This is a genomic window from Acinetobacter populi (genome assembly GCF_002174125.1).
In the GTDB taxonomy this organism is placed as follows: Bacteria; Pseudomonadota; Gammaproteobacteria; order Pseudomonadales; family Moraxellaceae; genus Acinetobacter; species Acinetobacter populi.
Window position 1 is genome coordinate 57,672 of the sequence record NZ_NEXX01000006.1, and the last position, 57,671, is coordinate 115,342.

Genomic DNA, 57,671 nt, shown 5'->3' on the forward strand with positions numbered 1-57,671 from the left:
AAGTTTATCCATTTAAACCGATTCATTCGTTAAAAACTGCCAATTATGACTGGCAGTGTTTTCAATAGTATTCATTTGGATATGATCTGTTTTAACCAATCCGGCGTTTTAAACCAGTCATTTGTAAAATACGGGTAGAAATTTCTTCAATCGACATTTCAGATACGTTTAAAAATGGAATCCCTTCAGAAATATAAATCCCTTCTACAGCACGCAGTTCCATTTGACACTGGCTAAAGCTGGCATAGCGACTATTGGCTTTACGCTCGGTACGGATAGCAACCAGACGTTCTGCATCAATCATCAAACCGAACAGCTTGTGTTTATGAGCCTTTAAAACTGCAGGTAACCGATTGTCATCCAGATCTTCTTCCGTTAATGGATAATTTGCCACCCGAATACCAAATTGTAATGACAAATAAATAGAGGTCGGTGTTTTACCAGAACGAGAGACACCGATCAAAATAATATCTGCCTGATCATAATGTCGGGTACGTGCCCCATCATCATTATCCAAGGCAAAATGCACCGCATCGATACGGGCTTTATAATATTCAGAATCAATCACCGCATGGGTCTGTCCGACTAAAGTTGTAGCCTTAATATCTAGCTCGGTTTCAATCTTACTGATCAGCCCCTCAAACACATCCAGATTCACTGCATTGGCGGTATTAATAATCTCCCGAACCACAGGATTAACCAAGGTATCAAAGACCAGTGGCAAATTGCCCTCTTTGGCTGCGGTGCTATTAATTTCAAGCACAACATTTAAGGCACTTTCTTCCGAATCCACATACGGTTTGATATGAATATCAAACTTAACATTTGGAAATTGCGCCAATAAAGAATGACCTAAGGTTTCAGCTGTAATGGCTGTTCCATCGGAAATAAAAAATACACTGCGGCGAATCAAGTTACTTTCTGACATGTTTTTTTTCACCTTAAACATTTGTCTTAATGGCACATAATCTTTATAGTAAACACATGTTGAAAATCTGTCGCCTACTATCGGCTAAAATATAGGCACATAAAGCTCGTTTTGGCAATTTATTCATGAATAGTATTGATATAATGTCTACACGTTCTTTTTAAACTTTTTTAAATTTTTTACTTACATCACAGTGGAGTAACGATCTTGGAAGCACGCGTTATTGGTCTGGAAAAATTAGGCAAACATGATGTTGAACGGGTGGGTGGAAAAAATGCCTCTTTAGGTGAAATGATTAGCCATCTTTCCAATGCTGGAGTATCAGTGCCTGGTGGTTTTGCGACTACTGCCGACGCTTACCGTGAGTTCCTTGAAAAAAGTGGTTTAAAAGCCAAAATTCAAGCAGAGCTTGCAAGCTTAAATGTTGATGATATTGCAACACTCACAGAAACTGGCGCCAAAATCCGTAAATGGATCGTCGATTCACCACTGACTCCAGAACTCGAACAAGAAGTTCGTGATGCATTTACTGCAATGTCAAATGGTAATCCCAATATTTCTGTTGCAGTACGTTCATCAGCAACAGCAGAAGATTTACCCGATGCATCTTTTGCTGGACAACAAGAAACTTTCCTGAACATTCGTGGTATTGAGAATGTTCTGATTGCAATTAAAGAAGTATTTGCATCTCTATATAATGACCGCGCCATTGCCTACCGTGTCCATCAAGGTTTTGACCATGACATCGTGGCACTTTCTGCCGGCGTACAACGTATGGTCCGTTCAGAAACAGGTGCTGCGGGTGTAATGTTTACCCTCGATACCGAATCAGGCTTCCGTGATGTCGTATTTATCACCGCCTCTTATGGTCTGGGTGAAATGGTAGTTCAGGGTGCAGTCAACCCGGATGAATTCTATCTTTCAAAACCATTGTTGAATGCAGGAAAACATTCGGTATTACGTCGTAATCTTGGTTCTAAACATAAGAAAATGGTTTACACCACAGATGGCGCTGCGGGTCGTTCCGTTGAAATCGTTGATGTTGAAAAACAAGATCGCCAACAATTTGCTTTGAATGATCATGAATTACAAGAACTTGCCAAACAAGCACTGATCATTGAACAACATTATGGCGCACCGATGGACATCGAATGGGCCAAAGATGGTGATGATCAACAAATTTACATCGTACAAGCGCGTCCAGAAACTGTAAAAAGCCGTCAATCTGCTGGCACAATGGAACGTTATCTGCTTAAACAAAAAGGTAATGTACTGTGTGAAGGCCGTTCAATCGGTCAGCGTATCGGTTCTGGTAAAGTCCGTATCGTGACGAGCATCAAAGAAATGGATAAAGTACAACCTGGTGATGTACTGGTATCTGACATGACAGATCCAGACTGGGAACCCGTCATGAAACGTGCTGCTGCCATCATTACCAATCGTGGTGGTCGTACCTGTCATGCAGCAATTATTGCCCGTGAACTTGGCGTACCAGCAATTGTTGGTTGTGGGAATGCAACTGAAGTATTAAAAGATGATCAGGAAGTAACAGTTTCATGTGCCGAAGGTGATACCGGCTTTATTTATGAAGGTGCGCTGGATTTTGAGGTGCAACGAAACTCTATCGAATCCATGCCTTCACTTGCATTTAAGATCATGATGAATGTCGGTAATCCGGATCGTGCTTTTGATTTTGCACAAATTCCAAATGCTGGTATTGGTCTGGCACGTCTGGAATTCATCATCAACCGTATGATTGGTGTGCATCCAAAAGCATTAATCAATATCGATAGCTTGCCACGTGAAACTCGTGCTGCCGTTGCTGCACGTACTGCCGGTTATTCTTCTCCGGTTGAATTCTATGTTGAAAAACTGGTTGAAGGTATCGCTACACTGGCTGCTGCATTTGCCGACAAACCTGTCATTGTGCGTATGTCTGATTTTAAATCCAATGAATATGCAAACCTGATTGGCGGTAAATTATACGAACCAGAAGAAGAAAACCCAATGCTGGGCTTCCGTGGTGCAAGTCGTTATGTTTCTGATAACTTCCGTGACTGTTTTGAACTAGAATGCCGCGCCTTGAAAAAAGCCCGTGACGAAATGGGCCTAACCAATATTCAAATCATGATTCCTTTCGTGCGTACAGTTGCCGAAGCAAAACGCGTGATTGAACTGTTGGCATTAAATGGTTTAAAACGTGGTGAAAATGGTCTGAAAGTCATCATGATGTGCGAATTGCCAACCAATGCATTATTGGCTGAACAATTCCTTGAACATTTCGATGGTTTCTCTATTGGTTCAAACGATTTGACACAATTAACACTGGGTCTGGATCGTGACTCCGGTATCGTATCACATTTATTTGATGAACGTGATCCAGCCGTAAAAGCATTATTGTCTATGGCGATTCATGCATGTCGTAAAGCCGGTAAATACGTTGGTATCTGTGGACAAGGTCCTTCAGACCATCCAGATCTGGCAAAATGGCTCATGGAACAAGGTATCGAATCCGTGTCATTAAACCCAGATTCTGTGTTAGATACATGGTTCTTCCTCGCAGAAGAAAAAGCCAATAACCAATAAGACTTGTTATTTTCCCAAAAGACCCTATATTACATAGGGTCTTTTTTTATTTTTTATCTGTTTTTGAGATTTAATGATGCAAATTTATTTGGCGAGAAATAACCAGCAAGCAGGTCCTTACACTGTCGAGCAACTCAATCAAATGCTCGCGAGCCAACAAGTTCTTCTCACAGATTTAATTTGGCATATCGGCATGACCGAATGGAAAACAGTGGGCGAAGTCACACAAGGACAATCATACTATTATCCAGAAGCACCCCAAACTGCCGAAGCAGCACCTGCATCTACCCCATTCAATCCAGTACCTGAACAAAATACCACAACAGCAAAAATAGCCATCGAAAAAAAACCTGCTGCCCTAGCGCCACTCTCAAAACGTGCATTTGCAAAATTTATCGATCTTTGCCTATGGATTCCGGCAGGTTTATTTAGTACCGCATTTATGAGTGCTGAACAAAAAGCTCAGGTGGCAAAACTTCAGGGTGAAATCTTCACCTTAATTGGTCAGGATAAAGTAGATCAGGCCAATCAGTTATCTTATGAGGTATTGGCGTTAGTACCACAAAGTGTCTGGCTTGCCATGGCAGGTTATATTCTTGCCATGCTGGTGTTACAGGCAATTTTGCTACATAAGACTGGTCAGAGTATAGGTAAAAAAGTGCTAGGGATTCAAATTGTTGATGCCACGACCAAAGTACCTGTCAATATTACCCGCAGCTTCTTGCTACGTAGCATCTGCTTTATTATCCTGAATTATTTTATTACCCCTATCTTTTCCTTGATTGACTGGGTATTTGCCTTTGGCAAAAAACGTCAGGCGCTGCATGACCGTCTAGCAAGAACAGTGGTAATAGACAAAAAATAACCAATCAAGCAATTTTACAAAAAAACCCTATCAAATTTAGGGTTTTTTATTTTAACTTAAATCCAATGTATATTTATCAAAACATAATTTCAACCATTGATAGCACCTAATCATTTGATTTCAAATACTTTATAATAAAATATAAGTAAAAAATGTGACACACGCCACAGCCTATAAAATGATGATAAAACCTGCTTGCTTCTATTAAAATATTATTTTATATAATATTTTTAAATATAATATAACCATATATAAAATATTTTACCAATACAAATAATATATTGATTTATAATAACTATTTACAATTTTTTAAATATCAATCATTATACTTTAAAGTATAATGTTGGATAATCGTCTGATTTAGCTCTCTCTTTTTGCCGGATTTTCGTAAGTTTTGTTATAGCTTAGTTGCTTGTAATCAGGCATAATGCCCTACAACGTAGCGGTGCCACATAGGCTTAAGGATTTTCCTTATTCACACGTGCAGCACTCAAATCGCTATCCCATAATTTATTTAAATGGGTCTCTTCACCGAGGTTGTATCATGAGACAAACGACATTAGCTGTATTGTCTTTATTAACAGCTGCTACAGTCTTAACCGGCTGTGGTGGTGATATTGTACTTCTCAATCCTGAGGGATCAGTTGCAGAAGGTCTTTCTGGTTTAATGATGACAGCAATCTATACGATGCTGCTTGTTGTTATTCCATCGATCATCATGGCAATCTGGTTCGGTTGGAAGTATCGTAAAGCTAATAAAGATGCAGACTATCAGCCAAATTGGGCTCACTCTACTGCAATTGAAATTGTAGTATGGGGTATTCCTATTATAATTATTGCATTCTTGGCTTATCTTGCCTGGAAGGGTTCGCACGAATACGATCCGTATAAATCTCGTGCGCAGGATCCATCGCAAGATTTAACAATTCAAGTTATTGCTGAGCAATTTAAATGGATATTCATTTATCCAGAACAAAATATTGCAACGATCAATGAAGTTCGCTTCCCAGAAAAGCAGCCGATTGGATTCCGTGTAACATCTAACTTTACAATGAACTCATTCTTCATTCCAAAGTTGGCGGGTCAAATCTATGCCATGGCAGGTATGCAAACTCAATTACACTTAATTGCCGATAATACTGGTGTATATCGCGGTTTCTCTGCGAACTATAGCGGTTATGGCTTCTCTCAAATGCACTTTAAAGCACATAGTGTGACACAAGCTGAATTTGAACAATGGGTACAAACCATTAAAGAAGGCAAAGGCAATACAGTTGTTGTTGATGATAAAGGTACAACTGCAATTCAAAAAGGTCTGTTAGACCAAGCTGAATTGGCGACCCTTAAAGATGGCGACCGTTCTAAGCATCAAATCGAAGCACTGGTTAAAGAAGCGACACGTAAAGGTGATGCTGAAGCATTAGCTAAGGCAGAAGCGATGACGCCATATCCAAGCAAACCTACGCCTGTGACGTACTACTCTTCTGTGCAGCCTGATCTATTTAAAACTGTGATCAATACTTATATGAGTAATTATCATGGTGATAATGCACATGGGCAAGCACATGTAGAATCTCACGAGCAAGTGGCTCATGAAGCAACACCTTCAGTTGAAGCGACTGCAAGCGAAGATACAGCTACTGCAACTGCTGTAGCGGGAGAATAAAATATGTCTTTTTTATTCGGTAAATTAGGTCCCGAAGCAATTCCTCAAGAACCGATTGTACTTGTGACGATGGTCATTATGATCCTCGGCGCAATTCTGGTTCTTGGTGCGGTTACTTATTTCAAGCTTTGGGGCTATCTGTGGAAAGAATGGTTTACAACAGTTGACCATAAACGCATTGGTATCATGTATTTCATTGTATCGGTCATCATGCTGGTACGTGGTTTTGCAGATGCCCTGATGATGCGTTTACAGCTTTTCCTCGCAGGTCCTGGTGGTGAAGGCTATCTACATCCAGACCATTACGATCAGATCTTTACTGCGCACGGCGTCATTATGATCTTCTTCGTTGCCATGGGTCTGGTTGTGGGTATGTGGAACATTACAGTGCCATTACAAATTGGTGCACGTGACGTTGCATTCCCACTGCTAAACTCTTTGAGTTTCTGGCTATTTGTGGGTGGTGCTGGCTTAGTCATGGCATCATTGGTACTGGGTGAATTTGCTGCTACAGGTTGGTTGGCTTACCCGCCGCTGTCTGGTGTTCAATATAGTCCGGGCGTTGGTGTAGATTATTATATCTGGGCATTACAGCTATCTGGTCTAGGTTCATTGCTATCTGGTGTTAACTTCTTTGTGACCATCATTAAAATGCGTGCGCCTGGCATGAAGCTTATGGATATGCCAGTATCTACATGGACTACCCTGTGTGCGTCTGTGTTGATTATTGCGACATTCCCTGTGCTTACAGCAACGCTTGCAATGTTGTCACTTGATCGTTACTTCGGTTTCCATTTCTTCACCAATGAGCTTGGCGGTAGTCCAATGCTGTATGTGAACCTGATCTGGACATGGGGTCACCCAGAAGTATATATCCTGGTATTGCCTGCTTTCGGTTTATATTCTGAAATTGTTTCTACGTTTAGTCGTAAACCTCTGTTCGGTTATAAATCAATGGTCTATGCAACTATTGCAATTACCATTCTATCGCTGGTTGTATGGGTTCACCACTTCTTTACTATGGGTGCCGGTGCGAATGTCAACGCATTCTTCGGTATCATGACCATGATTATCGCCATTCCAACTGGTGTGAAAATGTTCTCTTGGTTATTCACGATGTATCGTGGCCAGATTACTTTTGCATCACCAATGTATTGGACTATGGGCTTCTTGGTTACCTTCGGTATCGGTGGTTTGACTGGCGTATTGATGGCGGTTCCACCTGCTGACTTCCTTGTTCATAACTCATTATTCCTGATCGCTCACTTCCATAACGTGATTATTGGTGGTGTGGTATTTGGTTTCTTTGCTGGTCTCACCTTCTACTGGCCAAAAATGTTTGGCTGGAAATTGGATGAGTTCTGGAACAAAGTTGCGTTCTGGTTCTGGTTCTTTGGTTTCTATTTTGCATTCATGCCACTGTATGTCCTTGGTTTCATGGGTATGACACGTCGTTTGAATACTTATGACAACCCAGACTGGACACCATTTCTGGACATCGCAATGATTGGTGCTGTATTGGTGGCAATCGGTGTTGTGTGCTTATTACTCACCTTTGGTGTTGGTTTCTTGAAACGTAAACAAACCATCGACTACACAGGTGATTCATGGGGTGATGGCCGTACATTTGAATGGTCTACTTCATCTCCTGCGCCATTTTATAACTTTGCAACCGAGCTTGAAGGCGAAGGTATTGATCGCTTCTGGTCAGACAAAGAAAATGGTGTTGCATACAAACGTCCTGCAAAATATACCGATATTCACATGCCAACCAACCGTTATGCTGGCTTTATCATCGCAATGATCCTGACTGTATTAGGTTTTGCATTGATCTGGCATATCTGGTGGTTAGTGGTTGTTAGCTTTGTTGCTGCTATCATTTCATTCATTCGTAGCTCATTTACCAAAGAAGTAGATTACTATGTACCTGCTGCTGAAGTAGAGCGTATCGAGAATGAGCGTTTTGCATTACTCGAAAAACATTTGAAGAAGGACTAAGACGATGGCTGAAGTACTTCATCACGACGACCACGGACATGATGATCATCATCACCATGATGATACGCCTATTACCGTCTTTGGTTTTTGGACATACTTGATGAGTGACCTTGTACTTTTTGGTACACTCTTCATCGCTTTCGCTGTACTGAGTGGCCATGTGCCACCAGGCACACCGACTGCAAAAGAATTGTTCGGTGATTCATTAGGTTTTGTTTTAACAGAAACAATGGCACTTTTGATCTCATCTGTAACATTTGGTTTTGCTGTGCTTGCGCGCTACAAAAACGATGTAAGTGGTGTACTGAAATGGTTAATCATTACTTTTGTTTTTGGTGCAGCGTTCATCGGGATGGAACTCTATGAATTCCATCACCTGGTACATTCTGGTCATGGACCAAGCACAAGTGCTTTCTTATCTGCATTCTTTACTCTGGTTGGTACACACGGTATTCACGTGACATCAGGCTTGGTTTGGATGCTGGTATTAATGTATCAAATCAAGACACAAGGTTTAACCTTACCAAACACTCGTCGTTTGGCGTGTTTAAGTTTGTTCTGGCATTTCCTTGATATCGTCTGGATTTGTGTATTTAGCTTAGTTTACTTAAAAGGAGTTCTTGCATGAGTCATGATGTAAATAACCCTGGTGCAGCGCACGGTAGCTCTAAGCAATACACAATCGGTTTCATTCTGTCTATTATTCTCACCATCATCCCGTTTGGGATGGTGATGTCAGGTATGACTGGAACTGCTGTGTTGGCAACAATTGCGATTACTGCAATTGCACAAGTCCTAGTACAGTTAATTTACTTCTTGCACCTGAACGGTTCTGAAGAACAACGCTGGGATACTATTGCATTTATTTATACAGTCCTTACAATTGCCATTCTTTTTGTCGGTTCTATCTGGATCATGAATTATCTACACGCTAACATGATGCTCTAAACGATTGTCATGTTAAAGCAATACCTATTCCTGACTAAGCCAGGGATTCTCTTTGGTAACTTCGTTACCACCTTGGGCGGCTTCTTCTTAGCCGCACAAGGCCAAGTTGATCTCCCCCTCCTTATCATTACCATCATTGGCACTACACTTGTGGTGGCATCCGGTTGCGTCTTTAATAATATTATCGACCAAGATATTGACCAAAAAATGCAACGTACGCGTACGCGGGCGTTGGTGAAAAAAACCATTTCTGTACCAGTCGCATTCATCTTTGCAAATGTACTTGGTCTTGCAGGTTTTGCCATCTTGTTTTTTATGGTGAATATCTATTCTTTTCTATTCGCTGCCCTCGGTTTCTTTGTTTATGTGGTGCTATATAGTCTATGGACAAAACGCACAACCATTCATCAAACCATTGTAGGCAGTATTTCAGGGGCCTGCCCTCCTGTCATCGGTTATTGTGCCGTCGCAAATCAATTTGATTATGCTGCCCTGATTCTGTTGATTGGCTATGCTTTCTGGCAAATGCCACATTCATGGGGCATTGCGATTTATCGTTTTGATGATTATCGCAATGCACATATTCCGATTTTACCTGTAGCACGCTCTATCAAGCGCACTAAAATAGAATCAACGATTTATGTCATTTTATTTATGGCATGTATGAATCTGCTGTATTATTTTGGTTATGCAAATATCTGGTATGCCGCAATCCTGAATGTCTTATGCGTCTATTGGATTTATTTAAGTTTAATGGGCTTTAAAGCAGAAAATGACCAAGTCTGGGCACGCACCTATTTCCTCTTCTCAGTCAAATTGATCACAATTATTAGTTTAGGATTTTACTTTACGGCTAGTGCACCCACTCAAGCACTGATCATTCCTTTACCATTTTTATAATGATCGTCATTTATCCCTCTTGTTGAATAACCAAATCTAGAAACAGATAGCCTCTCCCCTGTAAAAAACAGGGTGAGTACTATTTGTCACCGGAAAAACAGATGGGCTTACATCAAAGAAAGATTTTAAGACAGCCTTTTCCCATCAAAATTTAATTTCATCAATATTGCAAAAAAAATTTACCACCAATGTTCAACCTGAACACCAAAATTTGAACCATGATCAGCCCCTAAAAAGGCATTATCTAGGTTCAGATCCCTTAATGCTTGCTCATGCTTATTCCATTTTGCATAAGTATAATACAGGCGTACCTCTGGTCTATCGTAATAACCTGTACCTTTCAATGACCAAGTCGGTGCAAGGGTAAATTTACTTAAATTGCGTTGTTGATCCTGCTTAATTTGATCATAGCCAATTTCACCAGAAATTTTAAAATGATCACTGATGATATAAGCCGTCCGAACGCCAGCAGAAAACCATTTACTATCTAGTTGATCGGTGAAGTTATTTTTTTGATATAACACCTGTGCCTGACCATTCATGCGGTATTGTGGGCTTTCCCAATCGACAATGTCCATCACCCGCATTGCCGTATTACTACGACTTAAACTGGTATCTCCTGTATATCCAAGTCCCATACCAGCACCTTCGCCATACTGTACAATAAAATGATTTTTACCATTAAAGACATGCGATTGAATATTTTGTGCCGTCAAAGACCAACCATCTCTGGCATCATGATCATGCAAATACGATACGCCAAATTGCAGCTCATTATCAGAGGTCAGTTGGATGCCCTTCAGGGTTAGATTATGTCGATCAATATCTTTTTTCTGATCCTGATTATCACGTTTGGACCATGAATAACTTAGGTTATAGTCACCAATTTTATATTGATCGATGCCGATACCTGTACCACTTTCATTCCAGTAATAGAAGTCCGACATATGGCTATCATTACGATTATAATAACGTCGACCACCCCACAGGCTTGCACCATTCAAGGCTGCTATATCCTTCCATTCTAGATAAATCTGACTTAAACGCGTATATCCATACTCCCCATCAAATTTCAGGCTATGACCATATTGATTATAAAACTGTAGCATGCCATTGATGCTTAGTGTGGAACCATCATCAAACTGAGCAATCGATTGCTGACCTGACAGCTCTAAATATTGCTCACATTCATTACCCAGCCGATATTTTGATAACGCACCGGTCAAGGCAAAACATTGCTGACCCTTCCCCTCATCTGTCGACCCCACACCCGAACGGATATAACCATGAAAATCAAACGCAAATACGGGAAAAGAAAGACTACCTGCCAATACAGATAAAAATATTTTTTTCATCATTCAGATTTCCTTCAAGGAATTAATCTGTAATGTAGCATCTACATAAAACCCTGTTCAAATAAAAAAAGAACACCTAATCGTGTTCTTTAATCGCAGAATAAGGGAAGTATAACCACAGAACAGCAATAACATTATAAACAGGCTTATTCTGTGGCTCACTCACTCCAATAGATAGACAATAAGATTATGCACTGGTTAAACGAACTGTAAAAATAACCAATATAAACCACCGGATAAAATAATCGTAGTCGGTAAAGTTAAAATCCATGCTGATAAGATGGTTTTCACCGTTGACATCTGTAACCCAGATTTATTGGCCACCATGGTCCCCGCGACCGCACTATTTAATACATGCGTGGTGGATACCGGCATACCAAAACCATCTGCGGCAGCAATAGTACTCATTGCCACAAGCTCGGCAGACATCCCTTGTCCATACGTCATATGATGTTTACCAATGCGTTCACCCACTGTCACCACAATTCGTTTCCAGCCGACCATTGTTCCCATCCCCAGTGCCAATGCAACTGCCACTTTCACCCAGGTTGGAATGTATTGTAAAAAGCTATCTAGATGCTTCCGATAGGATTTTACTACTTCCTGATTTTCCATTGTCATTGCAGGCAGTTGCTCTGCTTTTTCCAGACGTTTAAATGCAGTAGTGCTTAAATACATATCGTTACGGAATGCGCTGACTTCTTTTTCAGGAATATTATTCAGATCCGGATATTTTGCCAAACGCTCGCCCAGATGATGGGTCAGACTTGCCAGCGCAGGAATCACTTGTTCATTGGTTTCTTTGGTTTGTATATACGATGTAATGATTGTTCGTGCCTGTTCATCACTGATATTTTCATGTCCAGGATAAATTGCCACAGCTGCCTGATTGGATAACTGTTCAAATGACTGCAAATGGGTTTGATCCAAATTCTTATTGAGTGAATAAGCCAATGGCACTAGACCAATAAGAATCAGCATGATTAATCCCATACCCTTTTGACCATCATTAGAACCATGGGCAAAACTCACACCGGTACAAGTAAAGATAAGAATTGCACGAATCACAGGTGGTGGTGGTGTATTACCAACTGGTGGCTTAAACAAATCCATTTGTTTTTTAAATATAATTTTCACCAAGAAAAATAATACTGCGGCAAAGGCAAAACCAATCAAGGGAGAAAACAGCAACGCCTTACCCACCTTGATGATCTGATCCACATCAACCCCACTCGTCCCACCTGTGCTGGAATGGATCAATTGATTCATCAATCCCACACCAACAATCGAACCAATGAGGGTATGCGAACTTGAAGCCGGAATACCAAAAAACCATGTTCCCAGATTCCAGATAATCGCTGCCAGCAATAAAGCAAACACCATTGCAAAGCCGGCACCACTGCTGACATTCATAATCAGCTCTACAGGCAATAATGCAATAATGCCGTATGCCACTGCACCACTGGCAACCATTACCCCAAGAAAATTACAAAAGCCGGCCCACATAACCGCCACAGGTGCTGATAATGCATTGGTATAAATGACTGTCGCCACCGCATTAGCAGTATCATGAAATCCGTTAACAAACTCAAAGGCCAAAGCAATAAAAAGTGCAACGCCTAATAAAATAACGGAATAAAGATGTAATGCTGGCACATGGGAAAGATCATTGGAAACCTGAACACCGATATAAATCAAAGTGCCCAGAATAATGGCAAGAAATACCGGAAGAAAAAACTTCGGTGGTTTTACATGAACATTGGTAGACTTTTGTTGAGTCGATTCTTGATTTGAAGGTGTCATTTGTGCAGTCATAAAAGTGCAACAATTGTAAAATTAAGCGTAGTGTTATCTTATTTTATGACATTTATATGACAAATAGCGTCAAAACTTCGCCAATTAAGCAAAAATAGCGCATCAAAAACAACTATACCATTGATATTAAAGAATTTTAAAATTATAAATTTTTTTAATAATTTATGATACTAGCGTTTTAATATTTCAGTTTGATGAAATATATTGAAACTGTTGCTGTTGTTTACCTGTGAACTGTTCGACATTTTCATCAGCTATATGAAATTTACGATATTCGATTAAATTCTTGATACGATCAATGTGATCTAAAGTGGACTTTTCACCAGCTTCAATGGTTTCCTTGCGTGATTTGGTCGAAAAAACATGCTGTTTTTCCCGCACATCGGGCTGTATTAAAATATCTGCCTGTTCAGCTTCATAATAGGCCAACCGATTCTGCATCACATTAATATTCTGATTAAATAATCCCCACATATTGCTGGTTTCGGTATATTCAGGTTTTGCCAGAATATTGACGGCAATAATAATATCTGCACCCAATCTTTTGGCGACATCAACCGGAACAGGACTGACCAATCCTCCGTCGACATATTCCTCATTACCAATTTTCGTTGGCACAAACATACTGGGAATACTGGTAGAAGCACGAACTGCCTTGCCAGTGTTACCTTCATGAAAAACGATTTCCTTGCCAGTCTTAAGCTCTGTCGCCACCACATAAAGCGGTATTTTCAGATTTTCCAAAGACTGCACATTCACCTGTTTATTAATATAGTCCTCAATTTTCTGTCCATCAAAAAAACCTTGCTTACTCAAGGTAAAATCGCGAACATCAGAAACTTTTAATGCCAGCGCAATGTCTTCAAGCTGTTTTGAAGTTTTACCACTGGCATATAATGCCCCGACAATACTGCCCGCACTGGTCCCAACAATAAAATCCGGGGTGATGCCATTTTCTTCCAGCACCTTAATCACACCAATATGAGCATAACCTCTTGCCCCGCCACTGCCCAACACCAGTGCAATTTTCGGTCGATGATTTTCAGCCGGTGCAACCTCAGATATCGTTGTACTGATATGAATATTTTGAGTTTGATTCAGCACAAGTGAATCATTAACGCGATGTGAAGCAGCCTGTACCGATGCGACAGCAAAAATACTCAAACTCGCCATCAATATACGGCGAACTAAAAACAATTTGCTTGGACTTGAATAATGTCGCATAACCACTCCTCATCATGATGAATGTATCTTAATGCAAACTATGTATCGAGTGCGCAGCATTATGTTTATGATCTTGTAGTCTACTTTATCTTGTCCTTTCTCATTATCCAGAGCATTAGATGATATTGGACTGCAACAATACTGGTTAATTCAACTTTCTCGCCAGATAGGTGAATTATCACAACTAGGCTTAAAACTTTTTGCTGATTTGCGTAATAAATACACGACTAAATAGATCTTTTTGCGCTAAGATATTGTTCGTTTTTCTAAAATACATTTTTAATCCCTACATAGAAGGAATGCTGCCGTGGACGTACGTCTATCAGATCGTGTCAATGCCATCAAACCATCCCCTACGCTTGCAGTGACCAATAAAGCTGCGGAATTAAAAGCAGCGGGTAAAAACGTCATTGGTTTAGGCGCAGGTGAACCTGATTTTGATACCCCTCAACATATTAAAGATGCAGCAATTAAAGCCATTAACGATGGCTTTACCAAATATACTGCGGTAGATGGTACGCCTGGTCTAAAAAAAGCCATCATTGCAAAATTCAAACGTGATAATAATCTTGATTACCAAGCCAACCAAATTCTGGTGTCTTGTGGTGGGAAACAATCTTTCTTTAATTTAGCATTGGCTTTATTAAACAAAGGCGATGAAGTGATTATTCCTGCACCTTACTGGGTAAGCTATCCGGATATGGTGATCATCGCTGAAGGTACACCTGTTATTGTAAAATGCGGTGAAGAACAACGCTTCAAAATCACCCCAGAACAACTGGAAGCGGCAATTACCCCAAATACCCGTTTACTGGTATTAAATAGCCCTTCCAACCCTACTGGTATGATCTATAGCAAAGCAGAACTTGAAGCGTTGGCAGAAGTATTACGTCGTCATCCGCAAGTTTTTGTTGCATCTGATGACATGTATGAACCAATCCGTTGGGAAGATGAGTTCTATAACATCGTAACAGTTGCACCAGACTTATATGACCGTACGTTCGTATTAAACGGTGTGTCCAAAGCCTATGCGATGACCGGATGGCGTATTGGTTATGCGGCTGGTCCTGCAAAAGTGATCGGTGCGATGAAAAAAATCCAGTCACAATCGACTTCTAACCCGACTTCAATTTCGCAAGTTGCTGCGGAAGCTGCTTTGAATGGTCCACAAGATGTATTACAACCAATGATTGAAGCGTTTAAACGTCGTCATGATCTGGTCGTAAAAGGCTTAAATGACATTAAAGGTATCACTTGTCTACCTGCTGATGGTGCATTCTATGCCTACGCCAATATCCGTCCACTGATTCGTGCTAAAGGTTTAAAATCTTGCACAGAATTTTCTGCATGGTTACTGGAAGAAACTGGTGTGGCTGTGGTACCAGGTGATGCATTTGGCCTTGGCGGTTATATGCGTATTTCCTACGCGACTGCGGATGAAGTTCTAGTGGATGCGCTTGCGCGTATCAAAAAAGCTGCCGAATCCATTGAAGGTGTAGACGAAGCAATTGCTTCAATCGAAGCAGAGAAAAAAGCGTAACCTGTCATAGTACCCTACGCTTTTTATCAAGCCCATGATACATAACACTGTGTCATGGGTTTTTTAATCATTTCTTGTTTTGATTTATATGTACTTTTTCCAACTTTGAATCTGGCTTACAAAGCAACAAACTATTTTTATCTAATCACAACATGTCTGGCACTATAAATGCTTATTATAAATTGAACAATAAACATGCAATGGAGTTTGACATGAATATTCAGCAAAACCTACACTGTTTAGGCAACTTAAAACAAATCAAGTTGTTACATGAAGCTGGCATCGACCATGCGGTGATTGCCCATTTCTTTCAATCAGAAAATATTCCATTACAAACCCATCATATCAAAAGCATTCTCGAATCGATTGATGTGCTGAATAAGCAGCAAATTTCTGGAACTAAACTCACTGCATTAATGAATGCAAAAGCCGATTTGGCAGAATCGGAACAAATCCCTTGTCCAGTTTAAACAGAACCTCGACCTTCACCTCCTTACTTTACGTTCCCCAAGTGGCATTAAAGCCACTTTTTAATGTTCATTAAACAAACACTTAGTTTCAAAATCACATATTTATCCTGCGAAATGCTTGACCCTTATCAAAATCTCTCTATAATCGCTCTCACATTCTCCCATAGCTCAGTCGGTAGAGCGACGGACTGTTAATCCGCAGGTCCCTGGTTCGAGCCCAGGTGGGAGAGCCAAAATTCTAAAAGCCCGCTTTTCATTAGCGGGCTTTTTTATGTGCCTTTATTCCTTGCGCATCATCGAATAAACATGCCAAGTTGATCAATCCAAAGTCGAAGACTTATCTTTAGAATTTACCGCGATTACTCGACTGCGTATATATTTCAGTTTTACCCTTCTACGCGAATATCAAGCTTCACTCTCACAGTGAAGCCTATCATCATTGATGCCGCCAATAAAACTTTATCCCAAACCTTATTCTAGCAAACTGATACGTCAATGAAGTATCAAGAGCGATGATAAAAAATACAATTAATTCTTTTTTAAGAGATTTGACTTGACCCTCAATAAAATTTCTCTATAATTCTTCACACATTCTCCCATAGCTCAGTCGGTAGAGCGACGGACTGTTAATCCGCAGGTCCCTGGTTCGAGCCCAGGTGGGAGAGCCAAAATTCTAAAAGCTCACTGTTTAACAGTGGGCTTTTTTTATGCTTCATTCTTTTTTTATAAAAACAAAGATAATCTATGCGTTCTATGTACACTGGTCTTACCGATCTAAAAGGTAGTATTTCAAAAGTTATAGATTGAATTGTCTAATGTTTATTTTTAATACATTCAAACTTTTTTCATTCTATTTTCATCATAATATGCTTGACCTTCTCCTGATTCGACCCTAAAATTCCCCACACATTCTCCCATAGCTCAGTCGGTAGAGCGACGGACTGTTAATCCGCAGGTCCCTGGTTCGAGCCCAGGTGGGAGAGCCAAAATTCTAAAAAAGCTCACTGTTTATCAGTGGGCTTTTTTTATTAAGAAGTGATTTTATTTTGCGCATCATGTGGTTTCTACTCCCCTGCCTACTTTTTCTAGGCATTATTCTTTTCTACAAACTAAAATATAAACAGCAATACTTTTCTCGAAGATTAATGACACCCTTTGAACAAAAAATGTTTACCCAGCTTAAACGAGCTTTTCCGGAAAATGATGTGTTATGTCAGGTGGCATTTAGTGCGTTAATCACCAATGATCATTATAAGATTCGTAGTCGCTTTAATCGTAAAGTCACCGATTTTGTATTAATCAACTCAGAGTGTGATGTCATCGCAATTATTGAACTTGATGATCCCTCTCATTTAAATAAAGTCGCAGAAGATCAGTTTCGGGATAAAATGCTCAATGAAGCTGGTTATACAGTCTATAGATTTTGTAGCATCCCATCGGTTCAGGAATTACGCAAATCAATACCGAATAAGAAAAGTTATAAATGGGTGAGTTAAAATCAAGCCATAAAAAAACCAGAAATCTCTCGATTTCTGGCCAGTTATGTCACTGTATCCCCATATCACTATGAATTTGGCAAGATGTCCTGAATAAACGCTACAATCTCGTCATTACGCTGCACAATGGCCTGAGTATGGCCTGCACCTTCCACCAATTCAAATTTCACCTGTGGAGAAGTCCCTAAAGCATTTAAATTGTTCACCAAAGCTTGAGTTACCTGATATGGGACAGCCATATCCAGTTTACCCTGTACCACAAATACAGGCTTATTCAGTTTTTGGGTTCCGGGTTGCGAATCCTGTAAAAATTTTGCGACTGTGGTATTGCTAAGAAAATCTGCTTTTAATGCAGGGTAATCCGTCACGTTTTGTTCCGGATTCTCAATCAGATAAGCCAGAATATCCTGCTGATATTTTGTCATCATATCGCCCAGACACAAGCCATTATCACCTGTTGTCCCTTCTGCATTAGCGGCAATCAATCCTGAACGGTTTTCAAATAAGGTCTGATAATCAAAAGTTGGGGTATAGGCCTTGATCCCTACTGTGGTATAAGCCGCATAAGCTAACAGTTCGGAATAGACTGCAATTGCTACTTCTCGTTTTCCATTTGTCTCCAAATCTGCAATTGCTTGTGGTACAACCTGACTGATAATATAACCCAGACTAGAAGCTGGCGCAGTGGCTACTGCACCACGATAATCAACATCATCATTAGCAAATTGTGCAATGCCAAGTGACGCATGGCCTCCTTGTGACTGACCAATAGACATCCACGTACCTTTTAATTGGGAACCATATTTCTCTTTGACTGCTTTAACTGCATAAATGGCCGATTGTGCTTCACTTTCAAGATTAAGATATGGATGAATACCTGCTTCACCCAATCCTTCGTAATCCGGTGCTACAATCACATAACCCAGTTTTAACAAACTATTGGCCAGTATTGAAAAATTATCTCCAATTGGATTTTTGCTTGGTGCACAAGCATCTCCCACACCAGTCGTCCCATGTGCCCAGACCACCACTCGCCAGCCATCTTTGGGACGCTCTGTTTTGGGAAACATTATCATGGCTGTGGCTTTTTCGGTTTTCCCCGTCACATATGGCATGCGATAGGTCATGACATCGACTTTGCTTGCTTCTGTCGGGATTGTCCCTGCACTATAGGCAACTTCGGAAGAATAATATTGATAACCCGAATATTGGTCATCATCATCGGAATTACAACCGGCCAATCCTATGACAGTAGATAATAACGTCGCAACAGCAAAAACTTTTATTCCATTAAAATGCTTATTTAACATCGCTGTACTCCTTACATCACGATTTATTCCATGTTAAGCATCTTTATTAAGCCATAAAAAAAGTGCTTTGTAATGAGCACTTTGTAATTAATATCAAGGAGGTAAGTCGAGATCCACTATCCCATTGACCAATATGCACTGGCAATACCAAGCCAGATCACCAATCCCACCCAACGATTATGCCGAAATGCCCAGAAACAAATCTGTGGATCACGATGTCGGGTTTGCCAGGCCTGATAGATAAAATCCAGTGCAACCACACCTAAGGCGATCAATACATAGGGAAATAAGCCTTCGCGCCATCCTGCATAGCTAATCAGGAGCAAGCTAGAAATTTGTAATGCAGCAATAATATGTAGATCATAACGACCAAATAAAATTGCGGTAGATTTCACGCCAATTTTTAAATCATCTGCCCGATCCGCAATCGCATATTGTGTATCATAAGCGACTGTCCACGCCAGATTGCCAAAATACAGTAGCCAACAGCTTAAATCGGGAGTTTGCCCAACGGCAGCATATGCCATGGGAATTGACCATGAAAATGCAGCACCCAAAAACACTTGTGGCAAATGAGTATATCGCTTCATAAAAGGATATATAAAAGCCAATGCCAATGCACCAAATGACCAATAAAAAGCTTCAATGGGCAAAAAGAACAGCAGACAGGCACTGGCACCCACCAACACCAGAAAAACCCAAATGGCTTCAATCGGTTGAATAATCCCTGCCGCAAGTGGTCTCTGTTTGGTGCGTGCCACATGACCATCAACTTTACGATCAGCAAAATCATTGATGGCACAACCTGCTGCACGCATAAAAATTACGCCTAAAATCATCAGCACTAAAACCTTAAGATCAGGCATACCCTTTGCGGCAATCCATAATGCCCACATGGTCGGCCAAAAAACCAATTCGGTTCCGATCGGTTTATCAAAACGACAAAGATAATAATAAGCCTGTAAACGCTCACGCCAGGTGGTTGCGACTTGAGTGGTCATAGAGTTGTCCGAATGAGTTTAATCAACTGCTTTTAAAACTATTTTCAATAAAGGCGACAAACTGTGCCAGAAAGGTTTCTTGTACTATAAATTTACAGCCATGCCAAGTATAACAGCTCTGTCGGGTCCAGCCTTCGTCAAGATAAATCACTCTACGCTGACATTTCGGTGTAGTGCGCTGAAATAGAAAATGTCCGATCGGCTGTCGTCCAATATGCTTAAAAATTCTCGCCTTTGCCTGCAAACTCAATATGGGAAAAATACTTTTGGCTTTGACCCATGGCTGTGCCTGTGAACCATATAAATAAGTTTCCCGCACCCAAGCAAGATGCTGATGCGGCATACCCAACCAGCGGGCATCAACCATACTTAATTTTTGATAATGCTCGACAATGGGCTCAACATGAAATTGCCCTTTTGCTAGATGAGTCAATTGCTGGGTAAGAGAGCCTTCCGCCAATAACCATTGTCTTAATCCAGTTGGCAGGTTTTGATGAGGATCATTGCTGGTCTGGAAATGGTGCATATCTTCTTACCGGAAAAAACATGCTTTAGTTTAACCGAAAAATCACATCTTCGAATTATTTTTCAAGTGATGTATTCCCTTTACTTTTCCATCTTAAACAACATTTAAAATCTATTAATCTTTAAAATGGATAAAGATAAATAATTAATCAAATCATCAAGAAATTTTAGACATTAAAAAAGCCCGCACGAATGCGGGCTTCCTTTACACGTTGGCTTCCATTTACACACTATAATACATATCAAATTCAACTGGATGAGTTGTCGTATTCAGACGACGTACATCTTCAGTTTTTAATTCGATGTAAGCATCTAACATTTCTTTAGTGAATACGCCACCTTTTAACAGGAACTCGTGATCCGCTTCCAAAGCTTCCAAAGCCATTTCTAGGCTATGTGCCACAGTTGGGATTTTCGCTTCTTCTTCAGGAGGCAAGTCATATAAGTTCTTGTCTGCTGCTTCACCTGGGTGGATTTTGCTTTGAATACCATCAAGACCAGCCATCAACAAGGCAGCAAATGCCAAGTATGGGTTACATGCTGGATCAGGGAAACGTGCTTCGATACGTTTGCCTTTCGGGCTAGATACGTATGGAATACGGATAGAAGCAGAACGGTTACGTGCTGAGTAAGCCAGCATGATTGGTGCTTCAAAGTGAGGAACCAAACGTTTGTATGAGTTAGTTGACGGGTTAGTAATCGCATTCAACGCACGCGCATGCTTGATCACACCACCAATGAAGTAAAGTGCAAGTTCAGAAAGACCCGCATATTCATCACCAGCAAACAGGTTTTTGCCATCTTTAGCGATTGACATATGTACATGCATACCAGAACCGTTATCACCAACCAATGGTTTTGGCATGAAAGTCGCAGTTTTTGCAAATTGGTGTGCAACATTGTGAACAACATATTTAAATTGTTGTACTTCATCGGCCTTACGAACCATAGTGTTAAAGCTTACACCGATTTCCATCTGACAAGATGCAACTTCGTGGTGATGTACTTCTACACGGCCTTCACCCATGATCTCTTCGATTTTGCTACACATTTCTGCACGCATATCTTGACCAGAATCAACTGGTGGAACTGGGAAATAACCGCCTTTAACACGTGGACGGTGACCAGAGTTACCTGCATCATATTCTTTGCCAGTTGACCATGCAGCTTCTTCTGCATTGATTGTCAAACGCGCACCAGACATGTCAATGTCCCATTTCACATCATCAAATACAAAGAATTCTGGTTCTGGACCAAAGAATGCAGTATCACCAATGCCTGTAGATTTTAAATATTCTTCTGCGCGACGAGCAATAGAACGTGGATCACGTTCATAACCCTGACCAGTTGAAGGTTCGATTACATCACAAGTCACAACAACTGTTGGCTCAGCAAAGAACGGATCGATAAAGCCAGTTTCTGCATCTGGACGCAGAATCATGTCAGAAGCTTCAATACCTTTCCAGCCTGCAATAGATGAACCATCGAACATTTTACCATCTTCAAAGGTATCTTCGTCGATGGTATCGGCAGGATATGTCACATGCTGCTCTTTACCTTTGGTATCCGTAAAACGGAAATCTACCCACTTTGCTCCACTTTCTTGGATTAATTTAAGAACCTTATTTGACATGTGCAATATGCTCCAGTGTAATTTATATGCACTTAGTGAGTGCGCTTTTCAGTTGCTAGTAATATAGCAAAACCCATACCAACTTTTGATTCCTTATCTAAAACATTGAAATCCTTATAAGAAATTATATTTTAGATAGACTGAATGATTGCTATTATACTGCCCACACAATAAAATGCACCATATATAAACACAAGGATAATAAATTAAAATTCATCGCATATTTATGCACTTTTTTGTTGCAAATTAACTTTTTTTACCAATATTTGCACCAAAATATTACAGTAAATAAAAAATTATCTAAACTTATCCTTTAATTCAAACACAGATAAAATTATTGCTTAAGTCATGCATATTTTTTGTTATGATTACAAGCTGTTGACGCCTCTCAATTTGTATTGAGGTCAACTCAATTCTCTTTCGTTTAAAGTTTTTAGATGCATCTATCTAATGCCACTTTAATAGTTTTTCATAAAAACAGGTTCAATATCATGCTTTTGATGATCGACAATTATGACTCTTTTACCTATAACATCGTGCAATATTTTGGCGAGTTGGATCAAGATGTAAAAGTTGTTCGCAATGATCAAGTCACATTAGATGATATTGAACGATGGCAACCGCAATACCTAGTGATTGGACCAGGTCCTTGTTCACCCAGTGAAGCCGGCATTTCGATTCCTGCAATTAAGCATTTTGCCGGTAAAATTCCATTATTGGGCGTGTGTCTGGGACACCAATCTATTGGTCAGGCTTTTGGTGGCAATATTGTCCGTGCCAAAACCGTGATGCACGGCCGTCTGTCCGATATGTATCATTTGGATAAAGGGATTTTTAGCGACTTGCCCGATCCATTTTCGGCGACACGTTATCATTCGCTGGTGATTGATCAGGCGACCCTGCCCGATTGTCTGGAAGTCACCTGCTGGACACAGGAAAAAGATGGTTCAATGGAAGAAATCATGGGTGTAAAACATAAGACATTACCTGTCGAAGGTGTGCAGTTCCATCCCGAATCGATTCTAAGCCAACATGGCCATCAGATTTTTAAGAATTTTTTAGAGATTTATGCATAAATGAACATTCAACAAGCACTTCATAACATTACCAAGAATATCCATTTGACCCAGCCACAAATGGAAGATGTCATGCGTACCATCATGAATGGTGAAGCCAGCGATGCACAAATTGGTGCATTAATGATGGGCCTGCGTATGAAAGGCGAAAGTATTGACGAAATTACCGCAGCGGCACGTGTGATGCGGGAATTTGCCATTAAAATTGATGTCAGTGAAATTCCACATTTAATTGATATCGTTGGTACAGGTGGCGATGGGCAAAACTTATTTAACGTTTCCACTGCTTCGAGTTTTGTAATTGCTGCCGCAGGCGCCACCATTGCCAAACATGGTAATCGTGGTGTATCCAGTAAATCTGGATCTTCGGATTTACTGGAACAGGCTGGCATACGTCTGGATCTGGATATGCAACAAACCGAACGCTGTATTCGTGAGATGGGCGTTGGTTTCCTGTTTGCACCTAATCATCATAAAGCCATGAAATATGCGGTTGCACCTCGTCGTGAACTCGGTATTCGTAGTTTCTTTAATTTACTCGGACCTTTGACCAATCCGGCTGGTGTCAAACGCTATGTTATCGGTGTTTTTTCTGATGAATTATGTCGTCCAATGGCAGAAGTGCTGCAACAATTAGGGGCAGAACATGTCATGGTCGTACACTCCAAAGATGGACTGGACGAAATCAGTCTAGCTGCCCCAACCAGTGTAGCCGAGCTAAAAAATGGCGAAATCACTGAATGGAACATCGTGCCCGAAGATGTAGGCATTACTTCGCAAACACTGACCGGATTATCAGTTGAAGATGCCACAGCCAGTCTAAAACTGATCAAGGATGCACTAGGTCGGAAAAAATCCGAACTCGGTGATAAAGCTGCCAATATGATCGCACTAAATGCAGGTGCTGGCATTTATGTGTCAGGTCTGGCCAACAGCTATAAACAAGGCGTGGCATTGGCACATGACATTATTTATGGTGGACAAGCACTGGAAAAAATGAGCGTGGTGGGTGAGTTTACCCGTACCTTAAAAGAACTGGAACAATCGAACTAAACAGGAATTGATAATGCACATTGATATTCAAAATACCATTTTAGGTAAGATTGTTGAGCGTAAATTTGTAGAAATCTCGGCAAAACAAAAACAGTTTAGCCTAAGCAATTTGGAAGAACTGGCAAAACAGGCAACGCCTACCCGTGGTTTTGCCAAAGCTTTACAGCATAAATCTCCTGCGATTATTGCCGAAATCAAAAAAGCCTCCCCGTCCAAAGGTATTATTCGGGAAAACTTTAATCCTGCTGAAATTGCCAAAGAATATGAGCAAGCAGGTGCAGCCTGTTTATCAGTGTTGACTGATGTCGATTTTTTTCAGGGCCATCATGATAATCTGCGTATCGCACGGGAAGCCTGTGCCTTACCAGCGTTACGTAAAGACTTTATGGTCGATCCCTACCACATTGTTGAAAGTCGTGCACTGCACGCCGATTGCATTTTATTGATTGTGGCTTGCCTTTCCGATGCACAATTAAAGGAACTGGCCAGTGTGGCTTTTGCATACGGCATGGACGTACTGGTTGAAGTCCATAATGAACAGGAAATGGAGCGTGCACTACAATTACCTCAACAATGCTTGTTAGGGGTAAATAATCGTAATTTAAAAACCTTTGAAGTCGATTTAAATACCACAGTACGCTTAAAAGATATGGCAGGTTCAGCGCGTCAGATCATTACCGAAAGTGGTATTAGCACCCCTGAACAGGTGCAGTTTATGCAGGATCACGGTATTGACCGTTTTCTGGTGGGTGAAGGTTTTATGAAACAACCCCATGCAGGGCAAGCATTGAATCGGTTATTTGGTGTACCGAAGGTCATTTAAATTGACTTAAATAAACAATAGCAAGTTGAACATTTGCTATTGTTTTCCATCTCAGTTAAATATAATTTCTTGACTAATTAGCAATAATTCTTAAATTTTTTGATTGACTTAAGCTCTTATTTTTAAAACGATTATATAACTCCAAACAAACATGTTGGTGTGAAGCACTGCAACAAGTATAAATAAAAATACAATAGTTTAAGAATGTACCTGTATTTACTAGATTTCCACCAACTGCACATTTCGTACTATACTAGACTTAAATAAACCTGTTTTATATTTCCCACATTATGAGCAAAGATACTTCCCTCTCCAAAGCACAGCTTGATTTGTTAAAGCAGTTTAAAAAGCAAGTTGGTGCTGATCAAGCCGCCACTCAAACACAAAAAACTAGCAAGCAACCTGAGAAACTTAGTTCCGCAAAACAAGCTCAAGCTGAACAGCAAGATGATCACCAACTTTTTGCCAATGCTATGCAGGGCGTAAAAAAAATAGATTCCAATGATCTTGCTCCCATTACAAGCATAGCAAAGACAAAAAAAATTGATGCACAAACACTGGCAAAGCGTATTGCTGCCGAAGGCACCACTGAAACTGATGATACTGTGTTATCAGATACACAGGCTTTATTAAATCCGGTTGCCAGTCAGGCATTTTTAAGCTATCGCATTGCCACCTTGCAAAATCGTGTCTTTGAAGATTTAAAAGCCGGTAAATTACGCTGGTTTGAAGCAGTGGATTTACATGGCTGTACTATGGAACAGGCGCGGACTGCGGTTTTACAACTGATCCAACTGGCTAAAGACGATAATCAAAATGTGATTAAGATTGTTCATGGTAAAGGTCCAGAAGGAATTTTAAAAACCTGCGTCAATGGCTGGTTGCGTCAGCATCGTGATGTATTGGCATTTGTTAGTGCACCAGAGAATCAAGGTGGCACTGGTGCTGTTCTGGTTTTATTAAAGCGTGCCGAGAAAAATCCGAAATATCAGGAAGGAAAATAAGCACTAAAAGACGGCAAATGCTGTATTTTCTGCTACAATGCGCAACTTGTTATTAGTAGCCAAGTACAATTTTACAATGAGTATGCAGCAATCTTATTCAGATATTTTAACCGCCATTGGTGAAGACCTTGATCGCCCTGGTTTAAAGGACACGCCAATTCGTGCTGCAAAAGCATTTGCTTTCCTTACCTCCGGCTACCAGAAAGATTTAAAAGAAGTCACCAATGATGCCGTATTTCCCTCAGAAAATCGGGAAATGGTTTTGGTGAAAAATATCGAATTTTACTCTTTGTGTGAACATCATCTACTGCCATTTTATGGACGGGTACATATTGGCTATTTACCGGAAGGACGAGTTTTAGGCTTATCCAAATTTGCCCGTATTACAGAAATGTTTGCGCGTCGTTTACAAATTCAGGAAAATTTAACCCAGCAAATTGCCGAGGCAATTGTAGAAGTGACCGGTGCACGTGGTGTAGCCGTAGTGATTGATTCTGCTCATATGTGTATGATGATGCGTGGTGTAGGAAAACAACAATCAACTACGCGTACCGTATGTTTCTTAGGTGAATTGAAAAGCAACGAACAGGCGCGCCGTGAATTTTTAAATGCTGTCCCTGAAAGCTACTAAACCCTATTTCTGATCTAAAAATGCCAAGTCCGTCGACTTGGCATTTTTTTAATGAAAATTTTCACTTATTATGAATACTTAATAATCCAGAAAAGTGACTTCACCCGTTTCCAGTGAATATTCTGCACCAACCACGACTAATTTACCCTGCTCAATTAATTTTTCCAACACTGCCGAACCATGTCGTAACTGATTCACCGATGCAAATACATTGGCCCGTACCGCATGTTTAGACAACTTCTCAATATCATTTTTGAGTTCGGTATGAAATAAGATTTCGACCGATGGACGAACCCGATTCACAATCGACATTAAGTTCTGTGAAGGCAATTTATCTGGATTCTGTAAAGTTTCAATGGTCGCCTGAACTGCGCCACAATGGCTATGTCCCAATACAACCACAACAGGACATTGATAACGTTCTGCGGCAAACTCTACACTTCCCACCTGTGATGGCGCGACAATATTGCCCGCTACACGGATCACAAACAAATCACCCAATCCCTGATCAAATACCATTTCTGCTGGTACCCGGGAATCTGAACACCCCAGAATAATGGCAAAAGGATTCTGGTCTTCTGCTAATTCTGCCCGTTCCTGATGAGAAAGATGCTTATAACCGACTTTACCTTGAATAAAGTTTTGATTGCCTGCTTTAAGACGTTGTAAGGCTTCTTGAGCACTTAACATGAAAATTCCCGTAACTTGCAAAGGTTTGATCATTTTAAGAGTGTTACTGGTAATTGTCATTAGACAAAAACTACCTTTTCAACAAAATATGTTTAGTGCTTATCCAGATTTATTCTTTTGATAGAAACATTACATATCCTTTTTTCTCCTTTTTATATCTTTTCTAAAATTAAAAATATTAAAGCGATATATACAGCCCCATATAACCTTTTTATATTTTGCTGTTAAATGAAGAAGTTGTAATTTATGATTGATACACTTATTGATTCCGAATCTACCGCTTTTAATTCAGGTTTATTTTTATGCATAGCAAAGCTCAAGCACTACTCGAAGCGCATCTCGCCTTTATTAAAAATCAATTACAGCAAGGTGAGATCGTAACTCAGGAAGTATTGGGCTTTTTTGACTGGTTTAAAACCCAGAAAATCACTGACCTCTGGTGTTCACAGCACATCACTGCCCTACTGCAACAACAAATTTTATTAACACCTGCCACCGATCATCTTATTCAGCAAATCCAGCAGCATATTACACTTGCCCTGCAACATCCGCATAATGAACATACAACCATTGAAGAAGTCTTACCTGTAGAAACCATTGACCAGATTGCGCAATATATTGCTTCCAAATCCGAACATCGTCAAAAATTAGTCAAACAACTGGTTCATAATCCTGTTTATATTGAGCTGATCAGTAATCTAGTACAGCAGAGCCTGCAAGACTATGTAGATCAATCCGTGGTGGCTAAAAAAATCCCAGGTGTCGGCTCTTTTATGAAAATGGGAAAATCTGTCATTGAACGCGCAACTGACCGCACCTTCGATGATGCACTGCGACTTTATTTACATAAAAATTTCAACAAATTAAGCCAGTTAAGTGAAAAACTCATTAACCAGCACCTTGATGATGACAAACTCTACCAGCTACAAGCAAAACTTTGGCACAAAATTAAAAAAGCCCCTTTATCTACGTTGCAACACTATATTGTGATTGAAGATCTTCCCCAAACCGTGGCAATGGGCGAACAAGTCTGGAATCATATTCGTCAGACAGATTATCTTCAGGCACAAATCGCCTCAGGAGTAAATGCTTGGGTAGAACATCATGCACAAGATACTTTTGCACAGGCCTTACAAGATATTAATATCGATGAAAACTTATTAAGAACAGAACTTTATCAACTCATTATGCCCATTTTAAATCAAGTCATTGATCAGGGTTATTTATTGGATCGAGCCAGATTTTATTTGGAACAGTTTTATGGATCTGATGAGGTGAATGTTATATTGGAGCAATAAAAAAGCGACCTGAATAATCAGATCACTTTTTATTTGCTTTGGAATAAACTTAGAAAGAATATTTTAAAGATGCATAGTAAGCACGACCTGGTTCATTATAACTTTGATTTACAGTAGTATCTCGCAATTTCTGCTCATCAAAGACATTACTTATACCTAAACGTCCACTAAAATTATTAGTAAATTTATAACCTGCATTTATACCAAAAATACCATAACTTTTAATCTCTTGCTGACTTAAACCATTATTATTTTCAATCACAGTTTCTGCATATTGACGCGGCTTTTGACGGCCATATTGTGTATAAACAAAATTCACATCCGCCTTATCGGTAACTTTATAATTGAAAATTGAGTTGATAGTATAGTTTGGTACGATTGAAAGAGGATTACCCGTTTGTTTATTCACAGAGTCCTTCATCCAAGTAAAGTTGTTAGTCCAACTGATATCTCCCCAATCTAGACCAATACTTCCTTCTAGACCTTGAATCAATGCTTTAGGGATGTTTTCCCAAAGTAAGACATTATATGTTGTTGAACCAATAATGACTTGCTGTGTAACAGTTTCACCGGAAGTAATTTTGTTTTTATAATCGTTACGGAACCATGCTAGACTTGCACTCAGAATATCTTTTTGAAACTGAACCCCAATTTCTTTGTTAATAGAAGTTTCCGGTTTTAAATCGCCATTTCCTTGTAATACGCATTGAGAAAGTCCTATTGGACAACCATTCCCTCGCGTCCCTAATAAATAACCTTCTGCACTTTGATACATATTCGGTGCTTTATAGGCACGAGCAATACCACCTTTTAAAGTAAAATAATCGTTTAAATGGTGAGTAATATTTAAACTTGGACTCCAGTTGTCTCCAGATTTACTATGATCATCAAAACGCAAAGCAAGTACAACATCCGTGTTATCTGTGAATTTAACATTATTTTCAAGATAAGCAGAAGCAATATGGGAATCCATTTTACTACGGTCACCACTAGTCAATACTTCACCATAGCTATCTGTACCCTGTGTTGTATTTGCTGTATCTGTAAAATCATCTTCTACCCATTCAGCTCCCACCGTTAAATTTTGTGGTCTCCAAACTTCAAATGGAATACTGGCTTCTGCATTAAATCGAAATGTTTTAAGTGTTGATGTTTCTTTACAGGATTCATCAATACAGTTAATCCGTCCTTCTCCTGAACCAGCTGTACCTTCTGGTAAACGCTTATTTTTAGTTTGATCATACGATGCCAAAACTTTTGTATCGCCCCATGCCCATTTTCCTTCATGTGTTAATGCATAACTATCACGATACATGGTATTAGTTTCGGTACCAAGAAGTGCTGATTGAATCTCATCGGTTATAAAATCGTTATTACTATTTTGTGAGTCTCCAGCATAGATATTACCTTGACGACTCGAACCAGCGTCTAACAATAATGTTTGATTATCTGTGAATTGCCATGCAACACGTCCATTAATATCCTTATTGCGTACACCTTCTCTACCCGCAGCCCGAGTTCCTGATGAACTTAAAGGATTTAAGTCAGCAGCATCACTTTTTGTCTTATTATAATTTCCATACAAGCGATAAGATAATACATCCTTAATAATCGGACCACTTAAATTAAATCCAACACGATAAGATGAACCCTCTTTAGAATTTTCTGGTTGATTAGTAAAAGTTTCAAGGGAACCATGAGTTTCATTGGTCACTTTTTTGGTAATGATATTAACCACACCTCCCATTGCACCGTTACCATAACGTGCAGCAGCCGGACCACGTAATACTTCAATTGATTCAATTGATTCAGCTGGAACCCAGTTAGAATCGCCACGAGTATCGCGCTCTCCACGCCAACCATAACGTACCGAATTACGAGAAGTTACAGGCTTTCCATCAATTAAAATTAGGGTATTTTCCGGCCCCATACCACGAATATCAATTTGACGATTATTTCCACGCTGCCCTGTTGCACTATTTCCAGTCAAGTTTACACCCGGCATACGACGCACAATTTCAGAAATATCATTCACTACAGGTGTTTGTTCTAAATCTTCTGCTGTAATGGTTGAGGCACCTAATGATTGCTTAACTTGTTCTTCTGCGGTAATAACAATAGTTTGTAATTTGACAACTTCTTCATCTTTTTTTTGCTCTTCTTCAGCAAAAACTGGATTAGTAACCAAAATAGATGCCAAAATTGACAATGAAAGTGTGCTTTTTACAAGACTTCTAGCCATTACAAAACCCTATATTTAATTAACAAACCGTAATATTGCGCACATACTATCAAAATATTCTTATTATTAAAAGTTAATGAGAAAGCTTTTTATTAACTTTTATCTTATTTTATTAATACGCATAAAAAAGCATCCTTGATAGAATGCTTTTTTATAGCACAACAATTTATTTCATATAAGCATCGGCATTTTGAGTGTGATCAGTTTTGTCTATCACACGACCAAGCTCGGGGATATGTGCCTGTAAAGTGGTTTCGACACCCTGCTTCAATGTAATATCAATGGCCGAACAACCCTGACAACCACCACCGAACTGTAAAACAGCAGTTAGACCATGTTCTGGATCTTCAAATACTTCTACCAGACTACAGTTCCCACCATGCCCTGCTAGTCCCGGATTAATTTCTGCCTGTAATACATAAGCGATACGCTCTTCAATGGACGCATCCGGCCCGACACGCGGTACTTTGGAGTTGGGTGCCTTAAAGGTTAACTGACCACCAAAACGGTCTTTGTTGTAATCAATCACTGCATCTTTTAAATACGGGATAGATGGTGTATCAATAAAAACTGGAAAATCTGGATAATCCTGTTTGTAATCGGTCGGCACTACATCTTCTGGCGCACTATAGGCCATACAGCATTCTGCACGCGCAGTTCCCGGACTTTCCACAAAAATACGTACACCAATATCAGGAGTATTTTGCTTCGCCAATAAGTCTTTCAAATACTCCTGTGCCGATGGTGTAATCATCAAATTTGGTATTTCTTCAGCCACAGTTGAATTTGCAACGATTTCTGACATCAATCTTACTCCTCAAATATCTATGACTATCATACATCATCTTTAAATAAATTTTGAGTAAAACAGTCGGATTAATTTTATTCTCATGAGATGTAAAAAAGGACGCTTAAACGCCCTTTTCTGCAACTGTATTATACAGGTTTGTATTCAATCACAAAATGTCGCCAATGATCACGCAGTTGCGGTGTAAGTTCTAGAGATTGTTCATCAAATACCATACCATCGGTATCTCTTGCCATTAAACCCGCAAGGCTCACCATCATATCAAAGCCTGTGACTGCATGCGGATTCGGCAACGCCAGAAAGAATGCCAGCCCTTTTACTTCTTCAGAAGGTAAGCTTTCCAGATCAAATCCGGATGGTGCACCATCTTCATTAATCCGCAGTACACTAAACATCAAGGGACTAGGTTTATCGGCATCTTCATAACGATGGAAACATGACATTTCACCATAGCGCAAGCCATATTTTAGCAGCATTTTTAAGGTTCGTTCACCCGATAATGCCCGTCCCGGATTGGGATACATATACAATGCGATCAGTTGTTGTGCTTTAGCCAGTGCACTTTCTTCATCCTGACGATTTTGTTCATTTAAATGTGCATCAATGACATCAGCTTCATTTTCCCATTCCACACGTTCAATTTCGTCAACTGAAATTTTTTCAGCATCGTCTTTTTCTTCAATCTCAATATCTTCAACAATCGCATCTTGTGGGTTATTATCTTGTGTTTTTTCAACCTCAAGCGTATTAATAATCTCTATTTCAGATGCTGAATCCTGATCCGCAATGACCTGCTTGGCATCATCTACCAGCTCGGCTTCATCTTTTAACTGCTCAATTAACTCATCCAGTTCATCAGGTTGTTCAGTTTTAGTAGAAGCCTGTGAGGTTATCACTGTCTGATCAGAATATTGGTCTGCCACATCCTGTTGGGTTGGTTGTTCTGCACTTGATGGCGGCTGTGCATCTTGTGTTGCCACAGCGGAAGCTACTGGCGTGTCAACGTCTACAGCCGTTGAGGAAACCTTCACTGCATCGGGTCGCAAATGACGAGGAACAATAGGTTGCTGACTTTGTGCATCAACAATTAATTCCGTTTGTTCGATGGGCTGCGATGTTTGTGGTTTTTTTAATAATAAACGCAAACCAATGATGACCATCAGAACAGCAATAACGATTCCAATGATTTCCCACGCTTGATCCATAATCTACTCCATCGTCATACCATAGGCTTCGGCTTGTTCCAGGCTCACTGCAACCAGTTTGGAACTGCCTGCTTCCGGCATTGTAACCCCTAATAAGTCGGTTGCCATTGTCATTGCCAGTTTATTATGTGTAATGTAAATGAATTGTACCTGTTGCGATAGCTCTTTTACCAAATTACAAAATCGATTTACATTTGCATCGTCTAGTGGCGCATCTACTTCATCCAAAACACAAAATGGTGCCGGATTTAATCTAAAAATTGCAAACACCAAAGCCAAAGCCGTTAAGGTCTTTTCTCCACCGGACAATAACGCCAATGTACTGTTGCGTTTACCCGGTGGCCGAGCCATTAGACGCACGCCCGATTGCCAACCATCTTCCAGACTTAAGCTGGCTTCCCCACCGGTAAATACTTTGGGGAATAATTCCTGTAACTCACGATTGACCAGATCAAAGGTTTTCATAAATAACTGTTTGGTTTCTTGATCAATCGCCTTCATTGCTTCTTGTAATTGTTCGATGGTTTGTTGCAAATCCTGAATTTGATGGTCCAATTCATCATAACGACCTTGCAGCAATTGTAATTCTTCAAATGCAGCCAGATTAATGGCACCAATTTTGGCAAATTGCTGCTCTGCTTTTTCCAGTGCCCGGCTGACCTGAACAGTATCGATCTGTTGTTCAATTGGTTTTGGCTGTCCAAGTTGTTGTAGCTGCTCCAATACATGATGTTGTTCGGCTTTATGCTGCTGCCAATCTAGACGCGTCTGTTCCAATTGATCACGTAAGGCATTTTCCTGTTGCTGCAAAGTGATACGCTGTGCATTAAAGCCTTGCTGTTGCTGTTGTAACTGCTCGATTTGCTGTTGCCAGTCCAGCCATAATTGCTGTTGCTGATCGGCTTTGGTTTTAGCCAATTGCTCTTTCTCGGTTGCTTCCTGCATCCGATCAGTCAGACGTTGTAATTGCTGCCTGCAATCCAGTAGTTGTTCCGAGATATGTTCGATTTTCTGTTCCCGAAACTGATCTTCCTGTTGTAATAGCGCATGCCTAGATTGTTGTTGCTGCAATTGTGAATGTAATTGATAGACTTGTTGCTGATCTTGCTGTGCCTGTTGTTTCAATTCATTCAGGCGTATTTTATTCTGTTCAAACTGTTCCTGTTTCGCCATGACTTGTGGCTGAATCTGATCAATTTTCAGCTGTAGGCTAACGATATCGTATTGCAGTTGTTCCTGTTCCTGCCCATCTTCTGCAATCTGACTTTGTAATTGCTGTGCTTGCTGTTTTAGTTGCAATAAATTCTGTTCATGTTGCGCTAAAATCGCCTGAAGTCTAACTTGTTCGGTCAGTAATTTTTGTTGTTGCTGTTGTTGTTGCTTGAGGTGTTGCTGCATTTGCTGCAAGGCATCCTTACTTTGCTGATATTGTGACTGTAGTGCTGCAAGTTGCTGCTGGGCTGGCTGTTTCTGGCTTACAACTTGTTCCAGTTGCTGTTGTAATGCTTTTAAATGGGTATGGTAATGTAACTGTCCCTGCGCCTGACCTGTCTGATTCTTTGCATCATCACCAGATACCTGATCATCCAGATTTAAATTAATCCACCAATCTGTTGCCAGCCAATATCCATCTTCTGTGACAATACTGCTGATTGCATCAAGTTGTCCCAAATACTGTTTTGCCTGCTCCAGATCCTGTGCAATATAAATAGATTGCCATAAACGGTGTAGTGGTGCTTTAATCCATGTTTCAATTGTCGGCAAATCTATTAAAGCCACATTGCCTGACTGATCTTCCTGCATCTGAACATTGTCACATTGCAGCTGTCTTGCCCCTTGATAGGTCCAGTCGATTTGATCGCTGGTTTCTGCAAATAACCATTTTGCCAAAATTCGTTCAATTAAATGACTGTATTGCTGTCCCTGATAAGTCAGTTGCAATTGTTGTAATAAGGGCTGTTTTGCAACCACGCCTTGTCCTTGCTGTAAATGCCCCAGTAATTTTTCGGTTTGTTCAATTTCCCGTTGTAAATTTTTTTCTGTCATTGCCAATTCTTGGCATTGCTGCTGAAGCTCATCTTTTTGGACTTGATGATGTTGCAGTTGCTGACTCAATTGCTGTTCTGACTGCTGGCTTTGCTCAAGTTTAATCTGAATATTGGCCAGTTCGATATTTAAATCATCCAGTTGCATGGCCGTATCATCATTTTGATGACGTTGTTGCTGCGCTTGTAATTGCTGTAGTAATTGCTCGGAACGCAAACCAGTTTTTTGCATCTGTTCCAATTGATAATGTAATTGCTTTTGTTGTTGCTGTAATTGATTCAGATACTGCTGTTCTTTGTTAAACTCCTGTTCCTGTTGAGTAAAACGGCTATTTAAAGCACTCAAATCCTGTTCACTTTCTTTTTGAATTTGCTCTACATCTTGGAGTTGTTGTTGACTGGCAATCATCTGTGCCGACAATTGTCCCAGTTCCTGCGCAATCTTGACATGTTCATCCTGCAACACTTGATGTTGCTGTTCAAAACCCTGAATATTCTGGCTAATTTGCGCTTGCTGAGCCTGATCCTGTTGCAATTGCCAAAGCACCTGTTGATGCTGTTGCTGTGCCTGTTGCCAATTCTGCTGCAATACTTCAGCCTGTGGTAACTGCTGCTGAATTTTTTGCTGGAGTAAATGTCCTTCTATTTCAATTTGCTCCAGTGCCTTATGCTGTTGCTGATACTGTTCGGTCAGTTCTGTGAGTTGCTTGGTCAACCGTTCGACCTGACTTAAGGCCTGAATATACTGCTGTGATAACAACTGGATTTTATAACTAACAATTTCCTGTTTTAATTTCTGATATTTTTCTGCCTGTTCTGCCTGACGTTTTAGGGTCTTAATCTGACTATTTAATTCCAGTGCAATATCATTTAAACGGGATAAATTACTTTGTGTATGTTCAAGATGTTGCAATGTTTCCCGACGACGCGCCTGATAACGGGAAATCCCAGCTGCTTCCTCAATAAATACACGCATTTCTTCGGGTTTGGCATCCACCAATCGGTTGATCATCCCTTGTTCAATGACGGCATAAGAACGTGGCCCCAATCCGGTACCAAGGAAAATATCGGTAATATCCTTACGACGACAACGGGTACCATTCAGGAAATATTCGGATTTTCCTTCACGATTGACCTGACGTTTTACACTGAGTTCGGAATAGGCATTATAGGCACCACCCAGCTTGCCATAAGTGTTTTCAAAACGTAGTTCTACACTGGCCACACCTACAGGCTTACGCTGTGATGTTCCGGCAAAAATCACATCCTGCATATTGCCACCACGCAATTGCTTAGCACTCGACTCACCCATGACCCATCGAATGGCATCAATCACATTGGACTTGCCACAGCCATTCGGCCCCACAATGGCTGAGCGGTTATCCTTAAAATGTAAGGTGGTGCTTTCGGCAAATGACTTAAAGCCAACCAGTTTTAAACTACTTAAACGCATATCATCTCAATTAGCGGCGAGAGCGACGAGCCCATGCCAATTCAATCTGTTTCATCCGTGCCAGCGAGTCCAGCACGAGGTTGCGTAAGTGTCGGCAAAAATCTTCCATAAATAAAGCGGCTTGTTGTGGTTTTCTGATCAATATAGCATCAATCACTAGCCTAAACAGCTCAAATGCCTCCTGCAACTCTCGCCGCGAGGTATTTAGCGTTAAAAAGTAACTACGCCGGATCGATGGCAAAAGTGTCTGATAGATACTCGATAAATACGGATTATCAATACGTTCACTTTGTACGCTTAAAAAATCAAAGATTGCATCATAGAATCGTTCTATATCCCCTAAACGAACAATCTCGGCAAGTTCATCGCACAATTGCTGCATTTGATCTGCATCCTGTTGACGCCAGATTTCACTACTCCGTTGCACCAAATGTCCCAGAATTACAATGCTGGTATCGAACAACATTTTAATCTGATGTGCCGACATTTCCGATACAATTGCCCCTCGTCTGGGGAAAATATCAATTAAATAAGTACGTTGTAATAGCAACAAGGCTTCTCGAACCGATCCACGACTCACATCGAGTTCTTTGGCAATGCGCAATTCCTGAATACGCTCGCCCTCAACCAGTTCCCCAGTAATAATTTGTTCGGCAATCTGTCTGGCAATCTGTTCCGATAAGCCTTCCGAAGAATGATCCAGTTTCATAACACCTCTTATTTTTAATATATGCAAGTGTGCATGATTCACATCATGATGTTTTACTTTTATCGCATAATATAAAGCAACGACTATAGCTTTGTCTGACAATTTTTAGTGATTTCGTGCCATTTTTCAAAAAATATTCAAAATATCCTGCTCAAATAGACTTTTTATACAGTAATAAACACTTTATAGGCTTTAACTCTCCCAGTCTTAAAACACGTACCATAATATTGCTTCGTAAAGAAAAAACACACCGATACAACTTAACAAAGCAGCAAAATAGCGTTTTAACATCATCGGGGACAAGCGATGCGCCACTTTTGCACCAATTTTGGCAGTAAAAAAACTCATGACGCTAATCCCGATGAACGCATAGATATGTACATAGCCAATTGCGCCTTTGATCGGTTGGGAATTGGCTGCACCAAATACCATAAAGCCAATCGCACCGGCAATTGCAATTGGTAAACCACATGCCGCAGATGTAGCAACAGCCTTTTGCATTACTACGCCATAACGGTTTAAATAAGGAACCGTTAAACTACCACCACCAATACCAAAAATTGCAGATGCAATGCCAATACCGCCACCTGCCAGTAATTGCATATTTTTTGCTGGTAACTGGCGATTGGTATCAACCACAACCTGCGCACCTGCGAACATACGATAAGCCACCCAGATCGCAAAAATTCCAATTATCAACTGCAAGGCATGGCTCGGTAGTAGATCGGCAATCGCTGCGCCCAAAAATGAACCCACCATCAGACCGGGTGCCAGATTTTTTACTACTTGCCAGAGCACCGCACCTTTTTTATGATGTGCTGATACCGAACTGATTGAGGTAATGATAATGGTCGCCAATGACGTACCCAGTGCCATATGCATAATATACTCGGGATTATAACCCTGCTGGGTAAAAGCCCAATACAAAATAGGCACAATGATGAGACCACCCCCTACACCAAACAGTCCTGCGGCAAATCCTGCACAAGCACCAATTGCCAAATAGATGAGTATTTCCATGACCATTCCCTTATCTCCTATTGCACCCGAGCTTGAACAGCAACGACTGACTTTTCAACTACAAGCTGCACATGCTACTCCACAAATCATTCAATGCAAATCACAAACTGTCTCCACCAATGACGATATACTAGAGCTTTATCAAGCTGGCTATCATTCAGCATTAGTCATCAGCCAAATACAGCATCAGGGTCGGGGTCAACATCAACGACAATGGATTTCCAGTCCAGGCAATATTTTTCTGAGTGCATTAATTGAATTACAACGTCCGGTTGATGGCCGCTTTGCCCTTGAATGCGGCTTAAATTTGATTCATAGTCCAACTCTCAATAGCCTGCCCGACTTACAAATCAAGTGGGCCAATGACCTTTACAGCCCACAAGGCAAATGGGGTGGGATTCTGGTTGAACCCATCAATGCACATCAGGTGATTGTCGGCATTGGCATTAATATTTTCCCGCTTGAACAAGCACAGATCGGTCAGCCAACCACCAGCCTGATAGAATTGGGCCTACAGCATTATGATCGTATCCAGTTTCTAGCAGAAATCTATCTAGCTCTGCTTCAGGCCACACAATGGTTTAATTACAATAGCCAGAATTTGGCACAGCGCTTTAATCATATTACTGCGTTCAAAGACCAATGGGTCACGATCCAGCGTAATCATCAAGCTGACCTGCATGGATTTTTTCGGGGGATTCAGGATGATGGAGCAATTTTAATTCAGCAATCTCCTGATCAAGCTGCAACAGTTTGTTATGATGGACGATTGCACCTTTCAACCTCAAGTGATGCAGAGCAATTATGAATCATCTTTGGCTAGATCTGGGAAATACACGGTTAAAATACTGGGTCAGTAATCCCGAACAACAAATCATTGAGCAAGGCGCAGAATTACACTTACAGTCGCCTATTGATTTATTACTGGGTTTAAGCCAACATTTTAAATCACTCAATATTAGCTCGATTGGCATTTCCTCAGTCTTGGACAACAGCACCAATCAACGCTTGAAAAAAATCCTTAACCGGCTAAATGCACCCATTTATTTTGCCGAAGTACAGGCGCAATATGCAGGACTGATTACCGGCTATGATCAACCCAAGCAACTGGGGATTGATCGCTGGTTACAGGTATTGGCAATGACCAGATCACCTGATAAATATTGCATTATTGGTTGTGGTACTGCATTGACGATTGATCTATTAGACCATTACCAGCACCAAGGCGGATATATTTTACCCAGCCTCTATCTGCAACATGATGCACTGACACAGGGCACCAAAGGCATTAAAATCCCTGAACAAGCATTTGAAAATCTCGTTGCCGGGCGTAATACCAGTGATGCAGTTCATCATGGCATTTTATTAGGTCTACTGGGTGCGATTCGTTATACGTTAACACTGCATCCCGATTATCAGCTGATTTTTACCGGTGGAGATGCACCCTTATTTATGCAATTTTTGCAGGAATATCAACCAAGGCAAGAAGCAGATTTACTGCTAACAGGGTTGCAGTATTATGTACAACAACAGCAAGGCAAAATGGAAGATTCGATCATTCCCAATCGACATTAAATAGCCCATGATGATCACAGCAATCAAATAAAAGGAAAATTCATGCACAATAAAACTTTTACTTTCCTGCCCCTCACCCTCTTACTTGCTGCGGTCACACCAATATATGCAGCACCTACAGCGGTGAGTAATCAACAAAATATTGCTGGTACAAAAATTGCCACGACCCAGCCCGTAGTTGCGTATTTTAATACATCTGAACAGGACTTTAACTATAGTAATACGCCAGTAAAAGGCGGCTTTTATCGTGTGCTGTTAGGTCGTGATGACAATGGTCATTTTTTGATTCAGGATTTATTTACCGATTCGGGTAACAAACATACAGATCCTTACTGGATCATTGATCCAGAAGGTTTAAATTATTTTGATCTAGACTTTGTCAATGGTCCGATCCAAGGTTATTACGCCACTGGTAAAATTGCATTTAAAGGCACATTCAAAAACGGCAGCTATATCAGTTCATTTGATAGTTTTTATCCAAGTGGAGAACTGGCAAATCGCTACGCTCCCGCAGAAAAAGGCCGCTTCCATGAAGAATATTTTTATAAAAATGGTCAAAAAGCAGCTGTCATAGACTATGAGAATTATGACATTTCAAAACAGGAAGTATGGGATAACCAAGGTAAAAAAGTCAGTGATGAAAATACCCAGCAAACCATTCTTGATGAGATTAATAACCAGCTCGCACTTGACCAATAATCATTTTTCTAAATAGAAATGGGGCGTGATGCCCCATTATGCTATATGTAACAATACATGATGCGATAACTATTTCTTCTGGTCATTACCACCAAATAGCGGTCCAACACCACCGCCATTACCGCCACCCATTTTATTTTGCATGCCCTGAATACCGCGTAGCATCTTACTAATTCCGGATGGATTAGAGAATTTTTTCATCATCTTCGCCATCTGAGCATGTTGTTTCAGCAAGCGATTCACATCCTGAATCTCCATGCCACACCCTGCGGCGATACGCTTTTTACGACTTGGATTGATAATGTCCGGATTACGGCGTTCCTTAATGGTCATCGACTGGATAATCGCTTCCATTTTTTTCACTTGATTTTCCGGCTGTGCCTTCTCCAGTGCTTCTTGGATACCAGAACCACTCATACCGGGTAATTTATCCAGAAAGCCTGCCATACCACCCATTTTTTTCATCTGCTCAAATTGGGTCAACATATCTTCCAGATTGAATGTCCCGCCTTTTTGCAGCTTTTTCGCCATTTTTTCGGCTTTGTCACGGTCGATCTTACGTTCAACTTCTTCAACCAGAGACAGTACATCACCCATACCGAGAATACGCTGTGCCACACGTTCCGGGTGGAAAGGTTCAAGGGCATCAAGTTTTTCACCCATACCCAGAAACTTGATTGGCTTACCAGTAATGGCACGTACCGATAAGGCAGCCCCACCCCGTGCATCACCATCAGTTTTGGTCAAAATCACACCGGTCAAAGGCAAAGCATCATTAAAAGCTTTGGCAGTATTGGCCGCATCCTGACCTGTCATGGCATCCACCACAAACAGGGTTTCGGTTGGATGGATCGCCGCATGTAATGCTTTAATTTCATCCATCATGTCATCATCGACATGCAAACGACCAGCTGTATCGACAATCAGGACATCAGCAAATTTAATTTTTGCCTGCCCAATGGCACGATTAACAATATCTATCGGCTGCTCACTGGCATCAGAAGGGATAAACTCTGCACCCACCTCACCAGAAACAGTTTGTAATTGCTTGATCGCTGCCGGACGATAGACATCGGCAGAAACCGTCATGACTTTTTTCTTCTGACGTTCTTTTAAATAACGCGCCAACTTTGCTGCGGTTGTGGTTTTACCTGCCCCTTGCAAACCAGCCAATAAAATCACCACTGGTGGCTTGGCTGCCAAATCCAGCGACTCATTCGCCTCACCCATCATTTTGGTCAATTCGTCATATACGATTTTGACAAATGCCTGACCTGGTGAAAGTTGTTGCAGGACTTCCTGACCTAAAGCTTGCTCTTTGACTTTGGCAATGAATTCACGGGTTACGGGCAATGCAACATCAGCTTCAAGAAGTGCCATACGCACTTCACGTAACGTGTCCTTGATGTTGTCTTCCGTCAACTGACCAGTGCCAGTGACATTTCTTAAACTCTGCGTGAGTCGATCGGTTAATGTATCAAACATTGCAAATTCCGCTTAAAATGGCTAGTTGCAAAAAAATCTTTCCAACAATAGATAAATTATGCATAAGATGCTATAGGATACTTGAGTTCGGAAAGAAATTATACTTAGTTTATGAATATTCTCGCACGTATTATAGGTTTGGCATGTTGAATCTGCCCGTCATTTTTACCGTATTGGCATTAATTGCTTATTTAACTGGTTTTTTATACCTGTTAAAACAGTTCCTTGATAAAACTACCACCAATCCATTTCTGGTCTGGTCATCGTTGCTGACAGGTTTAATCCTGCATGGTCTGATCCTGAGTATCGACATGGTGACACCGATGGGAATTGATTATGATGTTTTTAATCTAATTTCCTTTACCTCAGGATTAATGCTTTTACTGAGCATTATTTTTAGTATGTATCGCCCGGTGATTATTCTAAACTTAATTGCTACGCCTGTTGCCATGTTAGGTATGGTGATCGGTGCATCACTTAGCACCCCTAATCACGTCATTCGTGAACAAGGTGTAGGTATTGATATTCATATCATCTTGTCACTGGCAGCCTATGCAGTCTTATTTATGGCAACAATTCATGCCATTTTAATCTGGTTTCAAAATCGTGAGCTTAAGAAGAAACAAAAGAAACGCATCTGGGTGAATCTGCTGCCTTCCCTGCAAACCATGGAATCCTTACTGTTTGATTTGATCTTTGTCGGCTTCCTATTGCTAACGGTTGCTTTAGGTTTTGGTTTCTTTACCATTGATGACTTTTTCGGTCAGCATCTCGCTCATAAAACAGTATTTAGTGTCATTTCATGGTTTATTTATGGTGGTTTATTACTGGGGCATTGGAAACTGGGATGGCGTGGCAAAAAAGCTATTCAATTTACCTTGCTGGGGTTCTTCCTACTGGCGTTAGGCTTTATTGGCAGTAAGTTTGTACTGGAAATCATTTTAATGAAAACTTAATGTGACTGATCAAAAGCAGCGGCATCTTATTCCAGAGACACGCTGCTATATCTGATCAAAGCAATCACATTACGGCTTAAATCCATCACATCAATGACCAATGCAGATAAATCCAGATCATTCTCTCTTATTGAAATTGCAGGGGTAATACCAGTTTTGCAATCACTGGCTGCCCATTTATTTTGGGTACTTCAAATTGCCAACGCTTAATCGCTGTTAACGCCAGCCACGCCTGTTCTTCATTGTCATAAGACAATAAAGTCGGTAATTGTACCAGCCCATCTTTATCCAGATAAAACTCAATTTGGACATAATTTTTGCCACCATTATTAGACTTTGCCGGCATGGGGGCATAGAGTGGCTTCGGAATTTGATCCAAGTCATTTATATTACTAAAATCTTTTTTATTTTTCTTGATATCTTCGAGAATCTGGCTAGCTGATGCAGATAACCGACTATCTCGATTAAAGAGATTAAAATCATATTCTTTGGTAATAATTGACCAGCTATTTTTTTGATCTTTCTTGGCAGGATAGAACTCCCAAGATTGTAAAGATGCTTTTGCGGCAAGACCAAATTCTGGTGAAGATGCCGATAAGATTTCTGATTTTAATACTTTTCCGGTTGGATCAATCAATACATAGACTTTTGCTTTACCCTTTTCATTTTTCTGTAATAAATTTAATGGATAAACCAACGGTGCAGCGACTTTAATGACGGGTGGTTCATCATATTGCAGATGTTCTGGTAATTTTTTAGATGCCTTTGGCATTTTAAATGGATCCACTGCATTTGGACCGATTGACCCGATACTTTTTTGTATTCCAAATCCAACTTTTTGTATTGCACAACGTGTTTCTGTATCGTTGGAAGGTGGAAGTTGGGCCTTTAACATGCCTTGTACAGCAGCCTGTTCTAAATCCGGATGGATAGATTCTAAAACCTTAATTCGTTCAATGTGCCCCATTTTATCAATTAACACACCTAAATCGACCTCCCCTTTATTACCAAATTCATTAATATTCTTGGGATAAATAATTTTAGGTTTAACCACATAAGAGGGGACTGGACGGTCAGGAGAAGGAGGACTTAAAGACAAACGATTCTGTTGCTCTAAGCAAGTTAAAAAATCTTCATTAGGCATAACATCTGCCCAAGACTGACTGTACATCAAACCCGTGATCACCATGAAATAAATAACTTTCATTTTTTAGTCGCCTATTTTCATATCAATTTTATTATGGCTAATCTGGTGATTTGGCTGTTGTCATCTTAGATAAATAGTTACACTATTGCAACATGCATCATAATGAAAAATATAAAAAAAAGAGTGAATACTCACTCTTTTTTATCACATAGCAAATTAGGCAGGAATACGTAATACCTGACCAGGAAAAATTTCATCTGGATCTTTGAGTAAAGGTTTGTTTGCTTCAAAGATTTTGTTGTATTTATTGGCATCACCATAAAATTCTTTGGCAATTTTAGATAGATTATCGCCAGATTTTACTGTATAGAACTTGCTTTCAGGCTCTGGTGCAGCAACAGTAAGTTGATCATCGACCTGTGCAACATGGTCAACGTTACCTACCGCCAATACCGCTTTTTCACGATCAGCCTGAGATTGAGCTTCACCTCGAATGGTTGCCTGATCGGTTGTTGAATTGTAGCTAATGGAAAGGCCTTTGATGCCCAAATTTAAACCTTGCACTAAACCCAGCAATTTATTGGCAACTTCTTGTGCTGATGGTTCTGTGGTGGTTTGTGGTGTAGCAGGTTGTTCTACAGGTTGTGCAGTGTTCTTTTTACCAATACCTTTCACAAAGTCAAAAAGACCCATTATATTTCTCCTATTACCTATTATATGTTTATCTGAACATTAAAAATAAATGTCTTTATTGTTTTAACCTTTGATACTGGCAAAAACAAGAAACAAATCACAATAAATTGTTATTTTATGTAGGGCTTAAATAGAAAACTTTTTTCAGGACGGGACACCTTAACCAATAAAAAAGGCCGCAAGTGCGACCTTTTCGATAATCGATTCACAATCGAACAAATTATCCTAACTTTGCAGTCACGTAATCAATCGCAGATTGTACAGTTGTGATCGCGTTTGAATCTTCATCCGGAATGGTGATGTCAAAGTCATTTTCAAAAGACATAACCAGTTCAACTAGGTCTAATGAATCTGCACCTAAATCATCCATAAAAGATGCTTCGTTTTTAATATCTTCGGCACGTATACCAAGTTGTTCTGCAACTGCTTGCTTGATACGTTGTTCGATATCGCTCACAGGAATTCTCCTCATTGCTTGTGGCGGTTTATACTAACGCCATTTTAGATTAAAAAATAATATTGTCAAAGCTAATCATAAGAATTAGCTCATATACATACCACCATTTACATGTAGTACTGTTCCTGTAACATAGCTTGCACGATCACTTGCCAAAAAGCTTACAGCATCCGCGATATCCTGCGCTTGCCCTAAACGATTGAGCGGAACCTGTGCAATCATCTTATCTTTGATTGCTACATCAAGTTGTTCGGTCATATCTGTTTCAATAAATCCCGGTGCAACAGCATTTACCGTAATTTGTCGACTACCCATTTCTTTTGCAAGACTACGACCAAATGCCTCGATTCCTGCTTTGGCAGCGGAATAATTGGTTTGGCCAGCATTGGCAAAATGTGCAACCACCGAACTGATATTGATAATTCGTCCGAATCTGGCTTTGGTCATGCCTTTTAATACCCGCTTGGAAAGACGATAAACGGCTTTTAGATGGGTATTCATGACATCATTCCAATCGTCTTCGCTCAAACGCAAAAGCAGATTGTCCTTGGTAATACCCGCATTATTCACCAAAACCAGAATTGCGCCATATTGCTGTTCAATCTGGCTTACAACATGTTCGATGGACTCTGCATCACGCACATCTAGCACCAGACCAGTACCATTGTCACCCAATGTCTGAGCAATCTTGGCTGCACCAGATTCAGTTGTCGCCGTTCCCACAACAAATAATCCGTCCTGCGCCAATTGCTGTGCGATTGCTGCGCCAATTCCACGGCTAGCACCTGTCACTAAAGCAATACGCTTTGGCTGAGTCATGCAATTTTTCCTTCAGCTGTTAAAATGGTATGCAAAGCATCCTCAAAACGACTTACCGTATCGATCGGTAAAGCTTTATTTACAAATGGCAAGCGTTTTGCCAAATTACTCAAAACATTACCAGCACCACACTCAACCAGATAATGCACATCATTCTGCTCAAGATAGGTTAATGTTCTAGTCCATTGCACAGGTTGGTAAAGCTGATGTACCAGCGCCTGTTTCAAACTGTCTAAATCATTTGCCACATTTGCACTGACATTGTTAATCACTGCAATTTTGGGTAACTGTAAATCCACTTTTGCCAGCGCCTCGGCAAACTGTTCTGAAGCCGCTTTCATTAGGCTACAGTGTGACGGAACTGATACCGGTAGGACAATGGCTTTTCCGCTCAATTCTTTTGCTTTAGAAATCGCCACTTCAACCGCTTCGGTATCCCCTGCAATCACCACCTGCCCTTGTGCATTAAAGTTTGCAGCCTCTACCTTGCCTGCACCGACTTCAGATGCAGATTGGCACAATACAATCACCTGATCATCGGATAAGCCCAAAATTGCTGCCATTGCCCCTTGTCCTTGCGGCACAGCCTTTTGCATTAATTGACCACGTAAATGGACCAATTTTACTGCATCGGCTAAGGACAACGCCTCTGCTGCAACAAGCGCACTATATTCACCAAGCGAATGTCCAGCCATATATGTAGGTAATAAGCCACCGCCCTCTAACCAGACACGCCACAATGCAGTACTGGCGGTCAATAGCACCGGTTGAGTAAATTCTGTCTGATCCAGTTTGTCACCTGTCTGTGCAATCTGCCACAGGTCAAAACCCAAAGCATCCGATGCTTCTTTAAATGTTTCTAAAATTGATGGAAAACGTTCTGCCAATTCGGACAACATACCGATTTTTTGAGAGCCTTGCCCAGGAAAAACAAAAGCCGTTTGGGTGGCTTTGGCAATCTGGGAGAATGGTAATGTAGACATAAAACTTCCCGTTTCGGACGTTAATGTGGATATTGCAATTGTAAATGCGCTAGCTTAACAAGCAAATTTTACTTGTTCTAGCACAAAATATACCTTTATTAAAAAGTTAGACCAACATATGCGCAGATCATCAAACAACAAGAATAGTGTTCCAATGCCTTCTATCAATTGCTTTTTTTATCTTCACTTTGGAAATAGTACAAAATTGCTAATATTGCAAATAAAGCCAACACACCCAAAATAATACACATTCCTAAATCTAATGGCATATTTTTCGCTTGCAAATCTGAATAAATATAACGACCAGTACCGATCAAAAAAGTTCCCATAAAAGCTGTTTTATATATCCAATCTTTTTTCATTTTATTTCAACCAAAATTGTAAAAATCAATATATAAAAATCTTAAATTTAAAAAAAATTATTCAATAAAAAAGGGAAGCTTTCACTTCCCCATTTTTTGTTTTTACGCAAATGCGTGACAAACAAGCGTCAGATCATCGTTATAAACGATTATTCCGCATCAGTTGCTTGAGCAAACAATTGACGACCACGGTAAAAACCATCTTTGGTTACGTGGTGACGACGGTGAGTTTCACCAGTAGCCTGGTCTACAGTTAAAGTGCTCGCAGTTAAAGCGTCATGAGAGCGGCGCATATCACGGCGAGAGCGACTTTTACGGTTTTGCTGAACAGCCATGAGAGGCTCCTTACAAAGATCGAAAAAAAATGGATCGAACATCAATATCTTGGTCTAGTATAACACATTATGAACCAAGTTTGCCCTTCAAACCTGCTAAAACTTCAAACGGATTATCCCGTTTTTCATCTAACACAGCTTGAACTGCTGGTCGATGCTTATGTTCACAAGCATCATGCTTGGGTGAATTTGGCATCGACAATAGCAATTCATCTTCCAGAATGTAAATCAGGTCCACAGTTGCAGGCGTTTTAAAATCGCCTTTTTGTGTCCCCAGATCTTCACCCAAGATGATGAAATCAGCATCCTCATCCAAATGATCTATCTCAGACTCATCATCCAACATGGCCACATGGACATCTGATTGCAAAGGTATTTCTACAGCTTCCAGACAACGCTGGCATTGCAGATTTACAGTGGTTTTCAAATGTGCCTTGAGCCATACGATACGATGATAAGCATCCATAGATAGCTTACAGTCGACCTGAACCCATTGATTATCAATCGATCCAACAGCTTCGTGAGCAATACGAGTAAAACTTGACAGTGGTAGTTGACCTGACCACGAAAAGCCCTGCTCTGCCCATTTAAACGGCTCAATCTGTGCCGGAAAGGTATTTGCTGACATAATTAAGGCGGCAATTCTACAAATTCATCAAACTAATGTCAAAGATTAAGATACAATTTCGCAGCTTAATTTTGTATTGTTTGAGAGAAATCAGTTTTTATGAGTCCGTTGCAAGCACAAAATCGTCTTCAAACAACGTCTTCACCTCGAAGTGTATCCCTACAAACTGCATGGTCAACATGTATTGACGAACATGCACAGGTAGATTGGCTAATTTTACACTTTAATCGATGGTTTTCCCACTACAATGTGATTTTAGTACGAGGTGAGCACGAACCCGAATATTTTCCGGCTACTGATACACAACCTGCCAGAATTCAGTTTGCTCATGGTTTTTTTAATAGTGCATTGCATGAAATCAGTCACTGGTGCATTGCCGGCGCACAACGCCGTACCTTACCCGATCTGGGCTATTGGTATGCACCCGATGGTAGAACCGCAGAGCAACAACGTCTTTTTGAACAGGTAGAAGTTAAACCACAAGCACTGGAATGGTTATTTGCACAGGCATGTTTACGCCCTTTTCGTGTGTCTTTGGATAATTTAACTGGTGCAGCGGGCAATGGCACACTGTTTAAAGATCACGTTTTTGCACAAGTCCAGCGATATCTAGCCGAACCAACAAGCATTCCCAAAGATGGTCTAACCCTGATCCAACATCTTTGTGACGAAATAAGAGCAGGAAAAATGCTACACAATAATGAGTTTTCACGGCAAACACTTGATTAAAAACAAGACAGTAAAAAAATGTTATAATGTAGAGAGCTAGACTTACAGGACCAGCCTTATGTTACATTTACGAATTCATCCAGATAATCCTCAACCCCGTCTGATAAGTCAGGCTGTGGAGAGAATTCAGGCAGGTGATGTGGTCGTGTATCCAACAGATGCTGCTTATGCGATTGGCTGTCAAATTGGAAATAAAGCAGCAATGGAGCGAATTGCACAAATTCGTCAACTCGACAATAAACATCAATACGCCATTCTTTGTCAGGATTTGTCTGATATTGCAACGTATGCCAAAGTCGACAATGCTATGTATCGTCTATTAAAAGCCAATACCCCTAGCTTAACTACCTTTATTCTGCCAGCCACCAGTGAAGTACCTCGTCGTTTAATGCATCCAAAACGAAAAACGATTGGTATTCGTATTCCAAGCAATCCAGTTTGTCAGGCATTACTTAAAGAACTGGGTGAACCCCTCATTACCAGTACATTGATTTTGCCGGGTCAGGAAGATCCACTTGACGATCCTTATGAAATTGAAATGCAACTGGAAAAACGTATCGATGTCTTTATCGATAGTGGTATTGGCATGCTGGCAACCACCAGTATTATTGATTTGTCACAGGATCATCCGATTATTGTAAGACGCGGTTTAGGTGACGTAAGTGCCTTTGAATAAGGCATTTTAACTTCTATAAAGCACCCATCTGCTGCCAGCTTTCACCTGTCTCAAATTGCTGATAATGTTGTTTTAATTCGATCAAATAATGATGCTGTATCAACAGAATATAAAATAAAGCCAATATAAACAACACAGCAATAATAATAGGCTTTGGATTAATCTTGTTCAATATAAGCAATGCAAGTAGACCTGTACTGCATAACAAAATCAAGGCATGGCTTAACGTATGCGTCAGTAAAGCATAGATCATCACGATAATACCGAATAACACTGCAATAACTTGATAACCTTTGTGCTGTTTGATCGATGCCCAGACTTGCATCAACAATGTAAGTATCACCAGAAAAAAGATGGCCTTGCCACCGATAATCGGAATATACATCGATTGTAAAAGTGCATAACTTCCCAAAGAAAATATTAAAAGATAAACCAGATAGCGGCCTATTTTGAGATATAGATCAGTAAGCATATGTCTATCCCAACCTTTCAAATGATTGCATATCTTGTTGATTTAACATATTAACAATAGAACCATTACCCTAGTCAGTTACAAATCTAAAATGATTTCTGAGTATATTGCTAAAAAATAGGCCGTCGAAACAGCCTATTTGTTACCCAGTATGTTTAGCATACTTTTTTATGCATCTACAGCAAGAAGCTTATTGCGCTTCCGCAACAGCTGTATGATCAGCTGATGTGGTTGTTACTGTTCTTGGTGCATAATTGAGACCAAGCGTTTTACTGGTATCCTGACGGATTTGATCCAGCAATACTGCATTTTTGCTTAAATCTTGCTGATAAGACTGGATAATATCATGCAGTTTTGCATTCCACTCCCCACTGGTTTTTTCAGGGAAAGCTTTTTCAAGCAGGTTGAGCATGATATATGGTGATGTTGATGCACCTGGTGAAGCACCCATTAACGCAGTTAAACCACGATCATTGGATACAAACACTTCTGTACCAAATTCAAGTTTTGCTGGTTTACCCGGTTCTTTTTTAATGATCTGAACACGTTGACCACCCTGACTTGGACGCCAGTCTTTTGCCTGTGCTTCAGGATAATATTTACGTAATTCATTCAGACGATCTTCATCTGACATAGCAACCTGACTAATCAGATATTTCACCAAATCCAGATTTTCAATCCCTACAGCTGTCATTGGCAACACATTGTTTCTATTAGTAGATGCCAATAAATCAAACTGTGAACCATTTTTCAGGAACTTATTGGAATAGGTGGCAAATGGTCCAAATAACACATATTTTTTACCATCAATATAACGCGTATCAATATGTGGGACAGACATAGGCGGTGCACCTAATTCGGCACGACCATACACTTTGGCTGTATGTTGTGCAGTAATGACTGGATTATCCGTAATCAGAAATTCGCCACCCACTGGGAACCCAGCATATTGTTTTGCTTCTTCTAGTCCTGTCATCTGTAATAACTTCACAGATGCACCACCGGCACCAATAAAGACAAAACGGGTTTTGATATGACCAGCTTTTCCTGTTTTTAAATCCTTGAATTGCACAGTCCAGGTTTTATCCTCATTTGGACTAATCCCAGTCACTTCTGTTGATACATTTAATTTAAAATTGGATTGTTTTTGCAAATGATCAACTAATTGCGTGGTAATCGCACCATAATTTACATCGGAACCAACATCCATACGTGTTGCAGCAACCTTTTCCGAAGCCTTGCGACCATTCATCACCAAAGGTGCCCATTGCTTAATCACGTTTGGATCTTCTGTGATTTCCATGCCCTGGAATAATGGACTTTTGATCATCGCAGCATGACGTTTTTCCAGAAAATCTACATTATCACCCCACACAAATGCAATGTGGTCGACAGGGTTGATAAATGTTTTTGGCGCTGCAAGTACGCCATTTTTCACCTGATAAGACCAGAACTGTTTTGCCACCTCGAATTGGGAAGCCACATTCTCAGCTTTAGAGATGTCCATTTTACCGTCTTTTTCAGCAGTATAATTCATCTCCATAAAGCCTGAATGTCCAGTCCCGGCATTATTAAAACCATTTGAACTTTCTTGTCCGACCTGATCCAGACGTTCATACATCTGAATCTTCCAGTCTGGTTCAAGCTCGTTGAAATATGTACCCAGTGTGGCACTCATGATACCACCACCGATCAATACCACATCTACCACAGGTTCAGTACTAGAGGTTTTTACCTGTTTGGAAGCAATCGGTCTAAATAAAAAAATTAGTCCGATGATTAACAATAGCAGCAATAAAATTGCTAAATATTTTAGGAATTTTTTCATCATCATTACCTTAAAATGATTTTTGATCTGACACTGGACAATTGGATTCACACCAATTGCACTATCCAATGGTCAAATCCCAAAAACTAAATTAATGCGTCTAACATTTCTGGTAAAATATTCAAAATTTACAAATATTTGAATAAAAAAACACGATAGAATTACGTGCATAAAACAGCGCAGTCATTAAAAATTTATTGCAAATCACACAAAACCAATCCATGCCAAAATCAAATATGCCATATATATAGCAACACATTGCAATAAGCATCTGCTACAAATGCCGACATCAAGGTGCTAGGAGATAAAATATTGCATGGATCAATGTTTCATGCTGTCAAGCTTTGATAAAAAGCAGTTACAATACGACTTTGGTCTGTATAAGTCGGCCATTATGCCAAAATTCCGAGTGAAATACTTGGATTTATTTCTGTTAATTCTATAAATAAAACGCATTAGATTTAAATCTAATGATTTATTTACTGTATTAAATCGGCTACAATTTGCCGAATCTCCTGATATGCTTGTCTATTAGGTCAATACTAAAACATGCTTTTGAAAATTCGCGTGGCTAAATAATCGAAATGAGCACAGAGCTTTATCCCAATATAGAAGAACAGCTGTCTATCCGTGTCTTGGACGAATATTATCAGGATATTCCTGAGGATCTGTATATTCCGCCGGAAGCCTTTGCAATCCTACTGGAGCAATTTGAAGGTCCACTGGATTTTTTGCTATATCTGGTGCAAAAGAACGGATTCGACCTCAAACATCTGGATATTGCGCCCATTGCACAGCAATATATTTCTTATATGGACAGAATGAAATCGGATAATATTGAATTAACCGCGGATTATATGGTGATGGCTGCCCTACTTGCCGATCTGAAATCACGGTTACTATTACCCAAACCGGAAAGTGCACCAAACTTTGAAGATGATCCGAAAAAACAACTGATTGATCGTCTGGAACAATATTTAAGAATCAAACAGGCTGCCGAGCGTCTTAGCCAGTTGAATATTCTCGAACGTGATGTATTTGATGCAAAAGTCAGTCTGGGTGAACGTGGTATCATCTATGAAGGCTATGATGCACAAAGCCTTAGCGATGCCCTGCTGTGTGTTTTCCAACGTCCCGAGCCCTATATTCATAATATTGAACAAGAACCTGTTTTGCTGGAAGAACGTATTCAGTACATTTGTGAACGGGTTGCCAAAGGTGGTGTTTTAACCTTTGACGAATTACTTAAGCCTGCGCAAGGCCGTATGGGAATGGTGGTGACCTTTATGGCCATTCTTGAATTGGTAAAGCAGCAATTTGTACATATTGTTGAAGATGGGCATATCCGCCCATTAAGTATTCAAGGAAAGCATTATGCCCAATCAAACTTTTCCTGAAAATACAGCCTCTCTGGATGATCTGCATCATGAAGCGTTGATGCAGATTGAGGCGATTATTTTTGCCAGTGATGCCCCAGTTTCAACCGCAAGACTCAAACAGGCACTTGGCGGACAATTTTCCACGCAGCAAATTCGTCAACTTTTACAGCAATTGTCGATTTTACAACATGGCCGTTCGGTTGAACTGATTGAAACCGTACAGGGCTTTAAATTTCAGGTACGTGCCAAATATCGCCATGTAATTCATGAAGCCTGGCCGGAACGTCCGATCAAATTATCACCAAGTTTACTGGAAGTGCTTGCAGTTATTGCTTATCACCAACCGGTCACCCGTGCCGATATCGAGCAAATTCGCGGCGTGAGTAATAACAGTCTGGTATTAAGAACACTATTCGAATGGAATTGGATTAAAGAGTCGGGTTTTCGGGATGTACCCGGACGTCCGGCTTTATTGGTCACTACACCAATTTTTTTAAATGCCTTTGGTTTGGCATCATTAAATGATCTCCCAGTTATCCAAGATCAACAGGACGCTTTGACACAGCTAGAAAGTTTTTCGCGATGTTCTTAAGCAAATGATTTTGTATATTTTATTTTAAGGTTGTGCAGTTATGAGTGAAAAATTACAGAAGGTACTGGCTAGAGTGGGTCTAGGCTCTAGACGTTATATGGAAGAGGTTATTGCTGCTGGTCGAGTCAGTATCAATGGTCGTATTGCACAAGTCGGCGAACGTATCGAACCAGGGGATGAACTACGTATCGATGGCCGAAAAATCAGTTATCAAATCGAAGATGAAATCCGTCGCCGTGTGTTGATCTACTATAAACCCGAAGGTGAAATCTGTTCTCGTAACGATCCGGAAAACCGTCCGACAGTATTTGAACATTTACCCCAGATTGCCAATGATCGCTGGGTCATGGTTGGTCGTCTGGACATTAATAGTACCGGATTATTGTTATTCACCAATGACGGTGAACTGGCAAACCGTCTGATGCACCCGTCCAATGAAATTGAACGCGAATATGCTGTGCGTGTTATGGGTGATGTAACCCCACAAATTCGCCAGACGTTATTAAATGGTGTAGAACTGGATGATGGTCCAGCCAAATTTGAATCTTTTACCGACCTTGGTGGTGATGGGATTAACCGCTGGTATCAAGTGGTAGTAAAAGAAGGTCGCAACCGTGAAGTTCGTCGTTTGTTTGAATCACAAGGTTTAAAAGTGAGCCGTCTGTTACGTACCCGTTATGGTTCGGTGATTTTACCACGTGAATTACGCACTGGTCGCTGGATAGAACTGGATAAACACGATATTGATAACCTGACCAAACTGGTAGAACTGAAACCACGTCAAGGTACAGGTCTTTACGGTATGGCAAAACGCCGTAATGAAAAAATGATCGAAAAACCAATGCCTGCACGCCGTGGCGGATACTTACGCCAGCAACGTCGGGACAGTGAAAATGAAGCCGAGCAAAATACTAAACCTGCACGTAAACCACCTTTTCATGCAGCAAAAAAACCCGTGGATTATAACAACAAGGGTTTTAAGAAATTTAATGACCAATAATGATTAATAATGCGCTGAATATGGACAAGATTTTCATATTCAGCGCATTACAGCAATCTTTTTTAAATCTTTACGCACGGCACACTGTTGAATATTGATCATCTATCCGTCTGCAAATCAATATTCATCCTGTCCATAATTCCCCCATTGCTTTAGATCATTCCCAGAACCCTTTAAGCTGGCTGAATTTAAGTAGATTTTTTTCTACTTTCACCAGCACATTTTTCTGTTCAACATCTACCCACGTCAATGCAAAATTAAACTCGGGATTTTGATGAACTTGCTGGCTAAAATACTGCGCCGCAATGACCAAATCATTATATGTGCCCAAATGATTTTGCACTTTTTGCAAATATTTTAGATATTTCTCGACCTGTTTGGGCGAATAAATCGTGGCAACAAATTCAATAATGTATCTTAATTTTTTTACCCGTTTGCGCGTGCGGTGACGTGCCTCTGCATCCATATCCGCAAAGTGCTTTGCATCATGACGTAATTGATGATGTAAATGATCTAATCTTTTACTCACCACGTGTTTTAACGACACATTTTTTTGTTTACTTTGTCTAGGTTGACGATAAGAAAATTCCAGTAATTTTAATAATAATTTTGTGGTCGATGGCTGGCGAAATACAACACTAGAATCTTCGACTACCTGTGTCTCTGAATCAATGTGTAATACAGGCGCGTCAGTCTGTTGCTGGATTCTGGGCAAAATTTCCAGTGTGATGACATCCAGATCACGGGTTGTACCCAACTGTCGGAATAATGCGGCAAGTTCAACTTCCCATTCAGGATTGACATGTGCAGACCATTTACCAAAATTTTTCAAAAGACTACGTAAACGACGCAAGGCGACACGTGCCTGATGAATATGTTCAGGTTCGGCAACGTCACCGGCAATCGCAGCAAGATTAGGCAACAAGTGATTAAGACAATTAATCACCATCTTTTGTAATGCAATTTCTGGTGAGAGCTGCTTATCCAGTACAAAAGATTTTGCATGTGTGGCAGGAGAAACCGTTTTACCTGCTGCCAAAAGGCTTCCCCGCTCTGCCTTACTTCTGACATCAAGCCATAGCTGGTATTGCTCTACCCAACTTTGACTAAAGTCAATCAGTGTCCCTGCATCACCACTTTTGAGTTCAAATTCAACTTCACAAATTTTCTGATGCGTTTGTGAACTACGAATTTCACCATCATCAAGACATGCTTCAATCAGGCTACCGTGCAGCTCAAAAACATGAAAAGTCCGCTGTACAATGGTTTCAAACTGGAGTGCAAGTTGATCCTTCTGATCACCTAGAATCTCGGTCAATAAAGTTTGTACGCTTCGATTATGCTGATATAAATCCAGATTTAAATCTGGTGGCTGTTCACATTTACCCAAAAATATTTCTTCTTCTATGCGGTGTAAATGACTTTCTCCCGCAGCTTTTAGCGTCTGTATCCAGTTTTCACCTTCCAGACGCAAACGTATTGCGACGCCATGTTGGGACAATATGCGATCCGACGTATCATAATATTTTGCATGCAGTTGAATCTGCCGTGCCTTTACTTTTTTAAATGCCCGTTCAACAGCTTTTTTTTGCTTTTCAGGAAGTTGAAATTTTAGTTCGATTTCTACCATGGTCATATTCCTGATATATTAAAATCGTCGGTCAAGCTATCAATATAACGTGTAATCAAAGACAAGGTAAGCACATTTTGTGTGCAATAGCGTAAACTGGATTTCTTGCGCTTATCATGCCAAAAGTATCTTCTATCATTTCTCTAAAATGACTTTTATTTTGTTGACATGGTCCTTCATTTTCAACCTTATCTCAACACAATCGGAATAAGTTTTGATTGAATTTTATAATCCTGTGGACGTGATGCACAGGCATTTCCAGTAATTTCTGTCTTAAGTACCATGCTCTGTTGTTCCAGCACATTCAGTATGCCGGTATCATTGGCACCGGTTTTACAATCACTATCTCCTTGCTTGACATCAAACTGTCCTGGTGAATAGTAAGATTCGGCCTCGGCAATCGTTACTGGTTGCCAGTTTTTAAAATACGTCAAGGTTCGACTTTGTTCGATTGTGCCCTGTCCGGAGCCTGCACTCTCAAACTCGACCAAATTAACGGGTTTGCCGTTTACAATCACCTGATGCACTACAAAAGTATTGGACTGTCCACCAAATTCCAGAAGATGAGACTGTTTTAAATTAGGACGCGTCAGAATATAGCCAGCCCAGAAATTACGTCCAGCATTGGCAAATTCAATGCCGGAGATATAGGCTTTTTCACCTGACATCAAGACAATTTCTTCTGTCCGGTCAATAGAAATGGCGTTGGCAGGATTTGCATAGGATTTTTCCGGATTGTTGAGCCAGCCAATAATTTCCGTTGTGCTAGGCACCTTAGCCATTGTGGTTAATGTCAGTGTGCTAAACAGTAAACCTGATAACACCTGAATAAAATATTTCTGCCGCATCTGATGATTCCTTCGCCTTATGCTGATCATTTACATCTTCTTAGCTTAATTTTTTTCAACC

At 40.3% G+C, this 57,671-nt stretch carries 53 protein-coding genes and 3 tRNA genes; 28 read left to right on the forward strand and 28 right to left on the reverse strand.

Features of this window, described 5'->3' with window-relative positions:
• Nucleotides 1–91 precede the first annotated feature (91 nt).
• Nucleotides 92–928 carry a posphoenolpyruvate synthetase regulatory kinase/phosphorylase PpsR gene (gene ppsR / locus CAP51_RS14385; protein WP_087621458.1) on the reverse strand — a complete coding sequence of 279 codons (837 nt, stop codon included), beginning with the start codon at nt 926–928 and terminating at the stop codon, nt 92–94.
• A 207-nt stretch (nt 929–1,135) separates the two neighbouring features.
• On the opposite strand from ppsR, the gene ppsA reads away from it, so the two are divergent.
• The 7 genes from ppsA to cyoE all read left to right on the forward strand — a co-directional run bounded on the left by ppsA (nt 1,136) and on the right by cyoE (nt 9,891).
• Nucleotides 1,136–3,514, forward strand: a complete 2,379-nt coding sequence (ppsA, locus tag CAP51_RS14390) for a phosphoenolpyruvate synthase (RefSeq protein WP_087621459.1) — start codon at nt 1,136–1,138, stop codon at nt 3,512–3,514.
• Between the two features lie 76 nt (nt 3,515–3,590).
• Nucleotides 3,591–4,379 carry an RDD family protein gene (locus CAP51_RS14395; RefSeq protein WP_087621656.1) on the forward strand — a complete coding sequence of 263 codons (789 nt, stop codon included), beginning with the start codon at nt 3,591–3,593 and terminating at the stop codon, nt 4,377–4,379.
• A gap of 544 nt (nt 4,380–4,923) precedes the next feature.
• Nucleotides 4,924–6,045, forward strand: coding sequence for a ubiquinol oxidase subunit II (gene cyoA, locus CAP51_RS14400; RefSeq protein WP_087621460.1), 1,122 nt, complete (start codon nt 4,924–4,926; stop codon nt 6,043–6,045).
• 3 nt (nt 6,046–6,048) lie between these two features.
• The gene (gene cyoB / locus CAP51_RS14405; RefSeq protein WP_087621461.1) at nt 6,049–8,043 is read left to right on the forward strand and encodes a cytochrome o ubiquinol oxidase subunit I; all 1,995 of its coding nucleotides are present in this window, start codon (nt 6,049–6,051) and stop codon (nt 8,041–8,043) included.
• A gap of 4 nt (nt 8,044–8,047) precedes the next feature.
• Entirely contained in the window at nt 8,048–8,671 is a 624-nt protein-coding gene (gene cyoC / locus CAP51_RS14410; protein WP_087621462.1) for a cytochrome o ubiquinol oxidase subunit III, read from the forward strand.
• A complete protein-coding gene (gene cyoD / locus CAP51_RS14415; protein WP_087621463.1) occupies nt 8,668–8,991 on the forward strand; it encodes a cytochrome o ubiquinol oxidase subunit IV in 324 nt (107 codons plus the stop codon). The genes cyoC and cyoD overlap by 4 nt, the downstream gene beginning before the upstream one ends.
• 9 nt (nt 8,992–9,000) lie before the next feature.
• Nucleotides 9,001–9,891: a heme o synthase gene (gene cyoE, locus CAP51_RS14420; RefSeq protein WP_087621464.1), complete on the forward strand. Its 891-nt coding sequence runs from the start codon at nt 9,001–9,003 to the stop codon at nt 9,889–9,891.
• A gap of 179 nt (nt 9,892–10,070) precedes the next feature.
• Here cyoE and CAP51_RS14425 read toward each other — a convergent pair whose 3' ends face one another.
• The 3 genes from CAP51_RS14425 to CAP51_RS14435 all read right to left on the reverse strand — a co-directional run bounded on the left by CAP51_RS14425 (nt 10,071) and on the right by CAP51_RS14435 (nt 14,285).
• The gene (locus CAP51_RS14425) at nt 10,071–11,249 is read right to left on the reverse strand and encodes a maltoporin (protein ID WP_425426821.1); all 1,179 of its coding nucleotides are present in this window, start codon (nt 11,247–11,249) and stop codon (nt 10,071–10,073) included.
• A 195-nt stretch (nt 11,250–11,444) separates the two neighbouring features.
• Complete coding sequence (locus tag CAP51_RS14430; RefSeq protein ID WP_087621465.1) at nt 11,445–13,061, reverse strand: inorganic phosphate transporter; 1,617 nt, start codon at nt 13,059–13,061, stop codon at nt 11,445–11,447.
• Nucleotides 13,062–13,247: 186 nt separating this feature from the next.
• On the reverse strand, nt 13,248–14,285 hold the full coding sequence (locus tag CAP51_RS14435; protein ID WP_245809177.1) for a patatin-like phospholipase family protein: 1,038 nt from the start codon (nt 14,283–14,285) through the stop codon (nt 13,248–13,250).
• A 307-nt stretch (nt 14,286–14,592) separates the two neighbouring features.
• Here CAP51_RS14435 and CAP51_RS14440 point away from each other — a divergent pair, with 307 nt between their 5' ends.
• The 6 genes from CAP51_RS14440 (at nt 14,593) to CAP51_RS14465 (ending at nt 17,791) form a co-directional block, all read left to right on the forward strand.
• Nucleotides 14,593–15,825, forward strand: coding sequence for a pyridoxal phosphate-dependent aminotransferase (locus CAP51_RS14440; protein ID WP_087621466.1), 1,233 nt, complete (start codon nt 14,593–14,595; stop codon nt 15,823–15,825).
• Between the two features lie 212 nt (nt 15,826–16,037).
• Nucleotides 16,038–16,295, forward strand: a complete 258-nt coding sequence (locus CAP51_RS14445; protein ID WP_087621467.1) for a hypothetical protein — start codon at nt 16,038–16,040, stop codon at nt 16,293–16,295.
• Between the two features lie 157 nt (nt 16,296–16,452).
• A tRNA-Asn gene (locus tag CAP51_RS14450) sits at nt 16,453–16,528 on the forward strand.
• A 359-nt stretch (nt 16,529–16,887) separates the two neighbouring features.
• A tRNA-Asn gene (locus tag CAP51_RS14455) sits at nt 16,888–16,963 on the forward strand.
• A gap of 242 nt (nt 16,964–17,205) precedes the next feature.
• Nucleotides 17,206–17,281: transfer RNA gene (locus CAP51_RS14460), tRNA-Asn, on the forward strand.
• 69 nt (nt 17,282–17,350) lie between these two features.
• Nucleotides 17,351–17,791 (forward strand): DUF2726 domain-containing protein, encoded by a 441-nt coding sequence (locus tag CAP51_RS14465; RefSeq protein ID WP_087621468.1) that lies wholly within the window; start codon nt 17,351–17,353, stop codon nt 17,789–17,791.
• Between the two features lie 68 nt (nt 17,792–17,859).
• On the opposite strand, the gene CAP51_RS14470 is transcribed toward CAP51_RS14465, so the two are convergent.
• From CAP51_RS14470 to glnA, 4 genes are all read right to left on the reverse strand, one after another.
• Nucleotides 17,860–19,101 (reverse strand): alpha/beta hydrolase family protein, encoded by a 1,242-nt coding sequence (locus CAP51_RS14470; protein WP_245809178.1) that lies wholly within the window; start codon nt 19,099–19,101, stop codon nt 17,860–17,862.
• Nucleotides 19,102–19,217: 116 nt separating this feature from the next.
• Nucleotides 19,218–20,102 (reverse strand): 4-hydroxybenzoate octaprenyltransferase, encoded by an 885-nt coding sequence (ubiA, locus tag CAP51_RS14475; protein ID WP_087621469.1) that lies wholly within the window; start codon nt 20,100–20,102, stop codon nt 19,218–19,220.
• Between the two features lie 22 nt (nt 20,103–20,124).
• Complete coding sequence (locus CAP51_RS14480; RefSeq protein ID WP_087621470.1) at nt 20,125–20,628, reverse strand: chorismate--pyruvate lyase family protein; 504 nt, start codon at nt 20,626–20,628, stop codon at nt 20,125–20,127.
• Between the two features lie 222 nt (nt 20,629–20,850).
• Nucleotides 20,851–22,266 (reverse strand): type I glutamate--ammonia ligase, encoded by a 1,416-nt coding sequence (gene glnA / locus CAP51_RS14485; RefSeq protein ID WP_171294802.1) that lies wholly within the window; start codon nt 22,264–22,266, stop codon nt 20,851–20,853.
• 485 nt (nt 22,267–22,751) lie between these two features.
• Here glnA and CAP51_RS14490 point away from each other — a divergent pair, with 485 nt between their 5' ends.
• The 5 genes from CAP51_RS14490 to folE all read left to right on the forward strand — a co-directional run bounded on the left by CAP51_RS14490 (nt 22,752) and on the right by folE (nt 26,847).
• Nucleotides 22,752–23,336 carry an anthranilate synthase component II gene (locus tag CAP51_RS14490; protein ID WP_087621472.1) on the forward strand — a complete coding sequence of 195 codons (585 nt, stop codon included), beginning with the start codon at nt 22,752–22,754 and terminating at the stop codon, nt 23,334–23,336.
• On the forward strand, nt 23,337–24,389 hold the full coding sequence (trpD, locus tag CAP51_RS14495) for an anthranilate phosphoribosyltransferase (RefSeq protein ID WP_087621473.1): 1,053 nt from the start codon (nt 23,337–23,339) through the stop codon (nt 24,387–24,389).
• A 13-nt stretch (nt 24,390–24,402) separates the two neighbouring features.
• On the forward strand, nt 24,403–25,212 hold the full coding sequence (gene trpC, locus CAP51_RS14500; RefSeq protein ID WP_087621474.1) for an indole-3-glycerol phosphate synthase TrpC: 810 nt from the start codon (nt 24,403–24,405) through the stop codon (nt 25,210–25,212).
• Nucleotides 25,213–25,502: 290 nt separating this feature from the next.
• Nucleotides 25,503–26,216, forward strand: a complete 714-nt coding sequence (locus CAP51_RS14505; RefSeq protein ID WP_087621475.1) for a Smr/MutS family protein — start codon at nt 25,503–25,505, stop codon at nt 26,214–26,216.
• An 82-nt stretch (nt 26,217–26,298) separates the two neighbouring features.
• A complete protein-coding gene (gene folE, locus CAP51_RS14510; RefSeq protein WP_171294812.1) occupies nt 26,299–26,847 on the forward strand; it encodes a GTP cyclohydrolase I FolE in 549 nt (182 codons plus the stop codon).
• A 78-nt stretch (nt 26,848–26,925) separates the two neighbouring features.
• On the opposite strand, the gene CAP51_RS14515 is transcribed toward folE, so the two are convergent.
• Nucleotides 26,926–27,537 (reverse strand): carbonic anhydrase, encoded by a 612-nt coding sequence (locus CAP51_RS14515; protein WP_087621477.1) that lies wholly within the window; start codon nt 27,535–27,537, stop codon nt 26,926–26,928.
• 296 nt (nt 27,538–27,833) lie between these two features.
• On the opposite strand from CAP51_RS14515, the gene CAP51_RS14520 reads away from it, so the two are divergent.
• A complete protein-coding gene (locus tag CAP51_RS14520; protein WP_425426825.1) occupies nt 27,834–28,835 on the forward strand; it encodes a hypothetical protein in 1,002 nt (333 codons plus the stop codon).
• A 49-nt stretch (nt 28,836–28,884) separates the two neighbouring features.
• On the opposite strand, the gene CAP51_RS14525 is transcribed toward CAP51_RS14520, so the two are convergent.
• From CAP51_RS14525 to CAP51_RS14550, 6 genes are all read right to left on the reverse strand, one after another.
• Nucleotides 28,885–31,077, reverse strand: a complete 2,193-nt coding sequence (locus tag CAP51_RS14525; protein ID WP_087621479.1) for a TonB-dependent siderophore receptor — start codon at nt 31,075–31,077, stop codon at nt 28,885–28,887.
• A 166-nt stretch (nt 31,078–31,243) separates the two neighbouring features.
• On the reverse strand, nt 31,244–31,882 hold the full coding sequence (gene nfuA / locus CAP51_RS14530; RefSeq protein ID WP_087621480.1) for a Fe-S biogenesis protein NfuA: 639 nt from the start codon (nt 31,880–31,882) through the stop codon (nt 31,244–31,246).
• A gap of 131 nt (nt 31,883–32,013) precedes the next feature.
• The gene (locus CAP51_RS14535) at nt 32,014–33,090 is read right to left on the reverse strand and encodes a cell division protein ZipA C-terminal FtsZ-binding domain-containing protein (protein ID WP_087621481.1); all 1,077 of its coding nucleotides are present in this window, start codon (nt 33,088–33,090) and stop codon (nt 32,014–32,016) included.
• A gap of 3 nt (nt 33,091–33,093) precedes the next feature.
• Nucleotides 33,094–36,588: an AAA family ATPase gene (locus tag CAP51_RS14540; protein ID WP_087621482.1), complete on the reverse strand. Its 3,495-nt coding sequence runs from the start codon at nt 36,586–36,588 to the stop codon at nt 33,094–33,096.
• A gap of 10 nt (nt 36,589–36,598) precedes the next feature.
• Nucleotides 36,599–37,297: a GntR family transcriptional regulator gene (locus CAP51_RS14545; protein ID WP_087621483.1), complete on the reverse strand. Its 699-nt coding sequence runs from the start codon at nt 37,295–37,297 to the stop codon at nt 36,599–36,601.
• Nucleotides 37,298–37,504: 207 nt separating this feature from the next.
• Nucleotides 37,505–38,317 carry a sulfite exporter TauE/SafE family protein gene (locus CAP51_RS14550; protein ID WP_087621484.1) on the reverse strand — a complete coding sequence of 271 codons (813 nt, stop codon included), beginning with the start codon at nt 38,315–38,317 and terminating at the stop codon, nt 37,505–37,507.
• On the opposite strand from CAP51_RS14550, the gene CAP51_RS14555 reads away from it, so the two are divergent.
• The 3 genes from CAP51_RS14555 to CAP51_RS14565 are packed head-to-tail and all read left to right on the forward strand — an operon-like array spanning nt 38,316 to nt 40,591.
• A complete protein-coding gene (locus tag CAP51_RS14555) occupies nt 38,316–39,125 on the forward strand; it encodes a biotin--[acetyl-CoA-carboxylase] ligase (protein WP_087621485.1) in 810 nt (269 codons plus the stop codon). The two genes, CAP51_RS14550 and CAP51_RS14555, sit on opposite strands and share 2 nt — an antisense overlap.
• The gene (locus tag CAP51_RS14560) at nt 39,122–39,892 is read left to right on the forward strand and encodes a type III pantothenate kinase (protein WP_087621486.1); all 771 of its coding nucleotides are present in this window, start codon (nt 39,122–39,124) and stop codon (nt 39,890–39,892) included. Before CAP51_RS14555 ends, CAP51_RS14560 begins: the two co-directional genes overlap by 4 nt.
• Before the next feature lie 42 nt (nt 39,893–39,934).
• Nucleotides 39,935–40,591 (forward strand): toxin-antitoxin system YwqK family antitoxin, encoded by a 657-nt coding sequence (locus CAP51_RS14565; protein ID WP_087621487.1) that lies wholly within the window; start codon nt 39,935–39,937, stop codon nt 40,589–40,591.
• 69 nt (nt 40,592–40,660) lie between these two features.
• On the opposite strand, the gene ffh is transcribed toward CAP51_RS14565, so the two are convergent.
• Nucleotides 40,661–42,076 (reverse strand): signal recognition particle protein, encoded by a 1,416-nt coding sequence (ffh, locus tag CAP51_RS14570; protein ID WP_087621488.1) that lies wholly within the window; start codon nt 42,074–42,076, stop codon nt 40,661–40,663.
• Between the two features lie 143 nt (nt 42,077–42,219).
• Here ffh and CAP51_RS14575 point away from each other — a divergent pair, with 143 nt between their 5' ends.
• Entirely contained in the window at nt 42,220–43,032 is an 813-nt protein-coding gene (locus CAP51_RS14575) for a cytochrome C assembly family protein (protein ID WP_087621489.1), read from the forward strand.
• 127 nt (nt 43,033–43,159) lie between these two features.
• Here CAP51_RS14575 and CAP51_RS14580 read toward each other — a convergent pair whose 3' ends face one another.
• The 8 genes from CAP51_RS14580 to CAP51_RS14615 form a co-directional block, all read right to left on the reverse strand.
• Entirely contained in the window at nt 43,160–44,239 is a 1,080-nt protein-coding gene (locus CAP51_RS14580; RefSeq protein WP_245809179.1) for an energy transducer TonB, read from the reverse strand.
• Nucleotides 44,240–44,395: 156 nt separating this feature from the next.
• Nucleotides 44,396–44,872, reverse strand: a complete 477-nt coding sequence (gene lysM / locus CAP51_RS14585; protein WP_087621490.1) for a peptidoglycan-binding protein LysM — start codon at nt 44,870–44,872, stop codon at nt 44,396–44,398.
• 220 nt (nt 44,873–45,092) lie between these two features.
• Nucleotides 45,093–45,329 carry an acyl carrier protein gene (acpP, locus tag CAP51_RS14590; RefSeq protein ID WP_087621491.1) on the reverse strand — a complete coding sequence of 79 codons (237 nt, stop codon included), beginning with the start codon at nt 45,327–45,329 and terminating at the stop codon, nt 45,093–45,095.
• Between the two features lie 84 nt (nt 45,330–45,413).
• Nucleotides 45,414–46,148, reverse strand: a complete 735-nt coding sequence (fabG, locus tag CAP51_RS14595; RefSeq protein ID WP_087621492.1) for a 3-oxoacyl-ACP reductase FabG — start codon at nt 46,146–46,148, stop codon at nt 45,414–45,416.
• Nucleotides 46,145–47,131: an ACP S-malonyltransferase gene (gene fabD / locus CAP51_RS14600; RefSeq protein WP_087621493.1), complete on the reverse strand. Its 987-nt coding sequence runs from the start codon at nt 47,129–47,131 to the stop codon at nt 46,145–46,147. Before fabD ends, fabG begins: the two co-directional genes overlap by 4 nt.
• 164 nt (nt 47,132–47,295) lie before the next feature.
• A complete protein-coding gene (locus tag CAP51_RS14605; RefSeq protein ID WP_087621494.1) occupies nt 47,296–47,493 on the reverse strand; it encodes a hypothetical protein in 198 nt (65 codons plus the stop codon).
• Nucleotides 47,494–47,642: 149 nt separating this feature from the next.
• On the reverse strand, nt 47,643–47,828 hold the full coding sequence (rpmF, locus tag CAP51_RS14610; RefSeq protein WP_087621495.1) for a 50S ribosomal protein L32: 186 nt from the start codon (nt 47,826–47,828) through the stop codon (nt 47,643–47,645).
• 67 nt (nt 47,829–47,895) lie between these two features.
• Complete coding sequence (locus tag CAP51_RS14615; protein ID WP_087621496.1) at nt 47,896–48,456, reverse strand: YceD family protein; 561 nt, start codon at nt 48,454–48,456, stop codon at nt 47,896–47,898.
• A 99-nt stretch (nt 48,457–48,555) separates the two neighbouring features.
• On the opposite strand from CAP51_RS14615, the gene CAP51_RS14620 reads away from it, so the two are divergent.
• Entirely contained in the window at nt 48,556–49,185 is a 630-nt protein-coding gene (locus CAP51_RS14620; RefSeq protein ID WP_087621497.1) for an elongation factor P hydroxylase, read from the forward strand.
• A 58-nt stretch (nt 49,186–49,243) separates the two neighbouring features.
• Nucleotides 49,244–49,861, forward strand: coding sequence for an L-threonylcarbamoyladenylate synthase (locus CAP51_RS14625; protein ID WP_087621498.1), 618 nt, complete (start codon nt 49,244–49,246; stop codon nt 49,859–49,861).
• Nucleotides 49,862–49,874: 13 nt separating this feature from the next.
• Here CAP51_RS14625 and CAP51_RS14630 read toward each other — a convergent pair whose 3' ends face one another.
• Complete coding sequence (locus CAP51_RS14630; protein WP_087621499.1) at nt 49,875–50,333, reverse strand: hypothetical protein; 459 nt, start codon at nt 50,331–50,333, stop codon at nt 49,875–49,877.
• A 190-nt stretch (nt 50,334–50,523) separates the two neighbouring features.
• Entirely contained in the window at nt 50,524–52,161 is a 1,638-nt protein-coding gene (gene mqo / locus CAP51_RS14635) for a malate dehydrogenase (quinone) (RefSeq protein ID WP_087621661.1), read from the reverse strand.
• A 584-nt stretch (nt 52,162–52,745) separates the two neighbouring features.
• On the opposite strand from mqo, the gene CAP51_RS14640 reads away from it, so the two are divergent.
• From CAP51_RS14640 to rluB, 3 genes are read left to right on the forward strand one after another with little or no spacing between them, the layout of a single operon-like run.
• Nucleotides 52,746–53,558, forward strand: coding sequence for a segregation and condensation protein A (locus CAP51_RS14640; RefSeq protein ID WP_087621500.1), 813 nt, complete (start codon nt 52,746–52,748; stop codon nt 53,556–53,558).
• The gene (gene scpB, locus CAP51_RS14645) at nt 53,536–54,132 is read left to right on the forward strand and encodes an SMC-Scp complex subunit ScpB (RefSeq protein WP_087621501.1); all 597 of its coding nucleotides are present in this window, start codon (nt 53,536–53,538) and stop codon (nt 54,130–54,132) included. The genes CAP51_RS14640 and scpB overlap by 23 nt, the downstream gene beginning before the upstream one ends.
• Nucleotides 54,133–54,172: 40 nt before the next feature.
• On the forward strand, nt 54,173–55,132 hold the full coding sequence (gene rluB / locus CAP51_RS14650; protein ID WP_087621502.1) for a 23S rRNA pseudouridine(2605) synthase RluB: 960 nt from the start codon (nt 54,173–54,175) through the stop codon (nt 55,130–55,132).
• A 157-nt stretch (nt 55,133–55,289) separates the two neighbouring features.
• Here the strand turns inward: rluB and CAP51_RS14655 are convergent, their stop codons facing one another.
• Both CAP51_RS14655 and CAP51_RS14660 read right to left on the reverse strand, forming a co-directional pair.
• Nucleotides 55,290–56,762 carry a CYTH and CHAD domain-containing protein gene (locus CAP51_RS14655; protein WP_087621503.1) on the reverse strand — a complete coding sequence of 491 codons (1,473 nt, stop codon included), beginning with the start codon at nt 56,760–56,762 and terminating at the stop codon, nt 55,290–55,292.
• A gap of 188 nt (nt 56,763–56,950) precedes the next feature.
• Nucleotides 56,951–57,610, reverse strand: coding sequence for a hypothetical protein (locus CAP51_RS14660; RefSeq protein ID WP_087621504.1), 660 nt, complete (start codon nt 57,608–57,610; stop codon nt 56,951–56,953).
• Nucleotides 57,611–57,671: the final 61 nt, after the last annotated feature.

What these genes read in the sequence shown, in the direction of transcription:
- ppsR (WP_087621458.1), bottom strand. Translation starts at nt 928, where the DNA reads ATGTCAGAAAGTAACTTGATTCGCCGCAGTGTATTTTTTATTTCCGAT.
- CAP51_RS14395 (WP_087621656.1), top strand. Translation starts at nt 3,591, where the DNA reads ATGCAAATTTATTTGGCGAGAAATAACCAGCAAGCAGGTCCTTACACT.
- cyoA (WP_087621460.1), top strand. Translation starts at nt 4,924, where the DNA reads ATGAGACAAACGACATTAGCTGTATTGTCTTTATTAACAGCTGCTACA.
- cyoB (WP_087621461.1), top strand. Translation starts at nt 6,049, where the DNA reads ATGTCTTTTTTATTCGGTAAATTAGGTCCCGAAGCAATTCCTCAAGAA.
- cyoC (WP_087621462.1), top strand. Translation starts at nt 8,048, where the DNA reads ATGGCTGAAGTACTTCATCACGACGACCACGGACATGATGATCATCAT.
- cyoD (WP_087621463.1), top strand. Translation starts at nt 8,668, where the DNA reads ATGAGTCATGATGTAAATAACCCTGGTGCAGCGCACGGTAGCTCTAAG.
- cyoE (WP_087621464.1), top strand. Translation starts at nt 9,001, where the DNA reads ATGTTAAAGCAATACCTATTCCTGACTAAGCCAGGGATTCTCTTTGGT.
- CAP51_RS14425 (WP_425426821.1), bottom strand. Translation starts at nt 11,249, where the DNA reads ATGATGAAAAAAATATTTTTATCTGTATTGGCAGGTAGTCTTTCTTTT.
- CAP51_RS14430 (WP_087621465.1), bottom strand. Translation starts at nt 13,061, where the DNA reads ATGACTGCACAAATGACACCTTCAAATCAAGAATCGACTCAACAAAAG.
- CAP51_RS14435 (WP_245809177.1), bottom strand. Translation starts at nt 14,285, where the DNA reads ATGCGACATTATTCAAGTCCAAGCAAATTGTTTTTAGTTCGCCGTATA.
- CAP51_RS14445 (WP_087621467.1), top strand. Translation starts at nt 16,038, where the DNA reads ATGAATATTCAGCAAAACCTACACTGTTTAGGCAACTTAAAACAAATC.
- CAP51_RS14465 (WP_087621468.1), top strand. Translation starts at nt 17,351, where the DNA reads ATGTGGTTTCTACTCCCCTGCCTACTTTTTCTAGGCATTATTCTTTTC.
- CAP51_RS14470 (WP_245809178.1), bottom strand. Translation starts at nt 19,101, where the DNA reads ATGTTAAATAAGCATTTTAATGGAATAAAAGTTTTTGCTGTTGCGACG.
- ubiA (WP_087621469.1), bottom strand. Translation starts at nt 20,102, where the DNA reads ATGACCACTCAAGTCGCAACCACCTGGCGTGAGCGTTTACAGGCTTAT.
- CAP51_RS14480 (WP_087621470.1), bottom strand. Translation starts at nt 20,628, where the DNA reads ATGCACCATTTCCAGACCAGCAATGATCCTCATCAAAACCTGCCAACT.
- CAP51_RS14490 (WP_087621472.1), top strand. Translation starts at nt 22,752, where the DNA reads ATGCTTTTGATGATCGACAATTATGACTCTTTTACCTATAACATCGTG.
- trpD (WP_087621473.1), top strand. Translation starts at nt 23,337, where the DNA reads ATGAACATTCAACAAGCACTTCATAACATTACCAAGAATATCCATTTG.
- trpC (WP_087621474.1), top strand. Translation starts at nt 24,403, where the DNA reads ATGCACATTGATATTCAAAATACCATTTTAGGTAAGATTGTTGAGCGT.
- CAP51_RS14505 (WP_087621475.1), top strand. Translation starts at nt 25,503, where the DNA reads ATGAGCAAAGATACTTCCCTCTCCAAAGCACAGCTTGATTTGTTAAAG.
- folE (WP_171294812.1), top strand. Translation starts at nt 26,299, where the DNA reads ATGCAGCAATCTTATTCAGATATTTTAACCGCCATTGGTGAAGACCTT.
- CAP51_RS14515 (WP_087621477.1), bottom strand. Translation starts at nt 27,537, where the DNA reads ATGTTAAGTGCTCAAGAAGCCTTACAACGTCTTAAAGCAGGCAATCAA.
- CAP51_RS14525 (WP_087621479.1), bottom strand. Translation starts at nt 31,077, where the DNA reads ATGGCTAGAAGTCTTGTAAAAAGCACACTTTCATTGTCAATTTTGGCA.
- nfuA (WP_087621480.1), bottom strand. Translation starts at nt 31,882, where the DNA reads ATGTCAGAAATCGTTGCAAATTCAACTGTGGCTGAAGAAATACCAAAT.
- CAP51_RS14535 (WP_087621481.1), bottom strand. Translation starts at nt 33,090, where the DNA reads ATGGATCAAGCGTGGGAAATCATTGGAATCGTTATTGCTGTTCTGATG.
- CAP51_RS14540 (WP_087621482.1), bottom strand. Translation starts at nt 36,588, where the DNA reads ATGCGTTTAAGTAGTTTAAAACTGGTTGGCTTTAAGTCATTTGCCGAA.
- CAP51_RS14545 (WP_087621483.1), bottom strand. Translation starts at nt 37,297, where the DNA reads ATGAAACTGGATCATTCTTCGGAAGGCTTATCGGAACAGATTGCCAGA.
- CAP51_RS14555 (WP_087621485.1), top strand. Translation starts at nt 38,316, where the DNA reads ATGACCATTCCCTTATCTCCTATTGCACCCGAGCTTGAACAGCAACGA.
- CAP51_RS14550 (WP_087621484.1), bottom strand. Translation starts at nt 38,317, where the DNA reads ATGGAAATACTCATCTATTTGGCAATTGGTGCTTGTGCAGGATTTGCC.
- CAP51_RS14560 (WP_087621486.1), top strand. Translation starts at nt 39,122, where the DNA reads ATGAATCATCTTTGGCTAGATCTGGGAAATACACGGTTAAAATACTGG.
- CAP51_RS14565 (WP_087621487.1), top strand. Translation starts at nt 39,935, where the DNA reads ATGCACAATAAAACTTTTACTTTCCTGCCCCTCACCCTCTTACTTGCT.
- ffh (WP_087621488.1), bottom strand. Translation starts at nt 42,076, where the DNA reads ATGTTTGATACATTAACCGATCGACTCACGCAGAGTTTAAGAAATGTC.
- CAP51_RS14575 (WP_087621489.1), top strand. Translation starts at nt 42,220, where the DNA reads ATGTTGAATCTGCCCGTCATTTTTACCGTATTGGCATTAATTGCTTAT.
- CAP51_RS14580 (WP_245809179.1), bottom strand. Translation starts at nt 44,239, where the DNA reads ATGAAAGTTATTTATTTCATGGTGATCACGGGTTTGATGTACAGTCAG.
- lysM (WP_087621490.1), bottom strand. Translation starts at nt 44,872, where the DNA reads ATGGGTCTTTTTGACTTTGTGAAAGGTATTGGTAAAAAGAACACTGCA.
- fabG (WP_087621492.1), bottom strand. Translation starts at nt 46,148, where the DNA reads ATGACTCAGCCAAAGCGTATTGCTTTAGTGACAGGTGCTAGCCGTGGA.
- fabD (WP_087621493.1), bottom strand. Translation starts at nt 47,131, where the DNA reads ATGTCTACATTACCATTCTCCCAGATTGCCAAAGCCACCCAAACGGCT.
- CAP51_RS14605 (WP_087621494.1), bottom strand. Translation starts at nt 47,493, where the DNA reads ATGAAAAAAGATTGGATATATAAAACAGCTTTTATGGGAACTTTTTTG.
- rpmF (WP_087621495.1), bottom strand. Translation starts at nt 47,828, where the DNA reads ATGGCTGTTCAGCAAAACCGTAAAAGTCGCTCTCGCCGTGATATGCGC.
- CAP51_RS14615 (WP_087621496.1), bottom strand. Translation starts at nt 48,456, where the DNA reads ATGTCAGCAAATACCTTTCCGGCACAGATTGAGCCGTTTAAATGGGCA.
- CAP51_RS14620 (WP_087621497.1), top strand. Translation starts at nt 48,556, where the DNA reads ATGAGTCCGTTGCAAGCACAAAATCGTCTTCAAACAACGTCTTCACCT.
- CAP51_RS14625 (WP_087621498.1), top strand. Translation starts at nt 49,244, where the DNA reads ATGTTACATTTACGAATTCATCCAGATAATCCTCAACCCCGTCTGATA.
- CAP51_RS14630 (WP_087621499.1), bottom strand. Translation starts at nt 50,333, where the DNA reads ATGCTTACTGATCTATATCTCAAAATAGGCCGCTATCTGGTTTATCTT.
- mqo (WP_087621661.1), bottom strand. Translation starts at nt 52,161, where the DNA reads ATGAAAAAATTCCTAAAATATTTAGCAATTTTATTGCTGCTATTGTTA.
- CAP51_RS14640 (WP_087621500.1), top strand. Translation starts at nt 52,746, where the DNA reads ATGAGCACAGAGCTTTATCCCAATATAGAAGAACAGCTGTCTATCCGT.
- scpB (WP_087621501.1), top strand. Translation starts at nt 53,536, where the DNA reads ATGCCCAATCAAACTTTTCCTGAAAATACAGCCTCTCTGGATGATCTG.
- rluB (WP_087621502.1), top strand. Translation starts at nt 54,173, where the DNA reads ATGAGTGAAAAATTACAGAAGGTACTGGCTAGAGTGGGTCTAGGCTCT.
- CAP51_RS14655 (WP_087621503.1), bottom strand. Translation starts at nt 56,762, where the DNA reads ATGGTAGAAATCGAACTAAAATTTCAACTTCCTGAAAAGCAAAAAAAA.
- CAP51_RS14660 (WP_087621504.1), bottom strand. Translation starts at nt 57,610, where the DNA reads ATGCGGCAGAAATATTTTATTCAGGTGTTATCAGGTTTACTGTTTAGC.